We start from the raw sequence: 57,462 nt of genomic DNA, 5'->3' as shown, positions 1-57,462 counted from the left end.
CAGTACGGCATCCTGTCCCTGAATATGCGGAACGCCCTTCCCAATGCCAGCTTCATCGGTTTCACCGGCACACCGTTGTTCAAGGACGACGAGATCACCAAGAAAGTCTTTGGTGACTATATCTCCACCTATGATTTCCAGCGGGCGGTGGAAGATAAAGCTACAGTGCCTCTGTATTACGATGCCCGGGGTGAGGAATTGCTGTTCACGGACGACGACGGCAACCGGCACAGCGTGGCAGACCCGAAAGGCCTGAATGAGAAGATTGCAGAAAAACTGGATGAGCTCGAGATTGACGATCTGGACGTTCAGCAGCGCCTGGAACGGGAGCTCAAACGGGACTACCACATCATCACCGCCAGCAGCCGGCTTGATCAGATTGCCAGGGATTTTGTAACGCATTACGCCAATGGCTGGGAAACCGGCAAAGCCATGTTCGTGTGCATCGACAAGATAACCTGCGTGCGGATGCACAAACTCATTGTTTTCTACTGGCAGGAAGAAATCCGAGCCAAAGAAAAGTCATTGAAAGAAGCAACGGACGAACAGGATCTGGCCTGGCGCGAACGCCAGTTGGCATGGATGAAAGAAACTCTGATTGCGGTTGTGGTCTCCGAGGAACAGGGAGAAGTTGCCAAGTTCGAGAAATGGGGGCTCGACATCAAACCCCATCGTCAGTTGATGAAAACCGGCTTTGCCCTGGATGACGGCTCGCGGCTTGGTATGGAGGAGGCATTCAAGTCACCGGAGCACCCGTTCCGCGTGGCCATTGTCTGCGCCATGTGGCTGACAGGCTTTGACGTGCCTACTCTAGCAACGTTGTATCTGGACAAGCCATTAAAAGCCCACACCCTGATGCAAGCCATTGCCCGCGCAAACCGCGTTGCCGAGGGCAAGAATAACGGCTTGATTGTTGATTACTGCGGCATCCTGAAAAACCTGCGTAACGCACTGGCCACCTTCGCCGGCACTGGAGATGAAGGCCATGATGGCAAGCAGGACGAGCAGGAACCGGCAAAACCTAATGCGGAACTTCTGGAGAGCCTGAACGAATCCATCAGTTTTGTCGTCGAGTTCTTCCGCCAGCGGGGCTTTGAGCTTGACCGGATTGTGACAGAAACGGGATTCGGGAAGAACGCCACCATCGCCGAGGCCAAGGAAGTCATCAACCAGAACGACGAAACCCGCAAACGGTTCGAAGTGTTGGCCCGGCAAGTGTTCAACAAGTTCAAAGCCTGCATTAACGTGCCCGGCATCAACACCTACCGGGATACCCGTGATGCCATCAACGTTCTTTATAAGAGCCTGCAGGCTGACAAGGAAAAAGCCGATATTTCAGAGGTAATGAAAGACCTTTATGGGATAGTTGATGCCCATATTGGCACCCGGGAGGACGTGACCAAGTCCGATAACGAAGAGAAGCGGTTATATGATATCAGTCAGATCGACTTTGAGCGTTTGCGCCAGGAATTCGCCCGCTCCACCCAGAAAAATACAACAGTGCAATCTTTAAAACATGCTGTTGAGAAGAAGCTGGCGCGACTGATGATGCAAAATCCCCTGCGGACGAATTATCAGCGGCATTACGAAGAGCTAGTGAAAGAGTACAACCAGGAGAAAGACCAGGTTGTCATCGAAAATACCTTCGAAGCTCTATTGAAACTGGACAGAGAACTGTCAGAGGAAGAAAAGCGGGCCGTACGCGAGGGTTTGGATGAGGAGTCTTTGGCTCTGTTTGATCTGTTGAGCAAGCCGGATCTGCCAAAGAAGGATATTTCCAGAATCAAGAAAGTAGCGGCGTCGTTACTCGATACCCTGAAATCAGAAAGATTAAAGATTGCCAACTGGCGGCAAAAAGAATCGACCCGCGATGCCGTCAAACAACAAATTTTTGATTTTCTCTACGATGATAGAACCGGACTTCCTGTCGATGACTACGAAGATGAAGAGATTTCAGTGCTTACCGAAAAAGTGTTTCTCCATGTTTATCGGGCTTACCCTTCCGTACCCTCACCTATCTACAATTAAGTAACGATTACCACCGCCCCTGCAGTGTCGCCACAATCCGGCGGCCATCGGCCCGGTCCCGGTGCTCGCACAGGTAAACCCCCTGCCAGGTACCCAGGGCAAGGCGGCCATGGTTTACAGGCAGCATCAGGGACGGGCCGATGAGGATGCTCTTGATGTGGGCCGGCATATCGTCCGGCCCCTCCATCACATGCTCATAGTATGGCGCATTCTCCGGCACCATCACGTTGAAGTGGCGCTCCAGGTCGCCCCGTACATCCGGATCGGCGTTCTCGTTCACCGCCAGGGACGCGGAGGTGTGCTGGATAAACAGATGCAGCAGCCCAACTTCACAGTTGGTGAGCTCCGGCGCCTGGGCAATGATCTCATTGGTTACCAGGTGAAACCCGCGAGGTAGCGGTGCCAGTTCAATGAAGGTCTGATCCCAGATCATAGCGAACCTCGTGATTATCTCTGTCGGTCGTCCCAGGGATGAACGGGAATCACATCGTCGCCCACATCTCCCTCGTAGCTACTGCGGAAATAATCCATGGCCTTTTCCGCCTCACTGAGTTCATCGAACCGGGCAATGTGGTAGATGGCCTCGCCTTCGTTCACCAGCGGCAGGTTATTGACGCAGATAACGATGCCGGAACAGGGCGAGAGCACGGCGGTTTCGGACTCTCCGAACGGGTCCGCCACCATGGCCAGTTTCTGGCCTTTGCGTACCTTCTGGCCCAGGCTTGCCACCGGGCGCATGATACCGTCTGTGTCCGTTCGCACCCATTGGGAGTTGGCCGCGGTTTCCGAGCGCTTTCTCGGCGCCTTCGGGCCCTTCTTGGCGGGAATCATTTCCAGTTCCCGCATCACCCGGATCACACCTTTTACGCCGCTTGAAATCACCACATCGTCGAACCGCAGGGCTTCACCACCTTCGAAGGTGACCACCGGAATATCCTGGGAATCGGCGTAGGCACGGAGGCTGCCGTCCCGCAAGCCGGCGTTGATAATGATCGGTGCGCCAAAGGCCTCCGCCATGCGGGTGGTCTCCGGGTTTTTCAGTTCCGCCCGGATCTGCGGCAGGTTGAACCGATGGATGGCACCGGTATGGAGGTCAATGATGTGAGTAACCTTTTCCATGATCTGCGTGCGCAGCAAATACGCAATACGACCACCCAGGGAACCGGTTTCACTGCCGGGGAAACACCGGTTCAGGTCTCTCCTGTCCGGCAGGTAACGGGTGCGTTGCACGAACCCGAAAATATTGACGATGGGCACCGCCACCAGGGTGCCTCGCAGATGCCGCAGGGCGGAATTGGTCAGCACGCGGCGGACAATCTCCACACCGTTGATTTCGTCCCCGTGAATGGCACCACACACCATCAGAACGGGCCCACCCCGGCGACCATGTACCACTTCCACCGGAATATGCAGCGGCGTGTGGGTGTAGAGTTTGGCCACCGGCACTTCAACGGTCTGCCGGGTGCCGGCCTTGATCTGGGTACCGGCAATTTCAAAAGGCGCACGGGCCATGTTCTAGCCTCTCCCCTTGGTCCGGGTTTTCCAGGGTTGCTGGTTCTTCTCGGTCCAACTGATGATCATACCCGCCACATTTTTGCCTGTGGCATTCTCAATGCCTTCAAGGCCGGGGGATGAATTCACTTCCATCACCAATGGACCACGACTGGAACGCAGCAGATCGACACCGGCCACATTCAGGCCCATGGACTTCGCCGCGGTAATGGCTGTCCGGCGTTCTTCCGGCGTTATCCGCACCAGAGAGGCACTGCCTCCCCGATGCAGGTTGGACCGGAACTCCCCCTCCGCGCCCTGTCGCTTCATGGCGGCTATTACCTTGTCACCAATCACAAAACACCGGATATCGGCACCACCGGCTTCCTTGATGAACTCCTGCACCAGAATGTCGGCCTTCAGCCCCATAAAGGCTTCGATAACGCTTTCCGCCGCCTTCCGGGTTTCTGCCAGAACCACGCCAATGCCCTGGGTTCCCTGCAGCAGCTTGATGACCACCGGCGCGCCCCCCACCATTTTCAGGAGCTCCGGTACGTTGTCGGGTTTGTTGGCAAAACCGGTCACCGGCATCCCGACACCTTTGCGGGCCAGTAACTGCAGCGAGCGCAACTTATCCCGGGAACGGGTGATGGCAACAGATTCGTTGACCGGAAATACCCCCATCATCTCGAACTGGCGCAATACCGCCGTGCCGTAGAAGGTAACCGATGCACCGATCCGGGGGACCACCACATCGAAATCCTCGAGCACTTCTTCGTGGTAGTGGATCTGCGGCTTGGCTGAGGTGATATTCATGGAACAGTGAAGGCAGTCAATAACCTTTACTTCATGGCCACGGTTAATGCCTTCCTCAACCAGGCGGCGGGTCGAGTAGAGGTGGCGGTTTCGCGACAATACTGCAATTTTCATTTTTCAGTCCTTAGGGGCCGGCTCACCGGCAAGATAGGAAGCTTCGGGATAGATCTCTGAGCGCCCGGCCATGGCGGTCCGGCCCAGCAGCATCCGGAACCGCATGGAATCACGGTTGGTCAATGTCATTTCAATAGGCCAGCTCTGACTACCGACAACCAGCGTGGTTTCAATCACCAGGCGCATCTCCTTGTGCCCTCCCGAATCAGAGACATTTCGTTCATCCAGGACTCTGGCATCGCACGCCACAACATGGTGCAGATCGTTCTGTACTGGGTGCACCCAGAAGCGCACCCGCCGCTCACCGTTTTCGGTGTATGGCTCGGTGCGGAATGTATGAAGGCAGGACGTTCGGGCACCGGTATCAATCTTCGCCTTGATACGGCCGATATCCAGGTCCGGCAACGCCACCCATTCACGCCAGCCGAGGCTGATCTTGTTCCCGGCGGGTGTCTGGGCAACGGTTTTGATGACTTCAGCGGTCTTTCTCGGCATCCAGGAGATCCTTTTCTGTGTTTTTTTCCGGCCCCAACAGCTGAACACGGAAGGGCTCCGAATGGCTACCCGCGTAAACGCTGGTATGGGGGAACGGAATTTCAATGCCTTCACGGTCCAGCGCTTTCTTGATCGCCACCATCATGCCACTCCGGCCTTCGAGCACCTTTTCCTTTGGAACCCAGAAGGAAAACTGCAGATCCACGGAAGACGGACCAAACGCCGTCACGAGCGTAAAAGGCTTGGGCTCCTCAAGGCAGTGCGGGTCTTTCTCAGCCAGCGCCAAAAGCAGTGCCTCCACTCGCTCCACATCTTCAGCGTAGGCAATCCCGACGGTCAGGTCGAGCCGACGGATCGGGAACCGGGAACGGTTGACCACCCGGGTCTTGATCAGGGTTTCGTTGGGAATACGCACATACAGGTTGTCCGGGGTGCGCAGTTTCACGCTGAGCATATCGATACCAATGACTTCACCCAGGGTGGCATCCACTTCAATAAAAATCACCAATTTCAAAGGGCTTCTCAACCAGCAGAAACAGACCGCTGATCATGTTGGACGCAGAGGTCTGTGACGCAAAACCGATGGCCACGGTGAGTATACCGGCGGCGCCCAGCACTACATCCAGAGAGAAACCGGCTTCCCTCAGCGCCGCGATACTGAACACGACAACGATGACGTAAAACACCAGCCGCCGCACCATCACGGTGTGGTGGCGGGAGGACCGCTGCGCCATAAATCTGGAAACGCTTCGGGCGGCCAGCGAGGCGAGAAAGAGCCCGAGCACCAACAAAAAGGCGGAACTGAGCCACTGGCCCCAGGCGATGTCGGTGAACACTTTCAAAACGCCTGTTTCAATTGCCTCTAGCAAAGCATCAACTCCGTCAGATCCGTTTTAACCAAACACCCGATCGAAAGCCCGCACCAGGCGACCACGGGTCAGTTTTTCCCTGGCGTCCGCCACGGGCCGGCAGGTTCCCGCAGCTGCCAACACTGACTCATCGACATGCAGACTGGCGGAATTCATATCCGTCTCCACCTCCACCATTACCCCGGGCGTCCAGAGCTGCCCACGCTCGTTCCGATGCAGCGAAAGCAACGGGGTGGGCAGACTGAAGCGTTCGAGCAATAGAGGTTCGGAGCGCCGGTTGATCAGGGTAACCGGAGTCACCGCCCGCCAGGGTCGTTTGGGGACAGCTTCCAGCACGAGCCGCGCGAAACTCGTTGAGGAATAACAGAGCTCTCCCTCCATGGTGTTCTTCCCCACCCAGGTCAGGGAGGGAAGTGCGAGGGGGATTTCCGTTAACAGGGATTGGTTTTCACCCACACAAACCTTCATCCAGACAGGCGTCCCCACATAAATCGTGCAGCGCCCGCCCGCTGGAATCGTAAGGGGCTGGTAGGGACGTATCACGGTAGGCCGGTTGGCGACGGCCGGCACAAACGTGACCGTCGACGACTCATCCTCCCGGATAAACCGTTGCACGGGGACCGTAGCTGCCGGCAGGGTGTGACCAATGGTTTCCGTCCAGCTGGCGGGATCGGCATCCAGCTCCAGCGCTTCAGAACGGATCTGCCATTCCAGGTCCAGCAAGGTAACCCACAAACGAATGTGGCCCAGCTGGTGATACTGGGTCTGCCCGGAGGCCAGAGAGTATGGCTGGGCCCAGACGCCGTCCCGGCGGCCTTCAGTGTTATTCTCCATTCCCGGCACAAAACTCCCTGAAACGCTGCAGCCTGAAGTGCAGGCGAAATCGTAGGCAAAGGTGACTTTACTATAATCCAATCCGCCACCCCGGGCGAATATCCAAGTCAGTGATTTTATTGAAACACCGGGCTGTAATTACCCCTACACCAATTCCTCAGACGACTATGGACTACGGATGACACAACTGGTCTGGTTCAGAAACGATCTCCGGGTTGCCGACAACCCGGCTCTCACGGCGGCCTGCAAGGGCGCCGAACACGTGCGCGCCTGCTTTATTCTCACCCCGGGCCAGTGGCAGGAACACAACTGGTCACCGGCTCGCGTGCAGTTTGTGATAGCCCACACCAATGCCCTCTCCGGGGAACTGGCCAGACTGGGCATACCGCTCGCCTTTATCCAGGCCGAACGCTTTGAAGACAGCATCCGTAAACTGGAAAGCCACTGCGCTGAACACGGCATTAAAACGCTGCACTTTAACGAAGAGTACGGCGTTAACGAGCGTAAGCGGGACAAGGCCATCAAGCACCGCTTTGATGACCTGAACATCCGCGTGTGCAAATACCGTGACCAGACCGTTGCACCGGTGGGCGAGATCCTCACCCAGCAAAACGAGCCCTACTCGGTGTTTACCCCCTTCTCAAGGCGCTGGCGCAGCTGGATCGACGAAACCCACCCAGGTTTGTTCCCGGCTCCGAAAGCCCGGGGCAATTCAGTGCAGCCTGAAAAAATCGACACCATTCCGGAAGCGTTCCGGAACGCGCCGAAGCCACTGGTGCCAACCGGCGAAGACGCCGCCCACGACCAGCTCGAACGGTTTCTGCAGGAACGCGGCGGCAACTACAAAGCCGAACGGGACTTCCCCGCCATCGAAGGAACCAGCCAGCTCTCCCCTTACCTGGCAAACGGCGTGCTTTCGGGCCGCCAATGCCTGCTGGCCGCAAAACAGGCCCAGGGCATGGGCGGCAACCAGGAAGGCCTGGTTACCTGGATCAACGAAATCGCCTGGCGGGATTTCTACATCAACATCCTGTACCACTACCCCCGGATCAGCATGCACCGCGCCTTCAAACCGGAAACCGAAGCCCTGGCCTGGAATCACCCCGGCGGCAACTTCGACGCCTGGAAAACCGGCAACACCGGCGTGCCTATCGTCGACGCCGCCATGCGCCAGCTCAACCACACCGGCTGGATGCACAACCGCCTGCGCATGATCACCGCCATGTACCTCACCAAAAACCTGTTCATCGACTGGCGCCTGGGCGAGGCCTACTTCATGTCCCGGCTGGCAGACGGATTCCTGGCCTCCAACAACGGCGGCTGGCAATGGAGCGCCTCCACCGGCACCGACGCCGCGCCCTACTTCCGCATCTTCAACCCGGTCACCCAAAGCGAACGCTTCGACCCCAACGGCGAATTCATCCGCCAATGGATTCCTGAACTGGCCAAACTGGACAACAAACGGATTCATGATCCGGGCGCGAAAAGTGGTGTTATTCCGAAAGGGTATCCGAGGCAGATCGTTGATCTGAAAGAAAGCAGGAAAGAAGCAATCGCCAGGTTTCAGGCACTGAAGAACTAAAAAAACAACGAGGCGGACCGCCGCAGAGTGCAGAGCTATGACGCAGGGTCGGGGACGGCCTTCCCAAAACTGTGCGGAGCCATGGATGGCGGAGCCCAAGCGTCACAGGGACGTGCCGCAAGGAGCGTGTTTTGGGAAGGCCGTCCCCGACCCTGCAGCCCGAGAGTTGGACTGCCAGCTCAACTCACAGAGCTACTCCGAGCAAACAGGGCAGGAAGGATCCCGAACCAGCTTCATTTCCCGCCACTGCATCTCCCAGGCATCCAGAATCAACAGCCGGCCAACCAGAGGCGTACCCACACCAGATATCACCTTGATGGCTTCCATGGCCTGGGCTGAACCGATCATCCCCACCAATGGCGCAATCACCCCTGCCTCCGAACAGGTCAGATCCTCATTGCCCTGCTCCGGATACAGGCAGTGATAACAGGGACTGCTCTGCTGACGGCTGTCAAACACCGAAAGCTGCCCTTCACCGCGAATGGCCGCACCCGAAATCAGAGGCACCTTCGCCGCCACACAGGCCCGATTGAGAGCAAAACGGGTGCTGAAGTTATCGCTGCAGTCCACCACCAGGCTCGTTTCCTCAACCTGCCTGGCCAGCTCCTCGCCCTCCAGGCGCTGATTCAGGGCAGTCACCGACACCAGCGGATTGATCCGGCGAATACGGCCAGCCAGGCTTTCCGCCTTGGATTCGCCCAGCTGGTTCTGCTCAAAACCGATCTGGCGCTGGAGATTGGCCAGCTCGATGTTGTCGTCATCCACCAGGCTGAGCTGCCCCACACCGGCTGCGCCCAGGTAGAGGCCAACCGGGCACCCCAGGCCGCCTGCGCCGACCACCAGCACCCGGGCGGATTTCAGCCTTTCCTGGCCGGCAATATCGAACCGCGGCATCAGGATTTGCCGGCTGTAGCGCAATAGTTCGTCGTCACTGAGCATCTGCATCTCCGTTGTTGGAAGCGGAGCCGTTCGCCCCGGCAGCCGAACGCCATTTCCCCAGGGTCATCCGGTCCCGGCGGCCATAGTCCTGCAGGCCTCGCACCTCGGCGAAGCCCCGATCACGGAACAGCGCCGCCACCGGCCCGGCCTGATGAAAACCATGCTCCACCAACAACCAGCCACCTTCAACCAGCCAGTCCGGCGACTGTGTCACAATCAACCGGAGATCATCCAGACCATCAGTACCAGAAACCAGAGCCGAGGCCGGCTCGAAACGCACATCGCCTTCACCCAGATGAGGGTCGCTGCCCGGTATATAGGGTGGATTGGAGACAATCAGGTCAAAACGGGCGGGCTCCAGCTGCGAGAACCAGGAACTGTTAACCACCGAAACCGGCAAAGCCAGCAATCTGCTATTTTCCCGTGCCAGCTCCACCGCCTCGTCCACCTCATCGCACGCCGTTATCCGCCAGCCCGGGTGTTCACTGGCCAGAGCCAATGCAATGGCGCCCGTACCGGTACCAAGATCCAGAACCCGGGCCTGTTCCGGTAACGGTAAACCCAGGGCGGTCTCCACCAGGCATTCGGTATCCGGCCGGGGAATCAGGGTGGAAGCACTTACTTTCAGTGGCAGCGACCAGAACTCCTGGTGTCCCAGCAGGTAGGCCACCGGCGTGCCGGCAACGCGCTCTGCCACCAGCGCTTCGAATGTCTCAGCTTGTGATTCAGTGACTTCGCGCTCCGGCCAGGCCCGGAAGCTGGTCCGGCCAAGCCCGGTGATGTGGCTTAACAGCAGCTCGGCATCCAGCCTTGGAGAATCACTGTTGATGCGATCAGCAGCCTGATTTATAAGTGCTTCACAGGTCAGTGAGGGTTTACTGGTCATCGGCGAGGGAGGCGAGCAGTTCCGCCTGGTGCTCCTGCTGCAACGGCACAATCACCGCATCCAGATCACCGGCAATCACTTCATCGAGTTTGTAGAGCGTCAGATTAATCCGGTGGTCCGTTACCCGGCCCTGAGGGAAGTTGTAGGTACGGATACGCTCTGAGCGGTCCCCGCTGCCAACAAGGCTTTTGCGGGTTTCAGCCATGGTCTTTTGCTGTCGCTCAGTCTCCGCATTCTGCAGCCGGGATGCCAGCAGACTCATGGCCTTGGCCCGGTTTTTGTGCTGCGAACGCTCTTCCTGGCACTCCACCACAATGCCGGTGGGCAGGTGGGTTATCCGGATGGCAGAGTCGGTCTTGTTCACGTGCTGACCACCCGCGCCTGACGAGCGGAAGGTGTCCACCCGCAGATCCGTTTTGTTGATCTGGATGGCCTCGGCCTCATCGGCCTCTGGCATTACCGCCACCGTGCAGGCCGAGGTATGGATACGGCCCTGTGATTCCGTTTCCGGCACCCGCTGCACCCGGTGAGCACCGGACTCAAACTTGAGGGCACCGTAGACTCCGTCGCCGGCGACCCGGGCAATCAGTTCCTTGTACCCGCCGTGCTCGCCCTCACTCTCGTTCAGCACTTCAACCTGCCAGCGGCGACGCTCGGCATAGCGCAGATACATTTTAAACAGATCCCCGGCAAAAATGGCCGCCTCATCTCCGCCGGTGCCAGCGCGGATCTCAAGGAACACGTTCTTTCCGTCATTGGGGTCTTTCGGCAACATCAGGCGCTGGAGTTCCTCGTCCAGCTCCTGGTTTTTCTGCTGCGCGAGTTTCAGCTCTTCCTCGGCCATCTCCCGCATGTCTGCGTCGCCATCTTTCGCCAGCTCTCTGGCAGCCTCGATATCATCGAGCGACTCTTGCCAGGCCTGGAAGCAATGAACAACAGGCTCAATCTCGGCAAACTCCCGGGAAAGCTCCCGGAATTTGTCCTGCTGCGAGATGGTGGAGGAATCGCTGAGCAACGCGCTGACTTCCTCGAAACGTTCTGTAAGCTGCTCGAGGCGGGACTGGATCGATGGCTTCATAGTTTTTCCGGGGTAGTCGTCGCGTCCGCGTCCAGTGCATCCAGCTGGTGCAACTCACGCAGCCACTCTGTCACCTCGGTCCGACCTTCTGTCGTGGCCTTGCGAACCTGAACAGAAGGTTCATGCAGGAGTTTGTTGGTAAGCCCCCGTGCCATGCTGCGCAGCACGGTCTCGGGGTCTGTTCCGTTGCGCAGGGCGCGCAGGGCTTTTTCGGTCTCGGCATCGCGCAGTATTTCAGCGCGCTGACGGAACTGCTTGAGGGTAGACACCGCATCCAGTGCCCTCAGCTGGTTCAGAAAATCCTGAACCCCTGCAGCCACCAGATTCTCCGCTTCCCGGGCAGCGCCCTCACGGGAACGGATGTTTTCTTCGATGACCTGGCGCAGGTCATCGACGGTATACAAATAGACGTCTGCCAGCGAGGCCACTTCCGGTTCGATATCCCGGGGCACCGCAATATCCACCATGAAATAGGGACGGTGCTTGCGCTTCTTCAGGGCACGCTCAACAGCGCCCTTGCCAAGGATCGGCAGCGGACTCGCGGTGGAAGAAATAATAATGTCAACATCGGCCAGGTGGTCCGGAATTTCGGAGAGGACAATCCCCTTGCCGCCACGGGATTCAGCCAGCGCCTGCGCCCGCTCCAGGGTACGGTTGGCCACCAGGAAATCCTTCACTCCGGCATCCGCAAGGTGGCGGGCCACCAGCTCAATGGTCTTGCCGGCGCCAATCAGCAACGCCTTGTTGTGGGACATGTCCGCAAAGATATGGTGAGCCATGCTCACGGCCGCATAGGCCACAGAAACGGGGTTCTCGCCAATGGCCGTCTGGGTACGCACGCGCTTTGCCACAGAAAAGGTGTGCTCGAACAACCGGGAGAGGAAGGAACCACTGGCGCCGTTCTCCCGGGCCAGGGAGTAGGCATCCTTGAGCTGCCCGAGAATCTGCGGCTCGCCCAGCACCATGGAGTCAAGGCCGGCCGCCACACGCATCATATGCCGTACCGCGTCGCCGTCACGATGCACATACAGCACTTCTTCAAGCTCGGCGGCGTCCAGATCATGAAACCCGGCCAGCCAGCGAAGTACCATGGGGGCGCAATCGTCATCACCAGCCAGGTAAAGTTCGGTGCGGTTGCAGGTGGAAAGGATGGCCGCCTCGCTGGCACCGGAGGTCGCCCGGAGTTCCGCAAACGCCTCCGCCATGCGCTCGGGCGTAAACGCCACCCGCTCCCGCAATTCAACAGGGGCCGTGCGATGATTGATTCCCAGCGTTACCAGTGCCATTTCGTGGTTGTACAACCTTTTTGCCGATGAGCGGTGAAATACGCGCAATTACCAGCCATTTTAACGGCCAGAGGCCGGAGCTGCCACCCAAAACCGCTGCAGCTTCGGCAAGTGCGGACAGGTTGGGCAAGATCAGGCGCTTATGCCATTATAGGGGCTCGGCCGAGGCCGGAACCCGATCTACCTCAAAAAAAGGGGCTGGAGAGTGGTTATTTCTGATGCGTTTTCGACAGATCATGGGAAGTTGCATGCACAAATCCGTACCGTTCCTGGTTACCTGCCTGCTTGGCCTGACACTGGCAGGCTGTGCCAGCTTCACCGGCACCGAGGAAATGCCCGCCCCGAAAGAAACAGCTACTGCCGACAAAAAAGCGGATGCACCGCCGCCGGTGGAATACGCAGACTTCGAGCCGGAAACGCTTTATCTGCTTCTGTCCGCCGAAGTTGCAGCCCAGCGCGGCCGCTATGACATTACCCTGGTGAATTACGTCAAGGCCGCCAAACAGTCCCGGGACCCAGGCGTGATCCAACGCGCCATGCGAATTGCCCAGTCCCTGAACGGCGACAACGCCCAGAAACAGCTGGCCGACCTGTGGCTGGAGATTGACCCGGACAGCCTGCAGGCTCACCGGATTTCCGCTATCCAGGCAGTGAAGAGCAATGACCTCCAAACGGCCCTGCACCACATGGAACAAATCATGGACCGGGGCGGCGATGCCGATTTCGACAGCCTGGCGGCCATGGCCACCAACCTGCCGCCGAAACAACAGCAGGAACTGCTCTCTTTATATGAAGATATGTCCCTACGCCGCCCCAACACCCCTGAGCTTGATTACAGCATCGCGCTGCTGCTCAAGATCACGGGGCAACCGGAACAGGCACTGGACCGGCTGGAGCCGCTGCTGGAAGAAAACCCCAACTTCCAGCCGGCGATCATCCTTAGAGCTGATCTGCTCTATCAGACCGGCGAGAAAGGCAGCGCCCTCGACTACCTCCTGGCAAATACCCGGCGCTTTCCCGGCAACCGACAGATGGGCACGCTCTATGGCCGGATGCTGATCAATGAAGGCGAACTGCAGGCCGCCCAGGACGAATTCAGTCGCCTGGTGCAGCAGTACCCGGACACCCCGGGCCTCCGGCTTTCCCACGCACTGGTCGCCCTGGAAAACGGGCAAACGGATCTGGCCAGGCAAGAGCTGACACGGCTGACCGAACAGGGCCAACATGGCAGCGAAGCCAACTATTACCTGGGCCGCATTGAAGACCAGGCCGGCAACACCGAACAGGCCATTGGCTACTACCAGAGCGTTGAACAGGGCAATTACTACTTCCCCGCACTCGCCCGCGCCAGCTCACTGCTTGCCGAAAACGGACAGTTGGATGACGCCGTCGACAGAATCCGGAGACTCCGGGACGCCAACCCCAGACAGGCCGAAAACTTCTGGTTGCTGGAGGTAAACCTGCTCCTCGGCGAAGGACAGCGGCAAGAGGCACTGAGCACAGCAACGGAAGCCCTGGAGGAACACCCCGACAACCTCCAGATCCGCTACGCCCGCGCCATGCTTTACGACACACTTGACCGGGCCGCTGATGCCGAGGCCGATCTGAAGCGGATTGTTGAGCAGGACCCTGAAAACGCCGTTGCCCTGAACGCCCTCGGCTACATCCTGAGCACACGTACCGACCGACTGAGAGAGGCCCGCGGTTACATCGAGAAGGCACTGTCACTGGACCCGGGGAATCCGGCCATTCTCGACAGCATGGGCTGGATCCTGCTCCTTGAGGGGCAGATCAGGCCTGCGCTCGAGCACCTGTCCCGCGCCTGGGCCGCCTATCCGGATCCGGAAGTAGCCGCCCATTACGGTGAGGCCCTGTGGATGAGCGGGGCCGAGGACCAGGCCAGGATCATCTGGCAGAAAGGCCTTGATCAGGACCCCAATCACGAAGTACTCAATGAAACCATAGACCGGCTGACACGTGGTGGTGAGCAGTAATGAAACTTGTCCGAACCCTGGCGGCACTCCTCATGCTCGCCACCCTCGGCGCCTGTACCACCATTCAGCTCGAACCCCTGCCGGAAGGGATGACAGACCAGCCACCTGCGAACTGGACGGCCCGCTCGGCCAGTCTCGGGCAACTGGATCACTGGAAGCTCTCCGGCAAACTGGCGGTCCGCCAGCCATCGGACAGCGGCACCGCCATCATCAACCACTGGATTCAGGACGGCCAGGCCTACGACCTGGCCCTGTCCTCATCGTTTCTGGGCATGGGCAGCACCAGACTCAAAGGCGTCCCCGGCTTTATTGAGCTTACACTCCCCAATGGCGACACCTACCGCTCTGGCGAACCGGAGTCCCTGGTGGAAGCGGCCACCGGCTGGCAGCTGCCCCTGGAGAACCTGACCTGGTGGATCCGCGGCTTGCCCTCACCCGGCAGCGATTACCGCCTGCTGTTTGATGAACAAGGCAGCCTGGCGATCATCCGGCAAGACGGCTGGGAGATCCGCTACGACCGCTGGCGGGACTTTCTTGCCAGCTACCCGGCACTGCCCGCCCGCATCACCGCCCTGAAAGAAGACAAACGGGTGAGGCTGGTGGTCTCCGACTGGCAGGAGCAGGCGCTGTGAGCCTCGGCATCACCCTGCCCTCGCCCGCCAAACTGAACCTGTTTCTGCACATTGTCGGGCGCCGGCCAGACGGCTACCACGAGCTGCAGACCCTGTTCCAGTTTCTCGATTACGGCGACGACCTCACCTTCACCCCTACCCCTGAACGGCCCGGCGCAAGGCTTGAGGAGTCTGTCCCCGGCGTACCCGATGACGACAACCTGGTCATTCGCGCCGCCAAAGCCCTTATGGAGCGCAACCGCGAAGAACTGCCCGGCGTTAACATTCGCATTACCAAACGGCTGCCCATGGGCGGAGGCCTCGGCGGCGGCAGCTCCAACGCTGCGACCACACTGCTCGGACTCAACCACCTCTGGAGCCTGCGCCTCGGCATCGATGAACTGGCCGATATTGGCCTGACCCTGGGCGCCGATGTGCCAGTGTTTGTTCGTGGCCACGCCGCCTTTGGCGAGGGCGTTGGTGAAAAGCTGACCAACGCGAATCCACCGGAAGACTGGTTCGTCGTTATTAAACCTGCCTGTAACATAAACACGGGCAAGATTTTTTCCGAGCAAGGGTTGACAAGGAACACCCCGAGAATCAGAATAGCGCCCGCTTTTGAGGGAGACGCCTCGAGGTACCGAAACGACTGTGAGGATGTAGTTCGCAAACTGTATCCTGAGGTCAACCAGAGCCTGGAATGGCTTTCACAATTCGGACCTGCAAGATTAACCGGAACCGGGGCTTGCATATTTGGACGTTTCCCGACAGAATCCGCAGCCCGGATCATCTGGGAAAGCAAACCCTCCGGCGTCACGGGGTTCGTAGCTAAAGGGGTGAACAGTTCACCTCTGCACAAAAAGCTAACAGAGCTGAAATGATGCCAAAAAAGCACGATACTGGGGTGTCGCCAAGTGGTAAGGCAACGGGTTTTGATCCCGTCATGCGCAGGTTCGAATCCTGCCACCCCAGCCACCTTTCTCCCGCTTCTTCTGAATCAAACCCCGATACTGAGAAGGATGCCGTCGTGTCCAAACTGATGATTTTTGCCGGCAATGCCAACCCCGAGCTTGCCAGAGCCATCGCCCAGAAACTCCACATTCCCATGGGTCAGGCCACGGTAGGCCGCTTCAGCGACGGCGAAACCACCGTCGAGATCAATGAGAATGTCCGCGGCCATGATGTGTTCATCATCCAGCCGACCTGCTACCCCACCAACGATAACCTGATGGAACTGATCGTGATGGCCGACGCACTTCGCCGTGCCTCCGCAACACGTGTCACTGCCGTTATCCCGTACTATGGATACGCCCGCCAGGATCGCCGGGTTCGCTCTACCCGCGTTGCCATCAGCGCCAAGGTGGTAGCCGACATGATCTCCAGCATCGGTGTTGACCGGGTTCTGACCGTCGACCTGCACGCCGACCAGATCCAGGGCTTCTTTGACATCCCGGTAGACAACATCTATGCCACGCCGGTGATGCTTGATGACATCTTCAAGCAGCGTTTCGAGAACTTCGTGGTGGTCTCTCCGGATGTTGGCGGCGTCGTTCGCGCCCGCGCCGTCGCCAAGAAACTGGACGACGCCGATCTGGCCATCATCGACAAACGTCGCCCGAAAGCCAACGTCTCGCAGGTCATGCACATCATCGGTGATGTAAAGGACAAGACCTGCATCCTGGTGGACGACATCATTGATACCGCCGGTACCCTGTGCAAGGCTGCCAACGCCCTGAAAGAGCACGGAGCTGCCAAAGTGGTTGCCTACAGCACCCACCCTGTACTCTCCGGTCCGGCCGTTGATAACATCAATGCGTCCCAACTGGACGAACTGGTGGTCTGCGATACCATCCCGCTGGGTGACAAAGCGAAGAATTGTGATAGAATCCGCGTCCTCGGAATGGCCGGGCTGCTTGCGGAGTCTATTCGCCGCGTAAGCAACGAAGAGTCCATCAGCGCCATGTTCGAGAATGTCTGAACGGTCATCTGGCCATATTTTTCAGGCATAACAGGTAGTTGCCGGGTCGGGAGCCTACACAGGCTCCCGACTCTTTTACTCAGCCGGAAAACCCGGCTTTTCAGAAACATCACCTGATCCAACGCCTGGTCGCGGGCAGTTCAGGTGACGATTGAGGTTAATACCATGTCTCAGGAATTTGTTATCGAAGCATTTCCTCGCGACGATCAGGGGAGAGGTGCGAGCCGCCGCCTGCGTCGTGAGGAGCGTAAAATTCCGGCCATCATCTATGGTGGCGGAAAAGGCGCAACTGCGGTTTCCATCTGGCACAACGAGCTGAAAAAGGCTCTGGAAAACGAAGCATTCTTCTCTCACGTTCTGACCGTCGAACTGAATGGCAAGAAAGAAAGCGTGATCCTGAAGGATCTGCAGCGTCACCCCTACAAGCCACTGCTGACCCACGCTGACTTCCTGCGCGTCGACAAGGATCACGAGATCCACGTAAACGTTCCGCTGCACTTCATCAATGAAGAAAGCGCACCGGCCATCAAGCTTCAGGGCGGCGTAGCGAACCACCAGATCACCGAAGTGGAAGTGATCTGTCTGCCGCAGAACCTGCCCGAGTTCGTCGAAGTGGACATGGCTACCGTGGAAATGGATCAGGTAGTTCACCTGAGCGACCTGAAACTGCCGAAAGACGTCAAGATTGCCGCTCTGCTTCAGGGTGAAGATCACGACCTGCCTGTAGTGGCTATCCACAAGCCGCGCGGCGCCAAGGTTGATGAGGCCGAAGACGGCGAAGAAGGTGAAGAAGGCGAAGACAAGGAGTAATGACTCCTGTACTGACGAGGGCAACGGCGAATGGCGCAGGATATTGTCATGGTGGTTGGCCTGGGAAATCCCGGGGCCGACTACGAGAATACCCGCCATAACGCCGGCGCCCTGTTTGTCGAAGCCCTGGCCCGTTCCGCGGGCCAGGCGCTCCGCCCAGAGAAGAAGTACCACGGGCTTTACGCCCGCATTCAGTGGCAGGGCCTCGACCTGCATCTCCTGAATCCCACCACCTTTATGAATCGTAGCGGCCTGGCCATCAAAGCGCTGGCAGACTTCTTCAAGATTCAGCCCCAACAGATTCTGGTTGCCCACGACGAGCTTGATCTGCCACCAGGCACCGCCAAACTCAAGAAAGGCGGCGGCCACGGCGGGCATAACGGCCTGCGGGACACCATTGCCCACCTGGGCACCAACGAATTCCAGAGATTGCGCATCGGCATTGGCCACCCCGGCGACAGCCGCAAGGTAACCGGTTATGTTCTCGGCCGCCTGGGTAAACAGGAAACCGAGCAACTGAACGCCGTAACGGATGAAATCATGCGGGTACTGCCCGATGCAGCCAACGGCAAACTTGCCGCCGCCATGAACCGCCTGCACGGCTTCAAACCGGCTCCCTGACACACCCCCTTACTCGCTTACACCCCCATACACCGGTATAATCCGGCCAAATTTTCCAGTACCAGCAGAGGCATTCCATGGGATTTAACTGCGGCATCGTCGGCCTTCCCAACGTCGGCAAATCCACCCTGTTCAACGCGCTCACCAAATCCGGCATAGGTGCGGAAAACTTCCCCTTCTGCACCATCGAGCCCAACGCCGGTGTAGTCGCCATGCCGGACCCGCGTCTGAACAAACTGGCCGAGATCGTAAAGCCCGAGCGCGTTGTGCCAACCACCATGGAGTTCGTCGACATCGCCGGCCTGGTAGCAGGCGCGTCCAAAGGTGAAGGTCTGGGCAACCAGTTCCTGGCCAACATCCGCCAGACCGACGCCATTGCCCACGTAGTCCGCTGTTTCGAAGACGGCAACGTTATTCATGTGGCCAACAAAGTCGATCCCGCATCGGATATTGAGGTGATCAACACCGAACTGGCCCTGGCCGATCTGGAAACCGTGGAAAAGGCCATCAAGCGGGTACAGCGTGTGGCCAAGAGCGGAGACAAGGAAGCCAAGGCCCAGCTCGAGATGTTCGAAAAACTCCTGCCGGTGCTGAACGAAGGCAAGCCGGTGCGCAGCATGAACCTGGACAAGGACCAGATGGCGCTGGTTCGCGAGCTGTGCCTGCTTACCGTCAAGCCCACCATGTACATCGCCAACGTGAACGAAGACGGCTTCGAGAACAACCCGCACCTGGATACCGTGCGCAAGATCGCCGAATCCGAGAACGCGGTGGTAGTGCCCATCTGCAACAAGCTGGAAGCCGAGATTTCCGAACTGGAAGACGACGAGAAAGCCATGTTCCTGGATGAAATGGGCATGGAAGAGCCCGGCCTGGACCGGGTGATTCGCGCCGGCTACGGCCTCCTGGGCCTGCAGACCTACTTTACCGCCGGAGTAAAGGAAGTCCGCGCCTGGACCGTCAAAATCGGCGCCACCGCGCCCCAGGCCGCCGGTGTGATCCACACCGATTTTGAGCGCGGTTTTATCCGTGCTGAGGTGGTGAGCTACGACGACTTCGTGAAGTACAACGGCGAAGCCGGCGCCAAGGATGCCGGCAAATGGCGCCTGGAAGGCAAGGAATACATCGTGAAGGACGGCGACGTCATCCACTTCCGCTTCAACGTGTAACTTTTCAGGAAAAACTGGGCCCGAAGCCTTGACAGAAAGAGCCCAAATACTGAAAATACGCGCCTTGTTTGGGGCGATGCCCAAAGCGAAATGGCAAGGTAGCTCAGTTGGTTAGAGCACAGCACTCATAATGCTGGGGTCGGCGGTTCGACTCCGCCCCTTGCTACCAAGATTCAAAGGGCTACGATTTACGTCGTAGCCCTTTTTTTGGTTTTGCCGGCGGTTGTACCACAACGCTCACAAAGCGCCGCCCTTCTCTCGCGCGGCAGCAGCGCTGGCGATCTGTTCTCCCATTCGCGTGATATGGTCAATCGCATCCCCAATATCATTGAGAGACTGCGCTACCTGTTCGCTCAGCACCCGATTGTCTTCCACCTGCTGCAGTCCGGCCTGCATAACCGTTGCCGTTTGCTGGCTTTCACCCACCAGGCTTTCGATAACCTCCCGGATCTCGGAGGTAGACGCTTGTGTTCGTTGCGCCAGAGAACGCACTTCGTCAGCCACGACGGAAAACCCCCGGCCATGCTCCCCCGCCCTGGCGGCTTCTATGGCCGCATTCAGCGCAAGAAGGTTGGTCTGATCCGCAATCTCCGTGATGACATCCACCACGCGCCGTATATCCGTGCTCTTGTTTTCCAGGGAACGGATTTTCTCTGCCACCTGCTGGATTTCGTGGGACAGGCGAATCAGGGATTCCCGCCCCTTCTCGCCCCTGGCTGCCAAGATCCCGGGCTTGCGAGCCGGAAAAACCCTGGAGCAACTGGTCTACCTCAGCGATTGCCGGGTCCGCCTTCCGGAACAGCACCTCCGCTTCGGCCACAAGCTCCTGCTCCCGGGGGGTTAGCTTGGTGGCCGTGTATTTGCGCCACGTGCCCCGGATTCGGTCCTGGGCGTCAGAAACCTGCGTAGGCTGTGCTCCAAGCAGGGAAAATCCGTTTCTTTAGGTTGGGGGGCTAACAATATATGTAAATAAAAAAGTCATTCGTTAGAATGGTCACAATATTTTGCTTTATTTTGACTTCACCCGGCCAGCCACCAGGCCGGCACTGCATTTAGCGCCTGAACCTTCAAACCGTTCCGGGTTCTCGTGCTATGCTTCGCCTGTTGTTGTGGCGCGCAAGGATCCTACCCCGGTGAGAGTTCTTCCGATTGTTCAGATCGTCGGCTTTTTGCTGATTTTGCTCAGTTTTCTGATCACCTTACCCGTTAACCTGCTTGTTCTTGGAGAAACGCCGGATCAGCAAGCATTCGTTACCTCGGCACTGATCTGTTTTGGGGTGGGTTTCCTTTGCTTCATGGTAACCGGCAGAAAACGCCACGGGCTGAAACAGCGGGAGATGTTCCTCCTGACCGTTTCCGCCTGGGTTATCATCCCTTTCTTTTCCAGCCTGCCGCTTCTTTTCAGCGATCTGGGCCTATCGGTCACTGACGCTTTTTTTGAGAGTATTTCCGGCATTACAACCACCGGCTCAACGATACTGACCGGGCTCGACGACATGCCGGCCGACATTCTTCTCTGGCGCTCACTCATGCAGTGGATCGGGGGGATAGGTATCATCGGGATGGCCGTGGCGATTCTGCCTTTCCTGCGTATCGGGGGTATGCGCCTGTTTGCCACCGAATCCTCCGAGTGGACCGAAAAAGCCGTGCCCCGCACCAACCGGCTTGCCCGGGGGCTTGTCTTCAGTTACCTCGCGATCACCCTGAGCTGCATCGGCGTTTACTGGTTGCTGGGTATGGATCTTTTCAATGCCGTCAATCACGCACTCACAACTGTCTCAACCGGAGGCTATTCCACTTCTGACAGCTCCATGGGCCAGTTTGACAACTCCCTGATCTTCCTCGCCTCCTCGCTCTTTATGGCCCTTGGCGGCATTCCGTTCTTCCTTTTTGTCAGGCTGCTGAATGGTCACTACACGCCACTGCTGAGGGACAAACAGGTTCATTTTTTCCTGCAGTTCCTTCTCATTGCCGCGCTCATTATCACGCTTTACCGGGTGGTGACCGCAGGCGCACCGGTGGCGGAGGCCTTTGTTCATGCCCTGTTCAACGTAACCTCTGTGGTCACCACCACCGGCTACGCCAGTGAGGACTATATGCTCTGGGGGCCGCTGGTGATAGTGATCTTTTTCTTCCTGACCTTTGTCGGCGGATGCTCCGGCTCCACCAGTGGCGGCATGAAGATGTTCCGCTTCCAGCTTTCAATGCTTCTGCTCAGGGAGCAGATGATCCGGTTGCTCCACCCCAGAGCCGCCATGGGACGGCGTTATAATGGCCGGGTCATCAGTGACGAGATTATTGCCTCTTCAGTCGCCTTCTCTTTCATCTTTCTCGCGACTCTCGCCCTCGCCTCTGCCGTGCTCGCGGCATTGGGCCTGGATCTGGTCACCAGCCTCACCGGCGCCGCCACTGCACTGGCCAACGTTGGCCCCGGGCTGGGCGATACCATTGGCCCGGCCGGAAATTTCCAGTCGTTGCCGGATGCCGCCAAGTGGGTTCTGATGGTGGTCATGCTGCTTGGGCGGCTGGAGTTGCTGAGCGTTCTGGTGCTGCTTTCTCCTCACTTCTGGCGCGGCTGAAAGCCGTCTTTGGCGCTGTTTTCGGCTCCGGGAACGGTCCTCCCGGCACATTCTCTGTGGCATACTGAAGCCCGGATCCAATAACGCCAACTCCCCGTTCGCAAGGAAGTTACTATGAAATTCGAGACGCTCGCCCTGCATGCCGGCTTCAAGAGCGACCCCACTACCCGGGCCGCCACCACGCCGATCTACCAGACCACGTCCTACACCTTCGATGACACCCAGCACGGTGCCGATCTGTTTGACCTGAAGGTTCAGGGCAACATCTATACCCGCATCATGAACCCCACCAATGCGGTTCTTGAACAGCGGATGGCCGAACTGGAAGGCGGCGTTGGCGCCCTGGCCGTGGCCTCTGGCATGGCCGCCATTACCTACGCCCTGCAAACCATCTGCAAGGTTGGCAACAACATTGTCAGCACCAGCCAACTGTATGGCGGCACCTACAACCTGTTCGCCCATTCCCTGCCCAATCAGGGCATTGAGTGCCGAATGGTACCTCATGATGATTTCGATGCCGTGGAAAAGGCGATTGATGACAACACCCGCGCCCTGTTCTGCGAGTCCATCGGCAACCCGGCTGGCAATGTGGTGGATATCCAGCGCTGGTCCGAGATCGCCCACAAGCACGGCATTCCGCTGATGGTGGACAACACTGTCGCCACGCCGTTCCTGTGTCGCCCCTTTGAGCATGGCGCGGACATAGTGATTCATTCGCTCACCAAGTACATCGGCGGTCACGGCACGACTGTGGCGGGGGTCGTGGTCGACTCCGGCCAATTCGACTGGAAAGCCAGCGCCGCCAAGTTCCCGATGCTGAACGAGCCGGATCCGTCCTACCATGGCGTGGTCTATACCGACGCCCTCGGCGCCGCCGCCTTTATCGGCCGCTGCCGTGTAGTGCCGCTGCGCAACACCGGTGCAGCCCTGGCGCCGTTCAACGCCTTCCTGATCATGCAGGGTCTGGAAACACTGGCGCTGCGCATGGAACGCCACTGCGAGAACGCGGAGAAAGTGGCCAGCTTCCTGCAGAACCATCCATCGGTGGAATGGGTGAACTACGCGACTCTGTCCAACAGCCCCTACAAGGCCACCTGCGACAAGATCTGTGGCGGCAAGGCCTCCGGCATCCTGAGCTTTGGCATCAAGGGTGGCCGGGAAGCCGGTGCCAGATTCATCGATGCGCTGGATCTGATCCTGCGCCTGGTGAACATTGGCGACGCCAAATCCCTGGCCTGTCACCCGGCCACCACAACCCATCGCCAGCTGAACCCGGAGGAACTGAAAAGTGCCGGCGTGAGCGAGGACCTGGTGCGACTGTCGATCGGCATCGAGCATGTCGACGACATCATTGCCGACATCACCCAGGCCCTGGACAAAGCCCAGGCTTGATGACGATCAACCGGGTACGACCAATGTCGTGCCCGGTATCCCCGTGATTGCCCGTACCTGCCTTGTAACTCCCCCGCCAGCCCATTACTCTTTAGTGTTCCCCAAGCCTTTATGAGAGTCCGGTTGCAATGAGCGACAGCGCAAAGCCCCGCATTACCAGTGGTTCCAAATTCCGCAACGAGCATGGTTTTTCAGCCATCAAGGATGGCGTCAAGCGGTCATCAAAGCAGGAAGCCACACCGGTGGAGCGCAAGCCGAAATGGCTGAGGGCACGCATGCCCGGAGGCGAACGCTATGAGGCGGTTCGCAAGAACGTCGGTGAGCATCGCCTGAGCACCGTTTGCCAGGAATCCCATTGCCCCAACATCGGCGAGTGCTGGACCGCCGGGACCGCCACGATCATGGTGATGGGATCGGTATGTACCCGGGCCTGCAAATTCTGCGCAGTGGATACCGGCAACCCGAAGGGCTGGCTGGATGTGGAAGAGCCGGAGAATACCGCCAGGTCGGTGGAGCTGATGGGCCTTCGCTACATCGTGCTCACCTCAGTGGACCGGGACGATCTGGACGACGGTGGTGCCGCGCACTATGCCGCCTGCGTATCCGCCATCAAGCAGCGCACCCCGGAAGTGGCTGTGGAAGCACTGACTCCGGATTTTGACGCGGTGATGTCGGATGTTGAGAAAGTGGTGGATTCCGGGCTGGATGTCTTCGCCCAGAATGTGGAAACCGTGAAACGCCTGACCAGCCACGTGCGGGACCGCCGCGCCGGTTATGAGAAAACCCTGAGCGTACTGGAACACGCCAAGAAGCACCGGCCGGATGTGCTTACCAAGACCAGCCTGATGCTGGGCCTGGGCGAAACCGAGAAAGAAATCCTGGAAACCATGGACGACCTGCGGGCCATTGGCGTGGATATCCTGACCCTGGGCCAGTACCTTCGTCCTACCCCGAACCACCTGCCGGTGGAACGCTACGTCACGCCCGAAGAGTTCAACCGCTACCGCGAGATCGGTCTGGAAAAAGGCTTCATGGAAGTGCCGTCCGGCCCCATGGTCCGCTCCAGTTACCGTGCCGATAGAGTCTTCGATAAAAACAATCTTGGTCTCGCCGTACAGGAAGTCCCCCAGGCCTCCAAAGCCATGCAGATTCCGGTGAAGGCCGTCGACTGAGAACGCCCATGCTGAAACTGCTGCGAAATGCCCGGCTGAAGTACAAATTCTGGTTGCTGAACATTGTCGTTTTTGCAGTGCTTTGCCTGCTGGTGCTCTATGCCATGCACACCATTGCAGGACAAACCGGCAAAGCCCTTAATGACGTGTTTGCCGAAACGGCGCCGGGATTCGCGCTGGTGGTCGCGGTTCTCATGGCGCTCGAAATGGCCGGCTCCCAGTTACTGATCTCCTTTATAGAGCGCCATGTGAATCGCCTGAAAAACACCATGGTGGAGGTACAGGCCTCTGGCAACCTGAGCCAACGGGCCGATGTGGATTCCACTGACGAAATCGGCGAAATGGCCAGCGCCTTCAATGCCATGCAGGACCGTACCGTGGGCGTTGTAAAGAGCATGAAGGAAGCCATTGATCGCCTGCACAGCGAAGTCCGGGAACTGACCGCGGCTGCCGAAGCCCGCCGGGATGATCTGAGCCGCCAGCAGGCAGACGCCGACCGCTCCGCAGACGTCATCGGAACCATGCTGCAGAGCTTCACTGGTATTGCCGAACAGGCCGGGATCGCCAAAACCCTGTCCCACGAGGCCCGGGACACCGCCCGTGACGGCAGCAAGCGTGTCGGCCAGAGTGCAGACAGCATCCGCAAACTGGCCGATGTGGTGCGCGATTCCGCCAGCAGTGTCGAGGCCCTAGCCGAGAACAGTCACGAAATCAGTCATGCCATCACCGAGATCCGGGGTATTGCCGAGCAGACCAACCTGCTGGCTCTGAATGCCGCCATCGAGGCGGCCCGGGCCGGTGAACAGGGCCGCGGGTTCGCGGTAGTGGCAGACGAAGTGCGCAATCTGGCGCAGCGGGTTCAGGACTCCACCGATCAGATTCAGGGCACCATCGATCGGTTGCTCAATGCCATGAGTACCGCCGTGAACCGGATGACCGGCAGCTCCGAGGGTGCCAGCCGCTGCGTCGAGGACTCCGAGGAAGGCCTCCGCGCCCTTGAGGCCATCAACGAGGTGGTCAGCCGGATTGATCAGACTAACCAGGAGATCGCCAATGTGTCCGCTGAACAGACCGCCGGCACCGACGGTGTCCTGGCCAATGTTCAGGGTATCCGCGAAACCACCCAGAACATGGTGATCCAGCTTGCCGAGAGCGCCGAAATGAGCAAGCGCCTGAAGCGGCTGATTGATTCCCTGGAAGAAGCATCCTCAAAGGTCACGGTTCACTGAGGTTTATGGCACACTCTGCACTCGTCTGAACCGGCAGAGCAGTTGTCCATGGACACTTGGTATACCTGCCAGAAAATGGTTCGGGTGTTGAGTCTGGCTTTGGCTCCTGGCCTTCCTGGTTCAGGAGCTGGCGTGACAGGCTACAAATAAAAAAGGCCACACCCAAAGATGCGGCCCTTCTCCAGAACAGCTAGCGGGAAGCTAGATCACTGCATACCCTGGCCCTGCTGCTGCATCATCTGGCGCTGCTGCATTTGTTGCTGCATCTGCTGCATGCGCTTATCGAGCTCGTCACGCTGTTCCTGGGTAAACACATTGTCTACCTTGGCCTGCATCAGCGTGGACAAGGCCGCAATTTCGCCGGTGACATCGCCCAGTTTTTCGGCGTGCTCGCGAATGGCGGCCTCATCAAAATCGGATTTGATCTCACCCTGCATCTGCTGCTGCAGCGCACGGGCTTCCTGACGGAGCTCGCCGATCTCACCCTGCATCTCGTCGATGATGGCGCGGATCTCCGTTTGCTGATCCCCGGACAGGCCCACCATTTGCGCCAGCTGATCAACCTGGTCTGGCTGTCCACCAGCGGCTTGTTGGGCCATGGCGGGAACCGAAAGGCTCAGGGCGACCAGAGCAGTACCAAACAGTTTTACAAGCTTCATAAAGTTCTCCGTTAACAGGGTGGTCACAACGTGAATACCACCGACATACATTGGTTTCGTCGTTCAGGCCCTACACCCTAAAACATCCGCACGCGGTTTTTCACCCCGATCAGCCCTGTTTTTGTACATACTTCTCACTATCCCCCGCCACAAACCGCCACACACGGGCATTCAAACAAATGTGAAAGTTTAGTCATTCCCCTTCATAATGGCGCCGATTACAGACAGCCGGAGCAGAAAAGATGGCAATTAACTGGTTTCCAGGGCACATGCACAAGGCCCGCAAGGAGATCAAACAGGTGATGCCGCAGATGGATCTCATCATTGAGGTGGTGGATGCGCGGATTCCTTTCAGCAGCGAAAACCCGCTGGTGCCGACCCTGCGTGGCGAAACGCCGCTGATCAAGGTATTGAACAAGCGCGACCTGGCAGACCCGGAGATCACCGAGCGGTGGCTGGTCTGGCTCGAGAAAGAGCGTGGGGTGCGTGCCATTACCCTCACTCACAATCAACGCACCGAGACGTTGTCCATCCTCAAGCTTGCCGAGGAAATGACGCCAGATCACGATCGCCAGAAAAGCGCATTGCGGGTGATGATCCTGGGCATTCCCAATGTCGGCAAGTCCACCCTGATCAATACCCTGGCGGGACGGCCCGCAGCCAAAACCGGGAACGAGCCGGCGGTCACAAGGGCGCAGCAGGCCATCAAGCTGCCCGACAACATCCTTCTGTACGACACCCCCGGCTTCCTCTGGCCCAAGCTGTCTCCGGAAGCCTGCGGATACCGCCTGGCGATCACCGGCGCCATTCGAAGCTCGGTGCTGGATTTCGAGGACGTTGCCATGTTCGAGGCGGACTACCTGCTCGAGGCCTACCCGGAGCTGGTCAAGGCCCGCTACGGTTTTGAGGAGCTGCCGAAAGACGGTCTGGGACTGATGGATGGTATTGCCGCAAAACGTCGGTTTTTCGGTCGGGGTGGCGTTCCGGATCTGCACAAGGTGTCAGAGGTTTTACTCAACGAATTCAGGGCCGGAACGCTGGGGCGTATCTCTCTGGAAACACCGGAGATGGTTGAGCGTGAAGCCCGGGAGGCAACCAGCTAACCGCCCCCTTACCAAGGTCAAATATCGCATTCGGCCCAAAGCGCCTAGACTGTTAGATAACGTAATTGATCGCAAGGTCGGCCATTTCGGCCGGCCGGGAAGGAGGAATTTATGAGACGCGTCGTCGTCACCGGTATGGGCATCGTTTCCTGCCTCGGCAACTCACTGGATGAGGTCAGGGACAGCCTGAAAAACGGAAAGTCTGGCATTCGCTTCAACGAAACCTACAAGGAAATGGGCTTCCGCAGCCAGATTGCCGGTTCTGTGGACGTAGACACATCCGTTATCGACCGCAAGATCCGCCGCTTCATGGGCCCTTCCGCCATGTACAGCTATCTCGCCATGGAACAGGCCATTGCCCAGGCGGGCCTTACCGGAGATCTGATCTCCAACGACCGCACCGGCCTGATTGCCGGTTCCGGTGGTGCGTCCTGTTCCAGCCAGGTTGAAGCCACGGATATCATGCGTGCAAAAGGCGTCAAGCGTATTGGGCCTTACATGGTGCCGCGCATCATGACCAGCACGGTGTCAGCCTGCCTGGCCACCGCGTACAGGATCCGGGGCGTAAACTATTCCATGTCGTCTGCCTGTGCCACCAGCGCCCACTGCATTGGCCACGCTATGGAGCAGATCCAGGCCGGCAAGCAGGACATCGTGTTCGCCGGTGGTGGCGAGGAAGAAGACTGGAGCCTGACCATGATGTTCGACGCCATGGGAGCCCTCTCCACCAAATACAACGAAGCGCCGGAAACGGCTTCCCGCCCCTTCGATAACGGCCGGGACGGGTTCGTGATCGCCGGCGGTGGCGGCATGGTGGTTCTGGAAGAACTGGAACATGCGAAGAAACGGGGCGCCAATATTATTGCCGAGCTGACAGGCTATGGCGCCACCTCTGATGGCTACGACATGGTAGCCCCCTCCGGCGAGGGCGCACAGCGCTGTATGAAACAGGCCATGGCCACGATCCGTGGCAAGGTCGACTACATCAACGCCCACGGCACCAGTACCCCGGTAGGCGATGTGGCTGAAATGGGCGCGGTACGTGCCACCTTCGGATCCGACATTCCTGCCATTTCCTCAACCAAGTCACTGTCCGGGCATTCCCTGGGCGCTGCCGGCGCGCAGGAGGCAATTTACTCGCTGCTGATGCTGCAGAATGGTTTCATGGCCGGCACCGCAAACCTGGTCAATGTGGATGAGAAAATCGGCGATATTCCACTGGTGGGCCCTGAAGGCCGCGAGGCAGACCTGGGCACCGTGATGTCCAACAGCTTTGGTTTTGGCGGCACCAACGCCTCGCTGGTCTTTGAGAAACTGTAAATCCTCTCTTGCAAGGGCCCTTGGGCCCTTTTTTAAAAAAAATAAATTCTAAGACCATCCCGCTTGATCATTGGCAAAGACAGTCATCCGTATTAAGGTACATTGTTGATATGAATCAAATCGGACGGATCATTACGTATGGCTCAAGCAATTCCGTTTCGTCAGGCATTTCCCCTGAAGGCGTCCTGCCACCAGTGCAGCCTGAGCAACCTGTGCCTGCCCCTGGCCATTGCAGAGAACGACCTGGACAGACTGGAAGATATCGTCCAGCAGGGGCGGATTTTCAGTCGCGGCGAACACATCTTTGACCAGAGCGCGCCCTTTCGCTCCTGCTTTGCGGTAAAAAGCGGATCGATCAAGACGTCAATCATTACCGAAGGTGGTGAGGAGCAGGTCACCGGGTTCTTCATGCCCGGTGAGCTGGTCGGCCTCGACAGCATGAGTAGCGAGAACTACGCCTGCACAGCCAAAGCTCTGGAGAGAACCAGCGTGTGCGAGTTTCCGGTGGATAAACTGGAGGAGCTGACCGGCAAGCTGCCGGATTTGCAGCACCACATGTTTCACCTGATGAGCCAGGAAATCCAGAACAGCCATCAGCTCGCGATGCTGCTGAGCAAGAACACAGCCGAGGAGCGCATTGCTGCCCTGCTGCTGTCACTGTCCAGCCGATTCCAGCGCCGGCGCATGTCCCCCACCAACTTCAGCTTGCCGATGGCGCGGAACGATATTGCCAACTTCCTCGGGCTGGCTGTAGAAACCGTCAGCCGGGTGTTCACACGATTCCAGAATCAGGGAATTATCAAGGCCCGAGGCCGGGAGGTTGAACTACTGGACGTCGAGGCCCTGCAGTTGGTTACCCGCGAGTTCTCACGGCAGTCTAATCCCTAAGCTCAGGCAAAGCAGAGCCCGCCCGGGAGTTATCCGGCGGGCTCGCCGGTCACTTCCCTGCCATTGGTCTGTTTCAGCATCGACAGCTCATCCACCAACCCGGAGCGCCAGGGCAGCTGCTTGATACCGAAAGTATTTCGGATCTTGGTGCAGATCAGTGTGGTGTTCACTGGCTCAAGATGTCCCCAGCCGGGCACCTCATCGACTACCCGGATACCCTCGGGAATACCCGGAAGCCCGGCGATCGCGAGCCCAAGCTCGTACAGGTTGATTTCCTCGGCACCGGCATACTGATAGGTGCCCCATACTTCGGCACCGCAATCGATCTGAAGCACCATTGCCGTTATCACCCGCGCAAGATCACGAACCGCAACAGGCTGGCCGCGGCACCGCCCGGGCAGTGACAGAGTCTCGCCTGCCGCAGTACTGACCTGCATCTTCCGGATGAACCGCGCCAGGCTCCAGCCGGTTCGCAGAATAATGTGTCTCGGCAGCAGCGTGCGCAACGCCTGCTCGCACTCCCACTGCCAGTTACCCAGTTCGTTGACCGGCTGGCCCGGGTTGGAGGTGATGTAGCCGCTTTGCTTTCGGCCATCGAAGACGTAGCATGAGGACAGCTGGAGCAGCGCCATACCACGACCATGGGCAAACCCGGCCATTGCTACCGGCAATGAAAATGCCGCCATGCGGGCTCCCTCAGGATCCTTTTCGGCGACTTCAGGGTTCGCCATCCAGAGCGCATTTATGATCAGGTCGGTATCCTCGGGAATCCAGTTTTCCAGGGCGTCCAGATCTGCATTGGCGGGGTCACTGACGAGCAACGGACTGACGTGCAGGTGCGTTTCCCGCAGGCGCTCCAGCAAAATCTTCCCCAAAGGGCCGTAATCGTGAACAACAAGTACATGCACGCGGGTTCAATGCCTCCGGATATCACTGATGTGACGGTAGTTCCGAACCGGTCTGGCCAATGGCTTACGATTTCCGGTCCCTACACTATGACGAAGTCTGAATTTAATTCTTTGCTTTCCCTTTCAAGAGCATACAACAACAGGAACTGTCATGCTGAAGCAACAGAGTCACATTGTGGCGCCGATCCCCGATGGGCTGCGAACCCGTGCCCTGTATACCGTCGGCGAACTTCGCGAACGAGGCAGGGCCGACAAGGAAGCGATCGACAAACTCTTCAACCTGATCGTGGAGATGACCGAAGAAGGTCTGGATTTCTTTTTCCTTGAGCCGCTTCGGCGACTGCACGCGAGCAGCATGATGATGGGCATGGCAAAAATGGGCATCGGCAGCATGCTCAAGGGAAGCAAAATGGTCGTTCACAAGGTTCTGAAAAAACTCGACGACCGAAGCCTGGCTGCCATTCTCGACTTCATCGAGGAAATTATTCACGAGCCGGAGCAGGCCTGACGGCCAGCCGGGCAAAATCACCGGTATTGCCGCCCAACCCGTGCAGTGATACCGGTCAGAAGTTCGTAGGATATGGTGCCGGCGCAGGCAGCCACCTCATCAACACCCACGGTTCTGCCCCACAGCTCCACACTGTCCCCTTCTCTGGCCTCCGGTGCTCCGGTCAGATCGACAGCCAGCATGTCCATGGACACCCGGCCAATGAGCCGGATTCGCCGACCATTGATGGCAGCGGGCGTATTCGTCCCGGCGTGTCTTGGGTAGCCATCACCATAACCGACGGCCACCATACCCATCCGGGTGTCCTGGTCAGCCACCCAGCCGGCACCATAGCCGACGGATTCCCCGGCACGCACAACACGGGTGCTGATTAACGGCGCTTCCAGCGACATGACCGGTTCAAGGCCAAGCTCCGGGCCGGTCTTGCCAATCACCGGAGAACCGCCATAAAGCATGATGCCGGGTCGGCTCCAGTCATACAGGGGCTGACCGGCAAGAAAATGGGCGGCCGAGTTACCAACGCTTTTCATTAATCCGGGCCAGGACGCAGTTGCCTGCTCAAAGACCGACGTTTGATCGGCAGTCATGGTGTTTTCGGCATCGTCGGCGCAGGCAAAATGGGTCACAAAACCCAGCAGCCTTTCACTGGCCTTCATGGCTTCCAGCCGAATCATCACCCCGCCCAGCTCGCCTGGATGAAACCCCAGCCGGTTCATACCGCTGTTAACCTTCAGCCAGAACGCCGGCCGTTGATCCGACAGCTCCAGCCACGCCAGTTGCTGGACACTGTGAAGTACCGGCTCGAAATCCTGCTGCGCACAGTCGGCCAGATCCTCACCGGCGTGGACACCCTGAAGCAGCACAACCGGCTGTTCCAGGCCACTCGCACGAATGGCCACAGCCTCTTCCAGACAGGCTACCGCGAATTTCGGTACCAGGCTGTTCAGGGCCGACGCCACCGGACCAATGCCATGACCATAGCCATCAGCCTTTACCACGGCCATCACCTGTGCACCGCCGGCACGCCGGCAGGCAGTCTGGTAATTCCGGCGAAGTGCCTCAAGGTCTATCCGGGCGACCGTGCTCCTCGGCATTAATACTCTCCGCCGTAGTCGCTGTAATCGCCGTGGGCCAGGTCCTCGAATTTGGTGTACTTGCCGATAAACGCCAGGCGAATGGTGCCTATGGGGCCGTTCCTCTGCTTGCCGATGATAATCTCGGCGATACCCTTGTCCGACGTATCCTCGTTGTACACTTCATCCCGGTATACGAACATGATCACGTCGGCATCCTGTTCAATCGCGCCGGATTCACGCAGATCCGAGTTAACCGGGCGTTTGTTGGGCCGCTGCTCAAGACTCCGGTTGAGCTGGGACAGGGCAACCACTGGGCAACTCAGCTCCTTGGCAATCCCCTTCAGGGACCGGGATATTTCTGAAATTTCCGCCGTCCGGCCCTCGGTGTTACCAGGCACCCGCATCAGTTGCAGGTAGTCGACCATGATCAGGCCAATCCTGCCACCGTTCTCCCGGGCGATACGTCGGGCCCGGGAGCGCAGCTCGGTGGGGCTAAGGCCCGGCGTATCATCAATGTAAAGCGGTTTGTCCTTGAGCAGGCTGACCGCGGACGTCAGGCGAGGCCAGTCGTCTTCTTCCAGTTTGCCGCCCCGGACCTTGGTCTGGTCGATACGCCCGAGTGAAGAGAGCATACGCATGGCCAGCGCATCTGCCGGCATCTCCATACTGAACACCAGAACCGGCGTGCCGGTGCTGATCAGCGCATTTTCAACAATGTTCATGGCGAAGGTGGTCTTACCCATCGAAGGACGACCGGCCACAATAATCAGATCCGAAGGCTGCATTCCCGAGGTCTGCTCATCCAGGTCCTTGAATCCGGTGGTCAAACCGGTGGTTTGCTCACCGGATTCAAACAGCTCCTCGATCCGGCTCAGGGTCTTGGCCAGAATCGGGTTGATTGCCTGGGGCCCGGACCCTTCCTTGACCCGCGCTTCGGCAATCTGGAACACGTTCCGTTCGGCCTCATCCAGAATTTCGTTGCTGTTCCGGCCCTGAGGGTTGAACGCGGAATCGGAGATTTTGCCGGAAACCTCCACCAGTTGCCGCAGGACAGAGCGTTCCCGAACAATATTGGCGTAGGCCTGGATGTTGGCCGCTCCCGGCGTCTTTTCCGCCAGTTCGGCCAGATAGGACAGCCCCCCGGCATCTTCAATATCCCCTGCCCGCTCCAGAAACTCGGCGAGGGTCACCACATCCAATGGCTCGCTTTCACTGGCGAGGCGCTCCACGGCGCCAAAGATTAGCCGGTGATCCTGTCGGTAGAAATCGCCAGCCGAGATGATCTCGGAAATCTCATCGAACCGACGGTTGTCCAGCATCAGGCCACCCAATACCGCCTGCTCTGCCTCAACAGAGTGGGGAGGGACCTTGATGCGACTGGTTTCGAGATCGGTACTCGCGGGCTTCAGATTGGGCTTGGCCATGAAAACATCTTCAGTTGGATGTCAAAACCACGACAGTTTAAGCGACCTGCCGCTGCAATGGGAGAGGGTTACCAGACCGTAACAGCATACCAGAAAGCAGCAGGCCCGAAAGCCGCAAGATGCGGTTCGGGCCTGTTGGGCAGGCCGGTCGATGCCTTCGAAAAGACAGCGCCGGCCACCAGCGTATTACCAAGGCCGGGAAACCCCGGCTCCGCTTTCAGGAAAAACGGTTTACTCGGCAACAATCGCCAGCTTGATGGTGACTTCGACGTCTGAGTGCAACTGAAGCTCAATCTCGTATTCGCCGGTCACACGCAGCGGGCCTTCCGGCAGACGAACTTCGCTCTTCTCAACTTCGGTGCCACCGGCAGTGATTGCGTCAGCAATGTCACGCACACCGATAGAGCCGAACAGCTTGCCTTCTTCACCAGCTTTGGAGCTGACGGTGAAGGAAGCACCTTCCAGAGCCTCGGCACGGGCCTGGGCAGCAGACAGCTTCTCGGCAGCTGCTTTCTCAAGCTCGGCACGACGCTCCTCGAACGCCTTCAGGTTTGCTTCCGAGGCAGGTACAGCCTTGCCATACGGAAGCAGGAAATTACGACCGTAACCGGCCTTGACCTTTACCTTGTCACCCAGGGAGCCAAGGTTTGCAACTTTCTCGAGCAGAATAACTTCCATCTCGTTAACCTCTTCGTGCTTTATTCAGCCGGCCCGGCAGGTTTTATACGCCTCCGGATATCCAGCCAGCTATCCACAAAAGCCAGAACCACTAACAGAATCATCAGGCTTGGGCCCAACAGAACCAGTGCTATATAAAACAGCGCCAGCCACTGCCCACTCAGCTTTTTCAAACCAACAATACCGTGAACCAGCGCCAGGCTCGCCAAAAACAGCGGCGTTCCCGCGGCCCAGGCCAGCAGCATGGCGTTCAGACCGAGAAACGGACCCACCACCATGGTTACCGCACACAACACTGCAATCGGCGGAGACAGCCTCAGACCATGGAATTCCTTGCGGAATCCGCCGGGGTTATAAAGCCCCGCCTGCCAGGAGCGCGCCAGCATGGTCATGCCCACACCTGTTGCCAGGTAGGTGCCTGCCATGCTCGCGTTCATGGTGTCCCGAATCACTCTCTCAAGGTCATCCCCGAGACTCTTCGCAATTTCGGCGTTGTACTGTTGGTAAAAGCTCACCCCGGTCTGGACCAGATCATCCAGCAGGCCGGGATAGATCACAGGCAACATCAGGCCTGTGACGATTCCGAGAAAACTCCCTCCGAGAAGGGCCTTCTCCCAGGACTGCGTGGTTCGGATAAGCGCCGCCATCAGCATCACCTGAAGCAGTACCGCCAGAGCCGTCGGGTCTTGCCCGAAAATGCTCCAGCCGAGTGCCGGTAGCAATGCCCAGAGCCCGATGTTGAGCCCCTGACTGATGCCGAGCCTGAGAATAACCAGGCCGACAACGGCTGCGCCAATCCAGAACAGCAGGGGTATGGCAGTGGTTACTGCTGCTACCCCGCCCGCCTGCAGGGGACCGCGCATTACATACTGTGCAAGTGCACGCATGGTCCCAAGTCCCGTGTCTCTGTTACTTAGTTATCGTGGCTGTCCGAGTACGGCAGCAGTGCCAGGTAGCGGGCGCGCTTGATAGCGGTAGCCAGCTGACGCTGATAACGTGCTTTGGTGCCGGTGATGCGGCTGGGCACGATTTTGCCGGTTTCAGTGATGTAGCCTTTCAGGGTGTCCAGATCCTTGTAATCGATCTCTTTAACACCCTCTGCCGTGAAGCGGCAGAACTTACGACGCCTGAAAAAACGAGCCATAACTTAACTCCTCAACTCCGGTTAATTACTCTTCTTCGTCCTGGGTTTCAGCCCGCTGACGTGGCTCGTCAGATTCGGCTGAACGACGCGGGCGATCATCGCCGCCACGACGGTCTTCACGGGACTCGGAAGCTTTCATCGGGGACAGGTCCGTATCAGCACCATCGCGGCGCAGGATCATGTCGCGGATGATGGCATCGTTGAAACGGAAGTTGTGAGTCAGCTCGTCCATCGCTGCCTGTGAACATTCAACGTTCATCAGTACGTAGTGAGCCTTGTGAATCTTGTTGATCGGGTAAGCCAGGTGACGACGGCCCCAATCTTCCAGGCGATGTACCGTACCGCCATCTTCAGTGATGACGCTGGTATAACGCTCGATCATCGCGGGCACCTGCTCGCTCTGATCCGGATGTACCATAAAAACGATTTCGTAGTGACGCATGAGTTCTCCCTACGGTTTAAACAGCTTCCTTTTTACCGGCCAGATTGAAAAATTCGCGACCGGCAAACATGAAAGCAAGGAGTTGACAGCCTGGGCTGCCGGTTTCTTTTTGCTTTATCAATAAGGCTTTGCGAGAAAGGCTTGATCAAAAGCGAGACCTTGCACTGCCATCATTCAGGCAATACAAAACCGCCCCTTCGAAAAGGGGTGACGTATTCTAGGCGGGTGAGCCCCGGTGTGCAAGGGTTAACCAAGTCGCTGGCGCAGAGCTTCGTATAGGCAAACACCCGTAGCCACCGACACGTTGAGGCTGTCCACATGGCCCAGCATTGGAATGTTGATCAGCTGATCGCAGTGCTCACGGGTTAAACGTCGCATTCCCTTGCCTTCAGCACCCATCACCAGCGCCACCGGGCCCTTGAAATCTGCCTGGTACAACGTTGCATCCGCCTCACCGGCGGTGCCAATCAGCCAGACACCCTGCTCCTGAAGGCCCCGCAGGAAACGGGCGAGATTAGTCACCCGCACGAACGGCACCGTCTCTGCGGCACCACACGCAACCTTACGAGCCACCGGAGTCAGTGAGGCAGACTTGTCTTTCGGCACAATCACCGCCTGAATACCCACGGCATCGGCCGTACGCATGCAAGCGCCAAGATTGTGGGGGTCGGTTACCCCGTCAAGCACCAGCAGGAATGGCGCCTTGTCACTGCCAGCCAGCTGCGCCAGAAGATCATCTTCCGTCCACTCCCGGCTTTCACTGACCTCTGCCACAATGCCCTGGTGTACACCGGCAACCCGCTCGTCGAGCTCCCTTCGATGCACCACTTTCCAGCGCACACCCAGCGTATCCAGCGCATCGGTAATGCTCTTGACCCGCTTGTCCTGCCGGCCGGTCTGAATCCAGACCTGCTCCAATCGTTCAGGCTCACGCTTGAGAACTGCCTCAACCGTGTGCCAGCCAAACACAAACTCTCCGGACACTGATTCTGTTCCCTGTTACTTACCTGAATTACGGGGCTTGCGCTGCTTGTTGGCGCCGGAGGACTTACCCGACGCTTTGCCGGACTTTTTCTTTGTCGCCTCTTTTGCCGCTTCCGCGACCAGCTGCTCCCTGGCACTGGAGGGCTTGCCACCTTTTTTGGGGCTCGCACTCTCCGGCTTTTTCTGGCCACGGGAACCTGAAGACGTACCGCCTTTCTTGCGGCCGCCCCGGTCTCCCTTACCCTTTTCACCGCGCTTGCCGCCCTTGCCGGGGCCCTCACGCTTGGAAACGTCCAGAGCATCCCGGTCGGCCTGGCGCCGCTTCGGAGTACTGATCAGTTCCAGATCAATCTTGCGATCCTCCATCCCCACGCGGACAACCCGCACGCGGACTTCATCGCCCAGACGGAAGCTCACCGCGGTGCGCTCGCCAATCAGGCGATGCTTGGCCGCATCGTGATGGAAATAGTCACCACTGAGGGTGGAAACGTGAACCAGCCCCTCGATGTAGATGCCCGACAGATTCACAAAGAAGCCAAACGGCACCACGGCAGCAATAATGCCATCGTACTCTTCGCCTTCATGGTCCTTGAGGAACTCGCACTTCAGCCAGGCCATGACATCCCGGGTGGCATCGTCCGCCCGACGCTCGGTCATGGACACGTGCTCGCCGAGCCGCTCCATGCTGGCATAATCGTAAGGGTATTCAGCGAGCTCGGGATCCGTAACCGGTGGGGTTACGATATCTTTCTTCACTTCAGGATTGTGAATACGGGACTTGATCGCCCGATGCACGATCAGATCCGGATAGCGACGGATCGGCGAGGTAAAATGGGTATAGCTGGCAAACCCGAGGCCGAAGTGACCGCTTTGTTCCGGGCTGTAGACCGCCTGGCTGAGCGAGCGCAACATGACCATCTGGATCACATTGGCATCCGGCCGGTCGGCCACTTCGGCCAGCAGAGCCTGGTAATCGGCAGAGCTTGGCTTGTCTCCACCACCCAGTTGCAAACCCAGCTCACCCAGAAACAGGCGAAGGGCATTCAGTCGCTCTTCAGAGGGCCCGTCATGCACCCGATAAAGTGCCGGCATTTCGTGTTTCTTGAGGAAACGGGCCGTAGCTACATTGGCGCACAGCATGCACTCTTCCACAATCTTGTGCGCATCGTTGCGTTGCACCGGCACGATTTCCTCAATCTTGCGCTCGGCATCAAACACAATTTTCGTTTCGGTGGTCTCAAAATCGATAGCACCACGCTCAGTACGCGCCCGCCGAAGCAACTTATACAAGTCGTACAGGTTATGGAGATGCGGCAGAAGATCCGCGTACTGGGCCGCCAGCCGGAAGCCCTGCTCGGTATCCGGCCGCTCCAGCATGTCGCTGGCCTTGTTGTAGGTCAGCCGGGCGTGGCTGCGCATCACCGCCTGATAAAAGGTATAGCCACTGATGTTGCCGGCCGCACTGATGGTCATGTCGGCCACCATACACAGGCGATCAACATCGGGATTCAGGGAGCACAGGCCATTGGAGAGTTTCTCCGGCAGCATCGGCACCACATGGTCCGGGAAGTACACCGAGTTGCCCCGGCGAATGGCCTCTTCATCGAGCGGAGACTCAGGCCGTACATAGTGGGACACGTCGGCAATCGCCACCACCAGGCGATAACCACCACGGGGACGGGGTTCGCAGTAGATCGCGTCGTCAAAGTCCCGGGCACTCTCATCGTCAATGGTGACCAGCCGCATATTGCGGATGTCCACCCGGTTTGCCTTGTCTTTTTCGGCAACCTCAGCGGGAATCGATGCGGCCTGCTCACCCACTGCAGGCGGCCAGCTGTGGGGAATATCGTAGGAACGGATGGCGACATCAATTTCCATTCCCGGCGCCATGTGCTCGCCGAGAATCTCGATCACCCTGCCGGTTGGCTGGGTGCGAATTGTGGGCTGACGCAGAATTTCCACCACCACGTACTGGCCGTGATATGCCTCGCCAGCATGCTCCTCCGGTATCAATACCTCGTGGTTGATCCGGGCATTTTCCGGTACAACAAAGGCGATACCACTTTCCTTGAAGAATCGACCAACCGTCTGCTCGGTACGATGCTCCAGCACCTCAACAATGACACCCTCCCGGCGACCGCGGTCATCGACCCGGTCAACCCGGGCGGCAACCCGGTCACCATGAAATACCTGGCGCATCTGGCGCGCTGTCAGGAACAGATCGGAGCCACCATCGTCCGGCACCAGAAAGCCGAAGCCATCCTTGTGGCCGATGACCCTGCCCGTTACCAGATCGGCTTCTTCGATAGGGAGGTAGGCGCCACGGCGGTTACAGATCAGCTGGCCATCCCGGCACATGGCAATCAGGCGCCGACGGAGGGCTTCGATACCTTCCGGCGAGTTCTGTCCAAGCTCGGAACACAATGTTTCATGTGTTGCGGGAGCCCCGCGATCCTTAAGATGCGAGAGGATAAATTCCCGGCTTTGAATAGGGTTATCGTATTTTTGGGCCTCACGACTGGCGTGAGGATCCCGGTCTTTCTTATTTCTGGAAACCATTCGGATCCTTGCTTTACTTCTGTACCAAAACGGCACAGTCTGGATTCATTTGCAACGGAGTATAACGTTGGGATGTAGCTCCTGCCTATCAACCTGCCGTGAATAGGCATAAATACCTGCCATTCTTTTTGCAAAAAAACGTTTGACAGCCCCGGCGGGAATTATTAAAGTACGCGCCATCGGTTGAGAGACAAACCTCAACGCTGGCAGAAACGTCTAGTTTTCAATAAGCTAACGATAATTCTGCAAATCACCTGCCGAGGTGGTGAAATTGGTAGACACGCTAGCTTCAGGTGCTAGTGGGGGCAACCCCGTGGAGGTTCAAGTCCTCTCCTCGGCACCATCTCTTCCCTCAAGAGATGCGAATCAATTACCTCCCTGTTAAATTCAGCAACTTCATCGCCACCCTGGCGTTTCTCTGGTTTTACACCCGACGGCATAGCTACTGAAACCACGACACGAGTAGTGCCGATGCAATGAAACCAATTACGGTGCCTGAGAAAGCCCCTGCCAACTGGTGACCACTAATATCACGGCTGCCAGAGCCGGGCTAATGAGGTTTTCCAGGTCATACGCAAGGCGGGAAAGAGACAATTGATGGCCATAGCCGTGCCCAAGACCTGGCCGGCATTATTACCCGCCAGGTCAAACGCCATGAGGCTGAGAGCAACGGTTGACAGGCCCGGTCAGTCCAGCAGCGTTAACAGGTATGCCGACAGCCTCTGGTAACCGTATTCCACTCTCGCATAGGCCGACACTGGCAATCCGTCGAATTCGCGGCCACATTCACCGCCGCCGCTATAACGCTTGAGGTAGGCATTACGGATAAGACCCGGCTGCTCCGGATAGAAGCCGGCAGCGTCCGCCGCGGCATAGTTCATTACCCACTCGAAACCGCGGTCTCCAGTCACCCGGCTGAGATCGGAAAGAGCCGGATCCATAAAGCCATAGCGCAACAGCCGGAGGTTTGAGTTTTCAGCCCCGGAAAGCGCCCGGGTATCGAACTCAAGCATCAGACCTGAAAAGCCGGCAGGCTGGGGCTCATAGCCAGAAAACTCATACGCCTGACGACCCGTCACAACCTGACTGGCTCCTGCCGCGTCGTCCTGAACACGACAACTGTCAATGCCGGAAGCAAAAACAACCGCCTCCCGTTCGCTACCATTCTGCGAAATCCGGTAACCCGGGAACACCTGTGGTGCATTGGCGGTTTCCGGAACGAGCCTGCGGGTCATTCCGCCGGCATACTCGGCAACAAGCTCCACCAGATCCCCACCCTCAATGGTCCAGCTGTAGACAACCTCCGGGTTGCCCCCCAGCTCGGTTGAGCCGGCAGAAACGCCTTCATGGTCATGGCAGGTGGTACCGGCCTCAAAATAAATCCGCTGGTTGTCCCAGTCGAAGGTCAATCGCTCATCGACACCCTCGGCATCATAGTTGATACGGCTCTGCTCTGAGAGCGCGACTGACGGTAACCACTGGCTCTCCAGATCCGCCATCCGGCCGCTTACACTGACCAGCCTTGCCAGTTCCCGCATGGACGGCGCAAGGCATCCGTTCGCCGACACCGACAAAAGCCGCCCGCCCTCACTGTAATCAAAGGTAAGCTCAGCGGAGATCAGGAGACTGGAGCGGCTCGCCGGCAGGTTACCCTGGCTGGCGGGCTCGGCATAGATTTTCTGGCTCGTGAGCAGGACCGGATCACTGAGCTCGACACTGACCTCGGGGAGCTCAAGGGCATCGACGTCAATATTCCCGTAGCCCCCTTGTTCGGCCGCATCGACCACGGCGATGACAGCTTCGGCATTTTGAACCAGTGACAGACCCAGCAGAAACACTGCCTCCTTGCTGAGAAAGCGCTCCGTGCCATCACTGCCCGCCATCGCCAGCAGATCGTTATAGGCGGCGGGGATCTGGCTGGCCATGAACCTTGCCAGGGCGCGGGCGTAGGCGTGGGAGCGGTCATCCCCAACGAGGATGTAATCCCGCACCAGGTTCAGACCCGCCAGACTGGCCGCCGCTCCGGCCGGATTCTCAAGAAAGGAGCCCAGACCCGCCACACCCCGATAGTGCGCCAGGGTCGTCAGTGGCGTGACGTTCCGGACCCCCGGAGGCGCCGACATTATGTAAGCGCTGGCCACCGGGACCTCTCCGTTGCGGGTCTCCTCAAGGGTTTTGTCTGGCAGGGCCACGGCATACAGCGGATAGTTTCGCGGATCGAGATCCGGGCCTACCGCCGGGTCCAGCGCGAGTCCGGAAATATCCATTGTGAACCGGCCACCAGGGCCGCTCATGGCGGTTGGCTCACCGGAATCAAGGGTAACGTCCTGACCGTTCTCCAGCTCTATAACAAGGGGCCCCGGAGTGTACTGGCTGTCACCATCCATATCCAGCCAGACCCGGGCGTTGTTCAGGTAGCCGTCGATAACCTTGCCCGTGTAGGGAACCGGCTCGCTGTACTCCACCCCATCGAAATCCCGACCATCCACGGGCAGCTCGTCGGATTCCTTGCCGCAACCGGCCAGGACGAGGGAGAAAGCAGTAACAGACAGGCAAATGAGGCGTTTCATCGCGGCAACCGTTTATCCTTGTCAGAGGTTGTGCCGCTACTTTAGGGGATGTGCTTGCCGGAGACCTTGACCGGCTTGGCAATTTGTAAAGTTTGGTAACCGACTGGCCCCGGAGGCGCAAACACTCCGGGGCCAGAGATCCGTGTCCTGCTCAGAATGAGCGGGCGACAATTTCCTTCATGATCTCGTTGGTGCCGGCATAGATGCGCTGCACCCGTGAATCGGCCCAGGCGCGGGCAATCGGGTACTCCCACATATAGCCGTAGCCGCCGTGAAGCTGGACACACTCGTCCATCACCTTGCATTGCAGGTCGGTGGTGAGCTGTTTGAGCATCGCCGCCGTCGGAATGTCGAGCTTCTTCTCCAGGTGCAGTTCCAGACAACGATCCGTGAACACCCTGGCCGCGGTGATTTCCGCTTTCATTTCCGCCATCTTGAACCGGGTATTCTGGAACGAGATCACCGGCTTGCCAAAGGCATTCCGCTCTTTGACGTAATCCAGGGTCCACTGCCAGGCCGCCTCGGCTGCCGCAACGGCACTGAGAGCCACCTGCAGACGCTCTGCCGCCAGCTCCTGCATCAGCTGGAAAAAGCCCTGACCTTCGCCCGGGCCGATCAGGTTCTTCGCAGGCACTTTCACATCCTGGAAGAAGAGTTCGGAGGTGTCCTGGGCTTTCATGCCCACCTTGTTGAGGTTCTGGCCTTTCTCGAAACCTTGCCACGCGGTTTCCACCATGAACAGGCTGATGCCCTTGGCGCCTTCCCCGGGATCGGTTTTGGCAACAACAATGACCACATCGGCCAGTTGGCCATTGGTGATGAAGGTTTTCGAGCCGTTCAGGAGGTAGTGATCGCCGTTTTTGACCGCCGTGGTTTTCACGCCCTGCAGATCCGAGCCGGCACCGGGCTCGGTCATGGCAATGGCACCGATCATCTCACCGCTGGCCAGTTTGGGCAGGTAATGGCTTTTCAGCTCGTCGGAGCCGTAGTTCAGCACGTAAGGCGCGACAATGTCGGAGTGCAGGCCCCAGCCAATTCCGGTCAGGCCCGCTCTCGCCACTTCTTCAATCAGCACCGCACTGTACCGGAAGTCCGCGCCCACGCCGCCGAACTCTTCCGGCAGGCACGGGCAGAGGAATCCCAGCTCGCCGGCTTTCTGCCAGAGCTCGCGGCTGACCTGGCCGTCCTTCTCCCACTGGTCATGGTAAGGCACGGCTTCCTGCTCCAGGAACTTGCGGACGGAATCGCGGAAGCCTTCAAGATCGGCGTCGAAGAGAGTGCGTGGAATCATGGTGAACCTCGGTGAATAACCTGTGTTGTGATTGTCGTTCACCAAGTCTCTGCCCGGAGGTCCGTTTGCTCAATGATGAAAAGCATCAATCGGGCTGGCCAAAACCATCGTGGGGAGCTTCGGATTAACTCTGAACCACCTCTGGCCTCAGCTGTTGCGCTTGTCCTCGGCGTGGGCTTCGCCCCAGCGGGGCATCAGGTCCTGGGGAAGGTTCAGATGGTCAAGGATGCGGGCGACAATAAAGTCCACCAGATCCCCGACGGATTGCGGCTTGTGATAGAACCCGGGGCTGGCCGGCATGATCACTGCCCCCATGCGGGTCAGCTTCAGCATGTTCTCCAGGTGCACCTCCGAGAAAGGCGCCTCCCGGGGCACGAGGATGAGGGGGCGCCGCTCTTTCAGGGCAACATCACCGGCCCGCTCTATCAGGTTGTTGCTGGCCCCGGTCGCCAGGGCCGAGAGCGTGCCGGTGCTGCAGGGGCAAATCACCAAAGGGGCCCTTTCACCAGAGCCGGAGGCCGGCGGTGCAAACCAGTCTTCCCGGCCAAACACCAGGACCTGGCCGGGCTCGGCACTGGCGTAGGCAGACAGTGTATCCTGCATGGCGGGCGGCGTTCCCGGCAGCTTCAGGTCGGTTTCCGTGGCAATGACCACCTGGGCAGCACGGCTGATCATCACGTTCACCCGGCAACCGGCCGACACCAGGCACCGCAACAGCCGCAATCCGTACTGGGCGCCCGAAGCACCCGTGAACGCCAGATTAACGGTAGATACCCGGGCTTGGTCATTGGTCATGGATAGCGCCACCAGTCAGTAAAACAGAGTCGCCGGCATTGCCGGATCAGCCACGAATACGCTCAAGTTCGGCAATGAGTTTACCGTGAATGCCGCCAAACCCTCCGTTGCTCATGATCACAATGTGGCAGGGGCTGGGCAGATCTTCCAGTACCCGGGCTATCAGATTCTCCACAGAGACCTCAATCCGGTGCAAATCAGACCCGGCATTGTCTTGCTGCCAACTGGAAATCAGGGCCAGCAGCCAGTCCATGTCATTCAGGTTGGCCCACAAAACCCGGTCGGCCGCCTCGGCGCTGGGCAGCAGTGTCTGCTGATGGACACCCTGCTTCATGGTATTTGAGCGCGGTTCAATCAAAGCCAGAATCGGTTCCTCACCAACCCGGTTGCGCAGGCCCTCAAGGGTGGTGGCAATGGCCGTCGGGTGGTGGGCAAAATCGTCGTAGACGCGCACGCCCCCGATATCCGCCAGCAGCTCCATCCGCCGCCTGACGCCGGAGAACCGGCACAGGGCCGCCACGGCATGATCGGGGGTGACACCGACATGGCGGGCGGCGGCGATGGCAGACAGGGCGTTGCGGACATTGTGGAGACCGGTCTGATCCCATTTCAGAGTCGCCACCGGCTGTTCGTGGTGAATCACCAGAAACCGGCTGCCGTCCTCGGACAGCAGCTCGGCGCGCCAGTCCGACATGCGCGGGGTTTCGCTGCCGATGGCGGTGTCCTGCACCTGGCTCCAGCAGCCCATGGCGAGGGCATTATCCAGATGCGCATCGATGGCCGGCCGGACGATCAGGCCCTGGGAGGGAACGGTTCGGACCAGGTGATGAAACTGTCGCTCAATGGCTTCGACGTTCTCGAAAATATCCGCGTGATCGAACTCCAGGTTGTTCAGGATCAGGGTGTGGGGGCGGTAATGGATGAACTTGGAGCGCTTGTCGAAAAAGGCGCTGTCATATTCATCCGCCTCGATGACAAAGAAATCACTGTTACCCAGACGCGCCGACACCGGAAAGTCCCGGGGCACACCGCCCACCAGATAGCCGGGCTGAAAACCGGCCTGATCCAGTATCCAAAGCAGCATGGCAGTCGTGGTGGTCTTGCCATGAGTACCGGCTACCGCCATGACCCACCGGTGCCTCAGCACCTCACGGGCCAGCCATTCCGGACCGGACATATAGTCGATGTTGCGGTTGAGCACGGCTTCCACTTCGGCGTTACCACGGGACATGGCGTTACCGATCAGCACAAGATCCGGCTTCGGCTCCAGGTGATCCGGGCTGTAACCTTCCATCAGGCTGATGCCCTGGGCCTCCAACTGGGTGCTCATGGGTGGATATACGCCCTGATCGGACCCGGTCACGGTGTGCCCGAGCTCCCGGGCGAGAACAGCCAGGCTGCCCATGAAGGTGCCACAGATTCCGAGGATATGAATGTGCATTCGGCGACTGCCCTCTGTGTTGAAACCCGACAAGCCTCCCGTATCCGCCCCACCCCGTCAAGAGCCACGCTATCCGCAATCCTGCTCATGAAAATTGCCGGCGTTTGGCGTATCATCTGCGCCATTGTCGAACCAGCAGGAGGCTCCAGCCCGAGATGGCCATCAAGAACGCATTTTACGCTCAGTCCGGTGGTGTCACCGCCGTCATCAATGCCAGTGCCTGCGGGGTTATCCAGACCGCCCGCAAGCATCCGGACAAGATCGGCAAGGTATTCGCCGGACGCAACGGCATTATCGGAGCGCTGAGAGAGGAGCTGATTGATACCAGCCTTGAAAGCGATGATGCCATCCAGGCGCTGATTCACACCCCCGGGGGCGCTTTTGGCTCCTGTCGCCACAAGCTCAAGAACATCTCCGAGAACCGTCGCGAATACGAGCGCCTGATCGAAGTATTCCGGGCCCACGATATTGGTTACTTCTTCTACAACGGCGGCGGAGATTCCCAGGACACCGCCTACAAGGTCTCCCAGATCGCCGACAAGATGGGCTACCCCATTACCTGCATCGGGGTTCCGAAAACCGTGGACAATGACCTGCCGTTCACCGACTGCTGCCCGGGCTTCGGTTCGGTAGCCAAGTACATTGCCACCTCAACCCTGGAAGCCAGTCTGGACATCAAGTCCATGTGCGAGACGTCCACCAAGGTGTTCATCCTGGAGGTAATGGGGCGCCATGCCGGCTGGATTGCCGCATCCGGCGGGCTGGCCGGACAGGGCGAGGGCGAGCCGCCGCACATTATCCTGTTCCCGGAAATTCCCTTTGATCGCGAAACCTTCCTGGCCCGCGTGGACCACTGCGTCGGGGAGTATGGCTACTGTGTTGTCGTCGCCTCCGAAGGTGCCCAGTACGAAGACGGCCGATTCCTGGCCGACGCCGGTGCCAAGGATGCCTTTGGTCATACCCAGCTTGGCGGCGTTGCCCCCGCCCTGGCGAATATGGTAAAGCAGGCCCTGGGCCACAAGTACCACTGGGCCGTGGCTGACTACCTCCAGCGCAGCGCCCGCCACATTGCCTCCGCCACCGATGTGGAACAGGCCTATGCCGTCGGCAAGGCCGCGGTGGAAATGGCCCTGGATGGCAAACAGGCACTGATGCCGACCATCGTTCGCGAACAGGCGAAGCCTTACCGCTGGAAGATTGGCGAAGCGCCGCTGAGTGACGTGGCGAACCAGGAAAAGAAGATGCCGATTCACTACATCACGGACGATGGTTTTGGCATCACCCAGGATTGCCGGGACTATCTGGAACCCCTGATTTTCGGGGAGAGCTTCCCGCCGTTCGACAATGGGCTGCCGCGGGTTGCCAGACTGCAGAACACGCTCACCGAGAAGAAGCTGAAAACCGGGTTCCAGCTCTAGACAGCCTGTCGGACTTCATCGTAAGCACCAAAAAGGCCTGGCAGAAATCCTCTGCCAGGCCTTTTTATTCTGCGGGGCAGTATCTGCGGTTAACGGACCAGTTCCGCTTCGTGGTCCCGCACATAGGCATAGAACTGATCGAACCCACCCACATACCGATTGCCCACCTGGATCTGCGGCACGGTGTATACCGGCCGACCAATGCTGTCGGCGATGTCCTGTTTGCTCATGCCTTTTTCGATCATATCGACCCAGACATACGGGATGTTCCTGGCCTCACACAAGTCCTTTGCCCGAACACAGAATCCACAACTTGAACGGCCGTAAATCGTGACCTGCTCCATAAAGACCTCCCAAACGTCTGTAACGATAAATTTTGAGATGGGTAAGACAATGGCTGAATGATGACACGGCAAGCCGGAATTGGAAATTGATGCTTTGAATCGCCGTCATAGTCGCCACAATGCTGGCCCATAGTCAGGAGCAGTGGCACAACAGGCGCTTAGAGCTTGACGAGCGCTTAGAGCTTGAAGAGGAGCGATAACTGTTTCATGGTAAAATCGGACCTGCGGGGTGCTGGAGATTCCGTTCATCACAGATCAAGGAGGGTCCGGTGGCCTACCTGACGCTATTTCTGACTGCATTCGCCGCCGCCACGCTGCTGCCCGCCTACTCGGAAATTCTGCTTGGCACCATGATTAGCCAGGACTACTCCTGGTGGTGGCTCTGGTTCTGGGCAACGCTGGGCAATACGCTTGGCTCGGTCGTTAACGGAGTTATCGGCCGGCAAGTGGACCGCTTCAAGCACAAACGCTGGTTTCCGGTCAGCGAACTGCAGCTGCACAAGGCGCGGAACCGTTTCAATCGTTATGGCCAGTGGTCACTGCTGATGGGCTGGCTGCCCCTGGGGGGCGACGCGCTGACCCTGGTGGGTGGCATTATGCGCGTGCCCTGGCTGAACTTCGTTATTCTGGTGGCTATCGGCAAGGGCACCCGCTACGCCTTCGTGCTCTGGCTGGTGGCGGAAGCATCCGGGGCATCGTCACCCTCACCATAGAGGTATTTGCGCAGCAATGGTTCGCCATTGAACTCGGAGTTCAGAACGGCGATAAACGTGTAGACCCCGATCAGCTTTCGGTTCAGGAATACGAATTCCTTGGGAGGCACCCGGAAATACCGGCTGATGGCGGAACGGGCCGCCTGGCGAGCCACCCTGGAAGGCAGATCACTCTGCTTCCAGCGGTACTGCCCGTGACGGTTGACGGCATAATCCGGCCAGGAATCCTTGTCGCTGGACAGGGGTTCGAGTACCGACATACACACCGTACCAAACTTCTGCAGCACTTCCTGCGGCCATTCCGGGCTCATGAACCGCAGCTTCACGCCACCGTCGATCACCGCTTTCAGATCGTTTTCGTAAGAGGCCCTGATCATCTGGATCACCGGCTTGAGAAACTCGTCCGAGTACACCTGCACAGCCCCGAAATCGAGAAGGACGATGCGGTCATACCCGGGATCTTCGCCCTCTTCGCCGGCGATCCGGATCCGGTAATTGCCAAAGTTGGGGTCGGTCTGGATTTCACCCCAGTCAAACAGCTCCCGGAAAAACAGCTCCAGTGCCGCTTCCCCCAACGCACTGCGGCGTGCCAGAGGCAAGTCTCTGACGGCCTGGGAACTGACCGAGTGGCCGTGCTCAAAGGTCGAGGCGATGATATGGGCGGTTGAGAATTCCGGCAAAACCCTCGGCACGATAAACCGGGGATCTCCGGCAAGCATCTGGCGGAACTTTTCCGTCGTCTTCGCTTCCAGACGGTAGTCCACCTCACGGTGCATCATCTCCCGGACTTCTTCCAGCCAATCGTTAAACTCCGGGCCGAAACTGACCAGTCTGGCGACCCGGAGCAGCTGGGCAACGGCATTCAGGTCACTGTCTACGGCCTCGGCCACGCCGGGGTATTGCACCTTCAGAACCAGCTCGAGTCCGTCGCTGCGGCGCCGGGCGCGATGAACCTGGCCCAGCGAGGCGGCGCCGATGGGCTCAGGGTCCACGTCCAGCCCGGCAAGCCGCTCTGGGTCCAATTCAGCCTTCAGCACCCGTTCAATCGCCGGCCATTCCAGTGAGGTGGTCTGGTCCTCAAGGGTGTGCAGCGCTTCGGTCACTTCCTCGGGCAGAAAATGTTCACCATACAGCGCCATCACCTGGCCAATTTTCACCACACTGCCCTTGAGCTTACCAAGCTCATCCACCAGAAATCGCGCCTGACTGGAAAGCATCGCCCGGTGGCGCTTTTCCCGGTTCTCCCTGCTGCTGAACCAGTTGGTGGCCATGTGCGAGGCCATGCGCGTACCAGCGAACAAACCGGCACGCGTCATGCTCAACCGGCGTTCAAAGCTGCCTGTCTTGATGCGGGAGACCGAATTTCCTGAGCGTCTGGATGACATGGATGACCTGTTCGGATCAGAGAATTTCACCAGGTTTGGCGGCTCACGCCATTATACGGCTAGTCCGGTGAGCCGGCCTAACCGAGTTGCCCGGGTTTAACTGGCCACATGGCCAAGCCCCCGACCAACTGCTCCACCAGGCGTTTCTGGACATCCGCAACCGTCACACCCGGAACGAAATCGCGTACCTGGCACATGACCATGCCAGCGTAACCGCAGGGATTGATGCGTCGGAAGGGTTCCATGTCCATGTCCACATTGAGGGCAAGCCCGTGGAACGAGCAGCCCCGGCGCACGCGCAGGCCGAGCGACGCGATTTTCGAATCGCCCACGTAGACACCCGGGGCATCAGGCCGCGGTGCGGATTCCACACCCAGTCCGGCAAGGGTGCGGACGATGGCCTGTTCAATCTCGTCCACCAGGCCGCGGATACCCAGTTTTTTCCGGGACAGATCGATCATCAGGTAAATCACCAGCTGGCCCGGGCCGTGATAGGTCACCTGGCCGCCGCGGTCTACCTGGATCACCGGGATATCACCGGGCGCCAGAATATGCTCGGCCTTGCCCGCCTGGCCCTGGGTATAGACCCGGGGATGTTCAAGACACCAGAGCTCATCGGCCACGGTGTCATCCCGGTTGGCGGTGAAGGTTTTCATGGCCTCCCAGGCTTCCAGGTAGGGTTGTTCTCCCAGGGACCGGACGATCAGTTCAGCCATCTGGGTCAGAGCACCATGTGCACACGGCCACTGGCCTTGAGCTCTTCAAACAGGGCTTTCAACTGAGCCTCACCGGTGGCCACGATTTTCAGCTGCACCGATGAAAAGCGGCCCTTGCTGCTCTCATTCACCGATATATCGGTTTCGCAGATCCCCGGCGCATGCTGTTCCACGACCTCGACCACGAACTCAGTGAAATCCGGTGCAGAATTACCAATCACCTTGATCACGTAGTCGCATGGAAACTCAATTTTTGGTGCTTTCGGCTGACTCATGCCGCTTTACTCCCGGTGACCAAAGTCACCCTACTGAAATAACTGAACGAAAAAGAGCTTTATGGCATCCCAGATGCGTTTGAAGAAACCGCCCTCGGGAACATCGGTCAGAGCCAGTACCGGCTGGTCAACCAACACTTCACCGTTATACGACACCTTGACCTGTCCCAGCTCATCCCCCACCTTGATGGGTGCTTTGATCACCGAATCAAGGTCTACCGTCGACTCAAGGCTGTCCCTGGAGCCCCGGGGAATGGTGACGTAAACATCGTCCGCCATGCCGATCGAGATCTCATCCGCCTGGCCACCCCAGACCCTGGCTTCGATCAGTTCCTGTCCGGCCCGGAACAGGCGCTCACTCTCGTAATAACGGAAGCCGTAGTTCAGCATCTTCTGAACTTCCTGTGACCGGGATTCAGTGCTGCTTGTCCCCATGACCACGGCAATAAAGCGGGTGTCATTACGCTTGGCCGAAGCCACCAGGCAGTAACCGGCCTCTTCGGTATGGCCGGTCTTCAGGCCATCGACACTCTTGTCCCGCCACAGGAGACTATTCCGGTTCGGCTGACGGATGTTGTTGTAGGTGAAATGCTTTTCTGCGTAGATCGGGTAGTTTTCCGGGTAATCGTTGATGATCGCCCGGGCCAGGATCGCCAGGTCGTAGGCGGTTGAAAAATGATCCGGAGACGGCAGACCCGTAGCGTTCTCGAAATGGGTGTCTTTCATGCCCAACAACTGCGCTTGCTGGTTCATGATATCAACAAAGGCACCTTCACTGCCGGCGACGAATTCGGCCAGTGCCACGGAGGCATCATTACCAGACTGGATAATGACCCCTCTGAGAAGATCCTCGACCGCAACCTGGGTACCTTCCTTGACAAAGGTGCGGGAACCTTCTGTTTTCCAGGCCTTGACGCTGATCGGGACCATGTCGGACATGGAGATTCGCCCCTCGTCCAGCTCCCGCTCGACAATGTAGGCCGTCATCATCTTGGTCAGGCTCGCCGGCGGAAGACGCTCATGGCTGTTCTCTTCCATGATGATCCGCCCGCTTTTCGGGTCCATCAGAACATAGGAGCTGCCGGCAATCTGGGGTGGCGACGGGATCAGCACCGACTGCGACATTACCTTGCCGGTCAGGGCGAGCATCAGTACAAAGACAACAGATAGTGTTCGGAAAGCAGATTTTAAGGCCATGGGTCCATTCGTTCGTCGTTAGGTGTGTGTCTTTTTTCAGCGTCTTTTTTGACTTGTTCAGTGTGAATCCGTCAGCAGGATCGACTGATCAAATCCACGCGCCTCCAGGAGACTCTGGGTCTTCCTGGCGGAATCTTCATCCCGGAATGGTCCCACCTGAACACGGTGAAACCGTCCGGAGGCGGTATCGACAGCTCTGACCCGCATCGGGTTCTCAAGTACTGCCCTTACCTGGCTGAGCAATTTCTCGGCCGGATCACGGCTACTGAAGGAGCCCAGCTGCACGAACAGCGAACGCTTCTCCATTGCCATCTCACCGCTTGCCCTCACCCGGCTTGCGGCGGGTCCGGCCGCATCCTCCGGCGAAAAGGGCTTGCCGGCAAGAAACATGGAGCCGTCCGGCTTCACCGTGATGGCGGCGACTTCAACCCTCGCAGTGCCCCGGGCCTGGTAACCCAGTTTTTTGGCAGCGGCGTAGGAAAGATCGATAATCCGGTCGCCATGGAAAGGCCCGCGATCATTAACCCGGACAATCACCGAGCGACCGTTATCAAGATTCGTTACCCGGGCGTACCCGGGGATCCGCAATGATTTGTGAGCCGCAGACATGGCATACATGTCAAAGGTTTCACCATTGGACGTCTTATGGCCATGAAATTTCTCGCCATACCAGCTCGCCGTGCCCCGGGCTGTATAACCGTTGTTGCTGTCGAGAACACGATACTGCTTGCCCCAGACCGTGTAGGGAGACTTATTCCCTGAACGACGGGGCGCCTCGTAAACCGGAACCGCGTCGTTGAGCCCGGAGGTATCAAAATTGTCCGAAGGTGCCCGGTCATTCGTCAGGGTATAGCGGGATGAATGATCCGTCTCCGGCGCAGAGGCGCAACCACTGAGGATCACTGCCGCGGCAACCGCCAGAACGAACAACAGGGAAGGTTTGCAGTTCACAGTCCGGATTTCCTCTTGATCACCTGGGCCACCGTCATCAAAGTTTCGGCAGCATTACCCTCATTGTAACGGGTTATCCGCGGCCTTCACCATTACCCGACGGCCATGGTTGATGGCTTTCCGGTCAGGCGCCAATCATACGCCGGTGTGTATGGATCGACATCAACACTCCGAATGCGGCCATCAGGGTAACACTGGAGGTTCCACCATAACTGATCAGGGGCAATGGCACACCCACCACGGGCAAAAGTCCACTTACCATCCCGACATTCACAAAGATATAAATAAAGAAGGTCATGGCCAGTGCGCCGGCCAGCAGGCGGCCGAAGGAATCCTGGGCCGTGGCCGCGATGTACAGGCACCGGAGTATGATCAGGAAATACATGGTCATCAGAACCAGCATCCCGATAAAACCGAACTCCTCCGCCAGCACGGCAACGATAAAATCAGTGTGGCTCTCCGGCAAAAACTCGAGATGGGACTGGGTACCCTGCAGCCAGCCCTTGCCTTCAAGCCCTCCGGAACCAATCGCGGTTTTGGACTGGATGATATTCCAGCCGGCACCAAGCGGGTCGCTTTGGGGATCCAGCAGCGTCAAGACCCGCTGCTTCTGGTATTCCCGCATACCAAAAAACCACATCAGTGGCGCAGACACAGACACCATGGCAACAAAAGCGGCGATCAGTTTCCAGCTGATGCCCGCAAAAAACACAACGAAAATGCCCGCCAGCCCCACCAACAGTGAGGTCCCCAGATCCGGTTGCTTCATGATCATGACCATGGGCACCAGAACGATCGCAAGCCCCACTGCCACATGCCGGCCGCGCGGAGGCAGAAAGTGCCTGGAGAGATACCAGGCAGCCATCATGGGCACCACGAGTTTCATCAGCTCGGAAGGTTGAAAGCGGGGCAGTCCCGGCAGAGCCAGCCAGCGCTGCGCACCCTTTGCCCCCACCCCCACCAGAATGACCGCAATCAGCGAAATGACTCCGGCCCCGTAGAGCCAGGGCGCCCAGCGGCGAAACACCGACGGGTCCAGTTGCGCGAACACGAGCATCACCACGAATGCCACACCCATTCGGATTCCCTGTGCCTTGACCACTTCCAGGTTCCTGTCTGCACCGCTGTAAAGTACGAACAGGCCGCCAAAAACCAGCAAGAGCAACAACAACAGCAGGATCGGATCAAGATGCAACGCCATCCAGATGCTCCGGTGCCGGCCCAGGGGATTAGTCGCGGTTGGATCCAGTAACGTCTTGAAAGCCATCAGTTCGACACCTGCGCTTCAACACCGCTGACCAGCGCACCCTCCGGCTGCTCGGCGTAGTCGAGCAACCAGGCATCGAACAGAGCACGGGCAACCGGTGCCGCCGTGCCGCTACCACTGCCACCATTCTCAACAATCACGGCCACCGCAATCTTCGGGTTATCCACGGGCGCAAAGCCGACGAAAAGTGCATGGTCCCTGAGCCGCTCACGGATCTCTTCCGCGTCGTATTTCTCATCCTCTGCCAGGCTGAACACCTGAGCCGTTCCGGTCTTGCCAGCCATCTTGTAGGGAGCGCCGCGGGCTGCGCCCCGGGCGGTTCCCTTCCGGCCATGCATTACCTCGACCATCGATTCCACCACATACTCCCAGTCACCCGAATTTTTCAGCTTGAGCGGCTCGTGGGTTTCCTCAGGCAAATATTCATCGACCGGGTGATCCCCCTTTATGTCCTTGAGCAACCTCGGCGCCACCCACTTGCCCCGATTTGCTATCAGGGCGGTTGCAGTGGCCAGCTGCAGTGGCGTGGCGAGCATGAAACCCTGACCGATACCAAAGTTCACTGAATCCCCCGGGTACCAGGCCTCATTCTTGACCGCCCGCTTCCAGTCCCGCGAGGGAAGCAGGCCACTCAGTGCACCGGAAACATCCAGGGCGGCATCCTCCCCGAAGCCGAAGTGGGACAGGTAGTTGTACATGGTGTCCACGCCCATCTCGACGGCCATTTCGTAAAAGTAGACGTCACAGGACTCTGCCACTGCGTCTTTAAGATCCACCCAGCCATGGCCACCCGGCTTCCAGTCCCGCCAGAGCCGGCCACCTGCATTCAGACGGAAGTATCCAGGATCCCATATGGTGTATTCCCGGGTGGTGGCACCGCTGTCGAGCGCGGCAACAGCAAGCATGGGTTTGATCGTTGAGCCCGGCGGGTACTGCCCACGCAGAGCGCGGTTGAAGAGAGGTTTGTCGTTGCTTTCACTGAGCTCACGATAATCCTTGACACTGATACCGGTGACAAATTTGTTAGCATCGAATCCCGGCACGCTGGCCAGCGCCAGAATGCCTCCGGTGTCAGGTTCAATCGCTACAATAGCGCCCCGGCGGCCATCCAGCAGCTCATGGGCACGTTGTTGCAACCTGAGATCGAGATGCAACTGAAGGTCTTCACCAGGTACCGGGTTTTCACGCTCAAGAACCCTCAGGGTCCGCCCGCGGGCGTTGGTCTCAACATGTTGATAACCGACCTGGCCGTGGAGGATTTCCTCGTAAAACCGTTCGATGCCCGATTTTCCGATGTAGTTGGTGCCCGCGTAGTTCACCGGGTCGATACGCTGCAGTTCATCCCGGTTAATTCGGCCGACAAAGCCAAGCGCATGGGCGGTCAGCTCGCTGTACGGGTAATACCGGACAAGCTCGGCACTCACCTCCACACCGGGGAGTTCGTGGCGATGCACCGCGAGGCGAGCCATCTCCTGCTCATTGAGGTCGTAACGAAGGGGAATTTCCTGGAACGGCCGCCGGGGTTCCTGAAGCCGGCGCCGGAAGCGCTCGAGGTCTTCCCCGGAAATATCCAGAATAGTGCCCAGCTGCCCGAGAGTGTCATCCATGCCGTCAACACGTTCCGGCACAAGTGTCACGCTGAAAACCGGGCGGTTCTCGGCCAGCAGGATGTTGTTGCGGTCGTAGACAAGACCTCTGGGCGGGGGGACTGACTGGACCTGCACGCGGTTCTTGTCAGACAGGGTTGTATAAACGTCGTGCTCCACGACCTGAAGCTGATACATGCGCGCAAGCAGGCCGCCAATTGCCAGCACAACAAGCACCAGCACGACCACAGTCCGGCGCTGGAAAAGCCGGCGTTCCGCCGCCGTATCCTTGAACTCGCCCCACGGCATAGTAGCCCCCTAAGCCCGGTGGTACGGGTGATTGCGGGTGATCGACCAGGCCCGGTAAAGTTGTTCCGCCAGAACTATACGCACCAGAGGGTGAGGCAGGGTAAGCGGCGAGAGGGACCATTGCTGGTCGGCGCGTTTCCGGCAGTCTTCCGCCAGACCGTCAGGGCCGCCAACCAGGAAACTCACATCCCGGCCATCCTGTTGCCAGTTTTCAAGCTGACTGGCCAGTTTTTCGGTCGACCAGGGCCGCCCACCAACCTCCAACGCAATCACCCGGTCTTTCGGGCCCGTCGCTGCGAGAATGGCGTCACTTTCACGCTGCATCAGCCTGGGAATGTCGGGATTCTTGCCCCGGGGAGCCATGGGTATTTCCACCAGTTCCAGGGGCAGCTCCGGCGGCATGCGGCGGGCGTAATCTCCGAATCCGGTACTGACCCAGTCGGGCATTTTCTGCCCCACACAGACCAGGCGTAACCGCATGATTATTCGCTGCCTGCAACACCAAGATCCGGAGCATCGCGCCAGAAACGCTCCAGATCGTAAAACTCCCGCGTGGCAGGCATCATGACATGGACAACCACATCGCCAAGATCTACCAGAATCCAGTCACTGACGCCGGCACCTTCCACGTTGCTCGCGCGAACGCCCTGCTCTTTGGCTTCAACAACCACGGAATCGGCAAGGGATTTCACATGTCGGTTGGACGTTCCTGATGCCAGAACCATGAAGTCGGTGACACTGGTCCGGTCACGGACATCAATCACGCTGATGTCCTGTGCTTTCACATCTTCAAGCGCATTCACTACCAGGTCTTTCAGTTGCTCTGCCTGCATAATCACCCTGTTGGACGGGCGTTTGCCGGAATGGCCGCCCGAAATGTCATATTCAGACGCGATTGTAGCACTAAAAGTTCCCGCCGGGGCATGCGCCGTAAAGCCCCTGGCGGCGAATTTCCCACCAGACCGGATCGGGCACCAGGTAACGGGGCGAGCGGCCGTCACGAATACGCTCCCGGATTCCCGTGGCAGAGATGTCCAGAAGCGGCGGATCCAGCTCAAGAAACCCGCCACAGGGACGGCCATGCAGCACCTGTGGCCCTGTCACAGCCCGCTCCGCCAGCAGTTGCGCCGGCTTGCCCGACGGGTCCAGCGCCGGGCCAGGCCGGCGAACCACAACCACATGGGCAAGGTCCGGGATTTGCTGCCATTGCCGCCAGCGATCGAAGCTGGCAAAGGCATCCGTGCCGACCACCATTACCAGCGGCTCGTCCGGGCCAAGTTCAGCCCGCAACTGGCGAAGCGTATCGGCAGTGTAGGACGCACCCTCCCGAGCCAGCTCCCGGTCGTCAATTCGCAACTGAGGCTCCCCGGCAACCGCCAGCCTGAGCAGGTCCAGACGCTGGTCTGAAGACGCACCGGTCTGCCCCCGATGCGGCGGAATATGACAGGGCACGAGACTGACGCCCCCGACCCCGAGGCGGTCACCGATTTCAAGGGCCAGCCGCAGATGGCCATGGTGCACCGGATCAAAGGTTCCGC

54 protein-coding genes, 3 tRNA genes and 2 pseudogenes (2 of these 59 cut by a window edge) are annotated in these 57,462 nt (G+C 58.6%); 22 read left to right on the top strand and 37 right to left on the bottom strand.

Annotation, left to right across the window (positions count from 1 at the left end):
* A protein-coding gene (locus NLK58_RS18250; RefSeq protein ID WP_341581419.1) for a type I restriction endonuclease subunit R crosses the window boundary here: on the top strand, positions 1–2,028 show its 3' portion. It extends 1,209 nt beyond the left edge of the window; only the last 2,028 of its 3,237 coding nucleotides appear in the window; its start codon lies beyond the left edge, outside the window; the stop codon is at positions 2,026–2,028.
* Positions 2,029–2,035: 7 nt separating this feature from the next.
* On the opposite strand, the gene NLK58_RS18245 is transcribed toward NLK58_RS18250, so the two are convergent.
* From NLK58_RS18245 to NLK58_RS18220, 6 genes and pseudogenes are all read right to left on the bottom strand, one after another.
* A complete protein-coding gene (locus tag NLK58_RS18245; RefSeq protein WP_341581418.1) occupies positions 2,036–2,461 on the bottom strand; it encodes a secondary thiamine-phosphate synthase enzyme YjbQ in 426 nt (141 codons plus the stop codon).
* A 14-nt stretch (positions 2,462–2,475) separates the two neighbouring features.
* Complete coding sequence (locus NLK58_RS18240; RefSeq protein ID WP_117619748.1) at positions 2,476–3,540, bottom strand: succinylglutamate desuccinylase/aspartoacylase family protein; 1,065 nt, start codon at positions 3,538–3,540, stop codon at positions 2,476–2,478.
* Positions 3,541–3,543: 3 nt separating this feature from the next.
* Positions 3,544–4,449, bottom strand: a complete 906-nt coding sequence (gene rimK / locus NLK58_RS18235) for a 30S ribosomal protein S6--L-glutamate ligase (RefSeq protein ID WP_117619747.1) — start codon at positions 4,447–4,449, stop codon at positions 3,544–3,546.
* A gap of 3 nt (positions 4,450–4,452) precedes the next feature.
* Entirely contained in the window at positions 4,453–4,944 is a 492-nt protein-coding gene (locus NLK58_RS18230; protein ID WP_341581417.1) for an ATP-dependent zinc protease, read from the bottom strand.
* Positions 4,925–5,786, bottom strand: a pseudogene (locus NLK58_RS18225) (mechanosensitive ion channel family protein). Before NLK58_RS18225 ends, NLK58_RS18230 begins: the two are co-directional and overlap by 20 nt.
* 51 nt (positions 5,787–5,837) lie before the next feature.
* Complete coding sequence (locus tag NLK58_RS18220) at positions 5,838–6,647, bottom strand: hypothetical protein (RefSeq protein WP_117619745.1); 810 nt, start codon at positions 6,645–6,647, stop codon at positions 5,838–5,840.
* Positions 6,648–6,825: 178 nt separating this feature from the next.
* On the opposite strand from NLK58_RS18220, the gene phrB reads away from it, so the two are divergent.
* Positions 6,826–8,229: a deoxyribodipyrimidine photo-lyase gene (gene phrB, locus NLK58_RS18215; protein WP_117619744.1), complete on the top strand. Its 1,404-nt coding sequence runs from the start codon at positions 6,826–6,828 to the stop codon at positions 8,227–8,229.
* Positions 8,230–8,421: 192 nt separating this feature from the next.
* Here phrB and NLK58_RS18210 read toward each other — a convergent pair whose 3' ends face one another.
* Genes NLK58_RS18210 through hemA form a run of 4 tightly spaced genes read right to left on the bottom strand, consistent with a single transcriptional unit; the run spans position 8,422 to position 12,418 of the window.
* Positions 8,422–9,168: a molybdopterin-synthase adenylyltransferase MoeB gene (locus NLK58_RS18210; RefSeq protein ID WP_117619743.1), complete on the bottom strand. Its 747-nt coding sequence runs from the start codon at positions 9,166–9,168 to the stop codon at positions 8,422–8,424.
* Positions 9,158–10,054, bottom strand: a complete 897-nt coding sequence (gene prmC / locus NLK58_RS18205) for a peptide chain release factor N(5)-glutamine methyltransferase (protein WP_341581416.1) — start codon at positions 10,052–10,054, stop codon at positions 9,158–9,160. Before prmC ends, NLK58_RS18210 begins: the two co-directional genes overlap by 11 nt.
* A complete protein-coding gene (prfA, locus tag NLK58_RS18200) occupies positions 10,044–11,132 on the bottom strand; it encodes a peptide chain release factor 1 (RefSeq protein WP_117619741.1) in 1,089 nt (362 codons plus the stop codon). The genes prmC and prfA overlap by 11 nt, the downstream gene beginning before the upstream one ends.
* A complete protein-coding gene (hemA, locus tag NLK58_RS18195) occupies positions 11,129–12,418 on the bottom strand; it encodes a glutamyl-tRNA reductase (protein WP_117619740.1) in 1,290 nt (429 codons plus the stop codon). Before hemA ends, prfA begins: the two co-directional genes overlap by 4 nt.
* Before the next feature lie 248 nt (positions 12,419–12,666).
* Between hemA and NLK58_RS18190 the strand changes: the two genes are divergently transcribed.
* The 9 genes from NLK58_RS18190 to NLK58_RS18150 all read left to right on the top strand — a co-directional run bounded on the left by NLK58_RS18190 (position 12,667) and on the right by NLK58_RS18150 (position 19,770).
* A complete protein-coding gene (locus NLK58_RS18190; protein WP_341581415.1) occupies positions 12,667–14,412 on the top strand; it encodes a tetratricopeptide repeat protein in 1,746 nt (581 codons plus the stop codon).
* Positions 14,412–15,044 (top strand): lipoprotein insertase outer membrane protein LolB, encoded by a 633-nt coding sequence (lolB, locus tag NLK58_RS18185; protein WP_117619739.1) that lies wholly within the window; start codon positions 14,412–14,414, stop codon positions 15,042–15,044. Before NLK58_RS18190 ends, lolB begins: the two co-directional genes overlap by 1 nt.
* Positions 15,041–15,904 (top strand): 4-(cytidine 5'-diphospho)-2-C-methyl-D-erythritol kinase, encoded by an 864-nt coding sequence (gene ispE / locus NLK58_RS18180; RefSeq protein WP_117619738.1) that lies wholly within the window; start codon positions 15,041–15,043, stop codon positions 15,902–15,904. Before lolB ends, ispE begins: the two co-directional genes overlap by 4 nt.
* 19 nt (positions 15,905–15,923) lie before the next feature.
* A tRNA-Gln gene (locus tag NLK58_RS18175) sits at positions 15,924–15,998 on the top strand.
* Between the two features lie 52 nt (positions 15,999–16,050).
* Complete coding sequence (locus NLK58_RS18170; RefSeq protein ID WP_117619737.1) at positions 16,051–17,001, top strand: ribose-phosphate diphosphokinase; 951 nt, start codon at positions 16,051–16,053, stop codon at positions 16,999–17,001.
* Positions 17,002–17,166: 165 nt separating this feature from the next.
* On the top strand, positions 17,167–17,811 hold the full coding sequence (locus NLK58_RS18165; protein WP_117619736.1) for a 50S ribosomal protein L25/general stress protein Ctc: 645 nt from the start codon (positions 17,167–17,169) through the stop codon (positions 17,809–17,811).
* A gap of 30 nt (positions 17,812–17,841) precedes the next feature.
* A complete protein-coding gene (gene pth, locus NLK58_RS18160; RefSeq protein WP_117619735.1) occupies positions 17,842–18,432 on the top strand; it encodes an aminoacyl-tRNA hydrolase in 591 nt (196 codons plus the stop codon).
* Positions 18,433–18,509: 77 nt separating this feature from the next.
* Complete coding sequence (gene ychF, locus NLK58_RS18155; RefSeq protein WP_117619734.1) at positions 18,510–19,601, top strand: redox-regulated ATPase YchF; 1,092 nt, start codon at positions 18,510–18,512, stop codon at positions 19,599–19,601.
* A 92-nt stretch (positions 19,602–19,693) separates the two neighbouring features.
* A tRNA-Met gene (locus NLK58_RS18150) sits at positions 19,694–19,770 on the top strand.
* Positions 19,771–19,838: 68 nt separating this feature from the next.
* Here the strand turns inward: NLK58_RS18150 and NLK58_RS18145 are convergent.
* Positions 19,839–20,324 carry a methyl-accepting chemotaxis protein gene (locus NLK58_RS18145; RefSeq protein ID WP_319922338.1) on the bottom strand — a complete coding sequence of 162 codons (486 nt, stop codon included), beginning with the start codon at positions 20,322–20,324 and terminating at the stop codon, positions 19,839–19,841.
* Between the two features lie 410 nt (positions 20,325–20,734).
* Between NLK58_RS18145 and NLK58_RS18140 the strand changes: the two genes are divergently transcribed.
* The 4 genes from NLK58_RS18140 (at position 20,735) to NLK58_RS18125 (ending at position 25,973) form a co-directional block, all read left to right on the top strand.
* Positions 20,735–22,180 carry a TrkH family potassium uptake protein gene (locus NLK58_RS18140; protein ID WP_341581414.1) on the top strand — a complete coding sequence of 482 codons (1,446 nt, stop codon included), beginning with the start codon at positions 20,735–20,737 and terminating at the stop codon, positions 22,178–22,180.
* A 114-nt stretch (positions 22,181–22,294) separates the two neighbouring features.
* Positions 22,295–23,572: an aminotransferase class I/II-fold pyridoxal phosphate-dependent enzyme gene (locus NLK58_RS18135; RefSeq protein WP_341581413.1), complete on the top strand. Its 1,278-nt coding sequence runs from the start codon at positions 22,295–22,297 to the stop codon at positions 23,570–23,572.
* A gap of 128 nt (positions 23,573–23,700) precedes the next feature.
* The gene (gene lipA, locus NLK58_RS18130; protein ID WP_341581412.1) at positions 23,701–24,744 is read left to right on the top strand and encodes a lipoyl synthase; all 1,044 of its coding nucleotides are present in this window, start codon (positions 23,701–23,703) and stop codon (positions 24,742–24,744) included.
* An 8-nt stretch (positions 24,745–24,752) separates the two neighbouring features.
* Positions 24,753–25,973, top strand: coding sequence for a methyl-accepting chemotaxis protein (locus NLK58_RS18125; protein ID WP_341581411.1), 1,221 nt, complete (start codon positions 24,753–24,755; stop codon positions 25,971–25,973).
* 206 nt (positions 25,974–26,179) lie between these two features.
* Here the strand turns inward: NLK58_RS18125 and NLK58_RS18120 are convergent, their stop codons facing one another.
* Complete coding sequence (locus NLK58_RS18120) at positions 26,180–26,632, bottom strand: Spy/CpxP family protein refolding chaperone (RefSeq protein ID WP_227539338.1); 453 nt, start codon at positions 26,630–26,632, stop codon at positions 26,180–26,182.
* A gap of 242 nt (positions 26,633–26,874) precedes the next feature.
* Between NLK58_RS18120 and ylqF the strand changes: the two genes are divergently transcribed.
* The 3 genes from ylqF (at position 26,875) to fnr (ending at position 29,943) form a co-directional block, all read left to right on the top strand.
* Positions 26,875–27,735: a ribosome biogenesis GTPase YlqF gene (gene ylqF / locus NLK58_RS18115; protein ID WP_341581410.1), complete on the top strand. Its 861-nt coding sequence runs from the start codon at positions 26,875–26,877 to the stop codon at positions 27,733–27,735.
* Positions 27,736–27,846: 111 nt separating this feature from the next.
* Positions 27,847–29,055, top strand: a complete 1,209-nt coding sequence (gene fabB / locus NLK58_RS18110) for a beta-ketoacyl-ACP synthase I (protein WP_117619726.1) — start codon at positions 27,847–27,849, stop codon at positions 29,053–29,055.
* Between the two features lie 138 nt (positions 29,056–29,193).
* A complete protein-coding gene (gene fnr, locus NLK58_RS18105) occupies positions 29,194–29,943 on the top strand; it encodes a fumarate/nitrate reduction transcriptional regulator Fnr (RefSeq protein ID WP_117619725.1) in 750 nt (249 codons plus the stop codon).
* A gap of 29 nt (positions 29,944–29,972) precedes the next feature.
* Here the strand turns inward: fnr and NLK58_RS18100 are convergent, their stop codons facing one another.
* Positions 29,973–30,851, bottom strand: coding sequence for a sugar nucleotide-binding protein (locus tag NLK58_RS18100; protein WP_117619724.1), 879 nt, complete (start codon positions 30,849–30,851; stop codon positions 29,973–29,975).
* A gap of 151 nt (positions 30,852–31,002) precedes the next feature.
* On the opposite strand from NLK58_RS18100, the gene NLK58_RS18095 reads away from it, so the two are divergent.
* Positions 31,003–31,359, top strand: a complete 357-nt coding sequence (locus NLK58_RS18095; protein WP_117619723.1) for a hypothetical protein — start codon at positions 31,003–31,005, stop codon at positions 31,357–31,359.
* 17 nt (positions 31,360–31,376) lie between these two features.
* On the opposite strand, the gene alr is transcribed toward NLK58_RS18095, so the two are convergent.
* The 8 genes from alr to rnr form a co-directional block, all read right to left on the bottom strand.
* The gene (gene alr, locus NLK58_RS18090; RefSeq protein WP_117619722.1) at positions 31,377–32,453 is read right to left on the bottom strand and encodes an alanine racemase; all 1,077 of its coding nucleotides are present in this window, start codon (positions 32,451–32,453) and stop codon (positions 31,377–31,379) included.
* A complete protein-coding gene (dnaB, locus tag NLK58_RS18085; protein WP_117619721.1) occupies positions 32,453–33,859 on the bottom strand; it encodes a replicative DNA helicase in 1,407 nt (468 codons plus the stop codon). Before dnaB ends, alr begins: the two co-directional genes overlap by 1 nt.
* Before the next feature lie 231 nt (positions 33,860–34,090).
* Entirely contained in the window at positions 34,091–34,537 is a 447-nt protein-coding gene (gene rplI, locus NLK58_RS18080; RefSeq protein ID WP_341581409.1) for a 50S ribosomal protein L9, read from the bottom strand.
* 20 nt (positions 34,538–34,557) lie between these two features.
* Complete coding sequence (locus NLK58_RS18075; protein WP_117619719.1) at positions 34,558–35,424, bottom strand: hypothetical protein; 867 nt, start codon at positions 35,422–35,424, stop codon at positions 34,558–34,560.
* 26 nt (positions 35,425–35,450) lie between these two features.
* The gene (rpsR, locus tag NLK58_RS18070) at positions 35,451–35,681 is read right to left on the bottom strand and encodes a 30S ribosomal protein S18 (protein ID WP_007154918.1); all 231 of its coding nucleotides are present in this window, start codon (positions 35,679–35,681) and stop codon (positions 35,451–35,453) included.
* Positions 35,682–35,706: 25 nt separating this feature from the next.
* The gene (gene rpsF, locus NLK58_RS18065) at positions 35,707–36,123 is read right to left on the bottom strand and encodes a 30S ribosomal protein S6 (RefSeq protein ID WP_117619718.1); all 417 of its coding nucleotides are present in this window, start codon (positions 36,121–36,123) and stop codon (positions 35,707–35,709) included.
* Positions 36,124–36,369: 246 nt separating this feature from the next.
* Positions 36,370–37,107, bottom strand: coding sequence for a 23S rRNA (guanosine(2251)-2'-O)-methyltransferase RlmB (rlmB, locus tag NLK58_RS18060; RefSeq protein WP_117619717.1), 738 nt, complete (start codon positions 37,105–37,107; stop codon positions 36,370–36,372).
* Positions 37,108–37,122: 15 nt separating this feature from the next.
* Positions 37,123–39,666: a ribonuclease R gene (gene rnr / locus NLK58_RS18055; protein WP_117619716.1), complete on the bottom strand. Its 2,544-nt coding sequence runs from the start codon at positions 39,664–39,666 to the stop codon at positions 37,123–37,125.
* A gap of 256 nt (positions 39,667–39,922) precedes the next feature.
* Here rnr and NLK58_RS18050 point away from each other — a divergent pair.
* Positions 39,923–40,009 (top strand) — tRNA-Leu (locus NLK58_RS18050).
* Positions 40,010–40,123: 114 nt separating this feature from the next.
* Here NLK58_RS18050 and NLK58_RS18045 read toward each other — a convergent pair.
* The 5 genes and pseudogenes from NLK58_RS18045 to mpl all read right to left on the bottom strand — a co-directional run.
* Positions 40,124–40,349 (bottom strand): annotated as a pseudogene (locus NLK58_RS18045) (hypothetical protein); the annotation flags it as partial.
* Between the two features lie 3 nt (positions 40,350–40,352).
* Complete coding sequence (locus tag NLK58_RS18040; protein WP_117619715.1) at positions 40,353–42,236, bottom strand: hypothetical protein; 1,884 nt, start codon at positions 42,234–42,236, stop codon at positions 40,353–40,355.
* Positions 42,237–42,387: 151 nt separating this feature from the next.
* Positions 42,388–43,527, bottom strand: a complete 1,140-nt coding sequence (locus tag NLK58_RS18035; protein ID WP_117619714.1) for an acyl-CoA dehydrogenase family protein — start codon at positions 43,525–43,527, stop codon at positions 42,388–42,390.
* A 147-nt stretch (positions 43,528–43,674) separates the two neighbouring features.
* Positions 43,675–44,322, bottom strand: coding sequence for a flavin prenyltransferase UbiX (locus tag NLK58_RS18030; RefSeq protein WP_117619713.1), 648 nt, complete (start codon positions 44,320–44,322; stop codon positions 43,675–43,677).
* A 46-nt stretch (positions 44,323–44,368) separates the two neighbouring features.
* Positions 44,369–45,763: a UDP-N-acetylmuramate:L-alanyl-gamma-D-glutamyl-meso-diaminopimelate ligase gene (mpl, locus tag NLK58_RS18025; RefSeq protein WP_117619712.1), complete on the bottom strand. Its 1,395-nt coding sequence runs from the start codon at positions 45,761–45,763 to the stop codon at positions 44,369–44,371.
* 155 nt (positions 45,764–45,918) lie between these two features.
* Here mpl and NLK58_RS18020 point away from each other — a divergent pair, with 155 nt between their 5' ends.
* Positions 45,919–47,181: a 6-phosphofructokinase gene (locus NLK58_RS18020; protein ID WP_341581408.1), complete on the top strand. Its 1,263-nt coding sequence runs from the start codon at positions 45,919–45,921 to the stop codon at positions 47,179–47,181.
* An 89-nt stretch (positions 47,182–47,270) separates the two neighbouring features.
* On the opposite strand, the gene NLK58_RS18015 is transcribed toward NLK58_RS18020, so the two are convergent.
* Positions 47,271–47,525 (bottom strand): GrxA family glutaredoxin, encoded by a 255-nt coding sequence (locus NLK58_RS18015; RefSeq protein WP_117619710.1) that lies wholly within the window; start codon positions 47,523–47,525, stop codon positions 47,271–47,273.
* 269 nt (positions 47,526–47,794) lie between these two features.
* Between NLK58_RS18015 and NLK58_RS18010 the strand changes: the two genes are divergently transcribed.
* Positions 47,795–48,238: a YqaA family protein gene (locus NLK58_RS18010; protein ID WP_117619709.1), complete on the top strand. Its 444-nt coding sequence runs from the start codon at positions 47,795–47,797 to the stop codon at positions 48,236–48,238.
* Here NLK58_RS18010 and NLK58_RS18005 read toward each other — a convergent pair.
* The 10 genes from NLK58_RS18005 to nadD all read right to left on the bottom strand — a co-directional run.
* The gene (locus NLK58_RS18005) at positions 48,178–49,623 is read right to left on the bottom strand and encodes an AarF/ABC1/UbiB kinase family protein (protein WP_117619708.1); all 1,446 of its coding nucleotides are present in this window, start codon (positions 49,621–49,623) and stop codon (positions 48,178–48,180) included. The two genes, NLK58_RS18010 and NLK58_RS18005, sit on opposite strands and share 61 nt — an antisense overlap.
* 77 nt (positions 49,624–49,700) lie before the next feature.
* A complete protein-coding gene (gene lipB / locus NLK58_RS18000) occupies positions 49,701–50,339 on the bottom strand; it encodes a lipoyl(octanoyl) transferase LipB (RefSeq protein ID WP_341581407.1) in 639 nt (212 codons plus the stop codon).
* Positions 50,340–50,344: 5 nt separating this feature from the next.
* Entirely contained in the window at positions 50,345–50,614 is a 270-nt protein-coding gene (locus tag NLK58_RS17995) for a YbeD family protein (protein WP_117619706.1), read from the bottom strand.
* A 30-nt stretch (positions 50,615–50,644) separates the two neighbouring features.
* Positions 50,645–51,811 (bottom strand): D-alanyl-D-alanine carboxypeptidase family protein, encoded by a 1,167-nt coding sequence (locus NLK58_RS17990; RefSeq protein WP_341581406.1) that lies wholly within the window; start codon positions 51,809–51,811, stop codon positions 50,645–50,647.
* Between the two features lie 57 nt (positions 51,812–51,868).
* The gene (locus NLK58_RS17985) at positions 51,869–52,762 is read right to left on the bottom strand and encodes a septal ring lytic transglycosylase RlpA family protein (protein WP_117619704.1); all 894 of its coding nucleotides are present in this window, start codon (positions 52,760–52,762) and stop codon (positions 51,869–51,871) included.
* A 124-nt stretch (positions 52,763–52,886) separates the two neighbouring features.
* Positions 52,887–54,029 carry a rod shape-determining protein RodA gene (rodA, locus tag NLK58_RS17980; RefSeq protein ID WP_117619703.1) on the bottom strand — a complete coding sequence of 381 codons (1,143 nt, stop codon included), beginning with the start codon at positions 54,027–54,029 and terminating at the stop codon, positions 52,887–52,889.
* Positions 54,029–55,924: a penicillin-binding protein 2 gene (gene mrdA / locus NLK58_RS17975; RefSeq protein ID WP_117619702.1), complete on the bottom strand. Its 1,896-nt coding sequence runs from the start codon at positions 55,922–55,924 to the stop codon at positions 54,029–54,031. Before mrdA ends, rodA begins: the two co-directional genes overlap by 1 nt.
* Before the next feature lie 9 nt (positions 55,925–55,933).
* Complete coding sequence (gene rlmH, locus NLK58_RS17970) at positions 55,934–56,404, bottom strand: 23S rRNA (pseudouridine(1915)-N(3))-methyltransferase RlmH (protein WP_117619701.1); 471 nt, start codon at positions 56,402–56,404, stop codon at positions 55,934–55,936.
* A 2-nt stretch (positions 56,405–56,406) separates the two neighbouring features.
* Complete coding sequence (gene rsfS, locus NLK58_RS17965; protein WP_099619416.1) at positions 56,407–56,757, bottom strand: ribosome silencing factor; 351 nt, start codon at positions 56,755–56,757, stop codon at positions 56,407–56,409.
* Between the two features lie 70 nt (positions 56,758–56,827).
* On the bottom strand, positions 56,828–57,462 hold the 3' portion of the coding sequence (nadD, locus tag NLK58_RS17960; protein ID WP_341581405.1) for a nicotinate-nucleotide adenylyltransferase. 16 nt of this gene lie beyond the right edge of the window; the window shows 635 of its 651 coding nt (coding positions 17–651); the start codon falls outside the window, past its right edge — the gene reads right to left on this strand; it ends in the stop codon at positions 56,828–56,830.

This window comes from Marinobacter metalliresistant (assembly GCF_038098645.1).
GTDB lineage: Bacteria > Pseudomonadota > Gammaproteobacteria > Pseudomonadales > Oleiphilaceae > Marinobacter > Marinobacter metalliresistant.
Note: the sequence above shows the minus strand (reverse complement) of the source record. Positions and strands in the feature narration are given on the sequence as shown.

Coding starts and splice junctions, on each gene's coding strand:
- NLK58_RS18245 (WP_341581418.1), bottom strand. CDS start 2,461: ATGATCTGGGATCAGACCTTCATTGAACTGGCACCGCTACCTCGCGGG.
- NLK58_RS18240 (WP_117619748.1), bottom strand. CDS start 3,540: ATGGCCCGTGCGCCTTTTGAAATTGCCGGTACCCAGATCAAGGCCGGC.
- rimK (WP_117619747.1), bottom strand. CDS start 4,449: ATGAAAATTGCAGTATTGTCGCGAAACCGCCACCTCTACTCGACCCGC.
- NLK58_RS18230 (WP_341581417.1), bottom strand. CDS start 4,944: ATGCCGAGAAAGACCGCTGAAGTCATCAAAACCGTTGCCCAGACACCC.
- NLK58_RS18220 (WP_117619745.1), bottom strand. CDS start 6,647: ATGGAGAATAACACTGAAGGCCGCCGGGACGGCGTCTGGGCCCAGCCA.
- phrB (WP_117619744.1), top strand. CDS start 6,826: ATGACACAACTGGTCTGGTTCAGAAACGATCTCCGGGTTGCCGACAAC.
- NLK58_RS18210 (WP_117619743.1), bottom strand. CDS start 9,168: ATGCTCAGTGACGACGAACTATTGCGCTACAGCCGGCAAATCCTGATG.
- prmC (WP_341581416.1), bottom strand. CDS start 10,054: ATGACCAGTAAACCCTCACTGACCTGTGAAGCACTTATAAATCAGGCT.
- prfA (WP_117619741.1), bottom strand. CDS start 11,132: ATGAAGCCATCGATCCAGTCCCGCCTCGAGCAGCTTACAGAACGTTTC.
- hemA (WP_117619740.1), bottom strand. CDS start 12,418: ATGGCACTGGTAACGCTGGGAATCAATCATCGCACGGCCCCTGTTGAA.
- NLK58_RS18190 (WP_341581415.1), top strand. CDS start 12,667: ATGCACAAATCCGTACCGTTCCTGGTTACCTGCCTGCTTGGCCTGACA.
- lolB (WP_117619739.1), top strand. CDS start 14,412: ATGAAACTTGTCCGAACCCTGGCGGCACTCCTCATGCTCGCCACCCTC.
- NLK58_RS18165 (WP_117619736.1), top strand. CDS start 17,167: ATGTCTCAGGAATTTGTTATCGAAGCATTTCCTCGCGACGATCAGGGG.
- pth (WP_117619735.1), top strand. CDS start 17,842: ATGGCGCAGGATATTGTCATGGTGGTTGGCCTGGGAAATCCCGGGGCC.
- ychF (WP_117619734.1), top strand. CDS start 18,510: ATGGGATTTAACTGCGGCATCGTCGGCCTTCCCAACGTCGGCAAATCC.
- NLK58_RS18135 (WP_341581413.1), top strand. CDS start 22,295: ATGAAATTCGAGACGCTCGCCCTGCATGCCGGCTTCAAGAGCGACCCC.
- lipA (WP_341581412.1), top strand. CDS start 23,701: ATGAGCGACAGCGCAAAGCCCCGCATTACCAGTGGTTCCAAATTCCGC.
- NLK58_RS18125 (WP_341581411.1), top strand. CDS start 24,753: ATGCTGAAACTGCTGCGAAATGCCCGGCTGAAGTACAAATTCTGGTTG.
- NLK58_RS18120 (WP_227539338.1), bottom strand. CDS start 26,632: ATGAAGCTTGTAAAACTGTTTGGTACTGCTCTGGTCGCCCTGAGCCTT.
- ylqF (WP_341581410.1), top strand. CDS start 26,875: ATGGCAATTAACTGGTTTCCAGGGCACATGCACAAGGCCCGCAAGGAG.
- fabB (WP_117619726.1), top strand. CDS start 27,847: ATGAGACGCGTCGTCGTCACCGGTATGGGCATCGTTTCCTGCCTCGGC.
- fnr (WP_117619725.1), top strand. CDS start 29,194: ATGGCTCAAGCAATTCCGTTTCGTCAGGCATTTCCCCTGAAGGCGTCC.
- NLK58_RS18095 (WP_117619723.1), top strand. CDS start 31,003: ATGCTGAAGCAACAGAGTCACATTGTGGCGCCGATCCCCGATGGGCTG.
- alr (WP_117619722.1), bottom strand. CDS start 32,453: ATGCCGAGGAGCACGGTCGCCCGGATAGACCTTGAGGCACTTCGCCGG.
- dnaB (WP_117619721.1), bottom strand. CDS start 33,859: ATGGCCAAGCCCAATCTGAAGCCCGCGAGTACCGATCTCGAAACCAGT.
- rplI (WP_341581409.1), bottom strand. CDS start 34,537: ATGGAAGTTATTCTGCTCGAGAAAGTTGCAAACCTTGGCTCCCTGGGT.
- NLK58_RS18075 (WP_117619719.1), bottom strand. CDS start 35,424: ATGCGTGCACTTGCACAGTATGTAATGCGCGGTCCCCTGCAGGCGGGC.
- rpsR (WP_007154918.1), bottom strand. CDS start 35,681: ATGGCTCGTTTTTTCAGGCGTCGTAAGTTCTGCCGCTTCACGGCAGAG.
- rpsF (WP_117619718.1), bottom strand. CDS start 36,123: ATGCGTCACTACGAAATCGTTTTTATGGTACATCCGGATCAGAGCGAG.
- rnr (WP_117619716.1), bottom strand. CDS start 39,666: ATGGTTTCCAGAAATAAGAAAGACCGGGATCCTCACGCCAGTCGTGAG.
- NLK58_RS18040 (WP_117619715.1), bottom strand. CDS start 42,236: ATGAAACGCCTCATTTGCCTGTCTGTTACTGCTTTCTCCCTCGTCCTG.
- NLK58_RS18035 (WP_117619714.1), bottom strand. CDS start 43,527: ATGATTCCACGCACTCTCTTCGACGCCGATCTTGAAGGCTTCCGCGAT.
- NLK58_RS18030 (WP_117619713.1), bottom strand. CDS start 44,322: ATGACCAATGACCAAGCCCGGGTATCTACCGTTAATCTGGCGTTCACG.
- mpl (WP_117619712.1), bottom strand. CDS start 45,763: ATGCACATTCATATCCTCGGAATCTGTGGCACCTTCATGGGCAGCCTG.
- NLK58_RS18020 (WP_341581408.1), top strand. CDS start 45,919: ATGGCCATCAAGAACGCATTTTACGCTCAGTCCGGTGGTGTCACCGCC.
- NLK58_RS18015 (WP_117619710.1), bottom strand. CDS start 47,525: ATGGAGCAGGTCACGATTTACGGCCGTTCAAGTTGTGGATTCTGTGTT.
- NLK58_RS18005 (WP_117619708.1), bottom strand. CDS start 49,623: ATGTCATCCAGACGCTCAGGAAATTCGGTCTCCCGCATCAAGACAGGC.
- lipB (WP_341581407.1), bottom strand. CDS start 50,339: ATGGCTGAACTGATCGTCCGGTCCCTGGGAGAACAACCCTACCTGGAA.
- NLK58_RS17995 (WP_117619706.1), bottom strand. CDS start 50,614: ATGAGTCAGCCGAAAGCACCAAAAATTGAGTTTCCATGCGACTACGTG.
- NLK58_RS17990 (WP_341581406.1), bottom strand. CDS start 51,811: ATGGCCTTAAAATCTGCTTTCCGAACACTATCTGTTGTCTTTGTACTG.
- rodA (WP_117619703.1), bottom strand. CDS start 54,029: ATGGCTTTCAAGACGTTACTGGATCCAACCGCGACTAATCCCCTGGGC.
- mrdA (WP_117619702.1), bottom strand. CDS start 55,924: ATGCCGTGGGGCGAGTTCAAGGATACGGCGGCGGAACGCCGGCTTTTC.
- rlmH (WP_117619701.1), bottom strand. CDS start 56,404: ATGCGGTTACGCCTGGTCTGTGTGGGGCAGAAAATGCCCGACTGGGTC.
- rsfS (WP_099619416.1), bottom strand. CDS start 56,757: ATGCAGGCAGAGCAACTGAAAGACCTGGTAGTGAATGCGCTTGAAGAT.